Consider the following 55,837-nt stretch of genomic DNA (forward strand, 5'->3'; position numbering starts at 1 on the left):
GGACGACACGTGAGACGGCCCGGCATCGCCGGGCCGTTTCGCATGTCCGGGGCCGGTAGGGGGCCGGAATCGGCCGTCCGGCGGGTGGATTCGGCCGGACAATGGCCGGTACGGCGGCGTTCCAAGGGTTCTGGGCGGCCGCCGGACGACAGATGACCCGGTCAGCCCTGGGGTAGGTCGGCGGGGACGAGAATGCGGTCGAGATGGTCCGCGGTGACCAGCCGGCCGCCGTGGAAGGACAGCACCCACACGCTCCCCTTGCGGTTGCGGGCCGGTGGCAGGCTCACCCCGTCCTCGGCGGCCCACCACTCCAGCAGATCCGGAATCACCTTGCCCTGACTGGAGATCACCCGCACCGATTCGGTGGAGACCAGGTCGCGGGCGCGTTTGCGGGCGGCATCGGGTGCTGCCGCGTAACCGGATTCGGAGAACAACGGCTCCAGTTCGATATCGACGCCCAGTTTTTCGGCCAGCGGGGTCACGGTTTGGACACAGCGTGATGGTGGGGCCGAGATGATTTCGGCCGCGCCGAAGGCGAGCAGGTTGGGCACCAGGGCGCGAGCCTGTGCGCGACCGGCCTTTTCGAGCGGCCGCAGGTCGTCGTCCCCGGCGTAGCGGTCGTTGCGCCCGGCCTTGGCGTGCCGGACGATCAGCAGGGTGGCGGTGTCGGCGGGCTGGCGCAGGAAATTGCGGATGATGGTGCGATCCATGGGATAGGAGACGGCGTCCATCACCCGGTCGAGGCGGTACCAGTGCAGGACGTCGACTTCCGAGTTGGACTCGAAGGCCCCGTCGACGACCTCGGCGGCCCAGTAGTCCACCCGCTTCAGCTTCCGATGACCCGGGATCGGATACGTCACGTGGCCGAGATAGCGCCCCAGGCGCGAATTCAGCCCGGTCTCCTCGGTGACCTCGCGCACGGCCGTGATCACCGGCGTCTCACCGGGATCCAGCTTGCCCTTGGGCAGCGACCAGTCGTCGTACTTGGGGCGGTGCACGAGGGCGATCTCGACGGCGTCGGTGCCCGGGGCGTGCCGCCACAACACCGCCCCCGCCGCGAGGATATTGGCCTTGACCGGTGGATCGGTGAATTCGGCGGCGGGGTCCTTGGTGGTTCTGCTCACTGGCGGTCCGGACGACGCAGCCGCATGAGGTACTCCTGGTGGTCCCGAATCTGGTCGGAGGGCACGTCGGGGCCGGGCTGGGCCTGCCAGCTGCCGTCGGGGCGCAGCACCCAGCAGCGGGTGGCCGCATGGGTGGCGGAGTCGAACACCTGTCCGAGCTGGTCGGCCAGGCGCGGATCCTTCACCTGTGCCAGCACTTCCACGCGCCGGTCGAGGTTGCGGTGCATCATGTCGGCCGAGCCGATCCAGTATTCGTTCTGGGCCTGGAAGTGCAGCACCCGCGAATGTTCCAGGTACCGCCCGAGAATCGAGCGCACCTGGATGTTGTCGCTCATGCCGGGCACGCCCGGGCGCAGGCCGCAGATGCCGCGCACCACGATCTCGACCGGCACCCCGGCCTGGGAGGCCCGGTAGAGCGCGTCGATGACCTGTTCGTCGACGATGGCGTTGGCCTTCACGCGGATTCGCGCGTCGGCGCCCTCGCGCGCCAGTTCGATCTCGCGTTCGATCCGCTCGATGATCCCGGCGCGGACGCCGACCGGGGCCACCAGCAGGTTGCGGTAGTTGGCCTTTCGCGAGTAGCCGGTCAGCGAGTTGAACAGGTCGGTGAGGTCCGCGCCGATCTCCGGTGCGGCGGTGAGCAATCCGACGTCCTCGTACAGGCGCGCGGTCTTCGGGTTGTAATTCCCGGTGCCGATGTGACAGTAGCGACGGATGGTGGCTCCCTCGCGCCGCACCACCAGGCAGGTCTTGCAGTGGGTCTTGAGCCCGACCAGGCCGTAGACCACGTGCACGCCCGCCTGCTCCAGCGCCCGCGCCCATTTGATGTTGGCCTGCTCGTCGAAGCGGGCCTTGATCTCGACCAGCGCCACCACCTGCTTGCCGGCCTCGGCGGCGTCGATGAGGGCGTTGACGATGGGGGAGTCACCGGAGGTGCGGTACAGGGTCTGCTTGATGGCCAGCACCTGCGGGTCGGCGGCGGCCTGTTCGATGAACCGCTGCACGCTGGTGGAGAAGGAGTCGTAGGGGTGGTGCACCAGCACGTCGCCCTCGCGCAGGGCGGCGAAAACGTTTCGGGGCGTTTCGCGTTCGCCGAAGGCGGGCGGGGTGGCGGGGACGTAGGGGGCGTCCTTGAGGTTGGGCCGGTCCACGCCGTAGACCTGCCACAGGCAGGACAGGTCGAGCAGGCCGGGCACCTGGATGACGTCGGCGGGGTCGACGTCGAGTTCGCGCAGCAGTAGATCGAGCATGTGCTCGGTCATGTCGTCGGAGACTTCCAGGCGCACCGGGGAGCCGAAGCGGCGGCGGGCGAGTTCGCGTTCGAGGGCCTGCAGCAGGTCCTCGTCGCGGTCCTCCTCGACCTCCAGGTCGGCATTGCGGGTGATGCGGAACGAATGCTGTTCCACCACTTCCATTCCCGGGAACAGCTGATCCAGGTGCGCGGCGATCAGCTCCTCCATCGGGAGGAAGGCGGCCATGGACGGGCCCTGCGCGGCGCCGGACGGGCCTTGTGCCGCACCGGATTCACGGTTGCCGGCGCGGCGGACCCGCACGAAGCGGTCCACATTGTCGGGCACCTTGACGCGGGCGAAGTGCTCGCCGCCGGTCATCGAATCCTTAACCGTCACGGCGAGATTCAGACTCAGGCCGCTGATGTAGGGGAACGGGTGGGCCGGGTCGACCGCCAGCGGGGTCAGCACCGGGAACACCTGATCCTGGAAATATCCGGACAGGCGTTCCTTCTCGCTGTCCTCCAGGTCGGCCCAGCGGATGATGTCGATGCCCTCGGCGGTGAGCGCGGGCAGCACCTGGTCCAGGAAGACGCGGGCGTGCCGCGCGGCGATCTCCTGGGTGCGCACCGCGATCATCTCGAGCTGCTCGGTGGGGGACAGGCCGTCGGCGGACCGCACCGACAGCCCGGTCTCGGCGCGGCGCTTGAGGCCCGCGACGCGCACCATGTAGAACTCGTCCAGATTCGACGCGAAAATGGCGAGGAATTTGGCCCGTTCGAGCAGCGGCTGCGACCGGTCCTCGGCCAGCGCGAGCACGCGGGCGTTGAAGTCGAGCCAGCTGAGTTCCCGATTGACGTACCGGTCCGCGGGCAGCGGCGCTATCGCGGTGGGCGGTGGGGTTGCCGCGGGCGGCGCCGCCGGTAGTAGCGGCGATTGCTTGACGGTTTCCGTATCGCTCACTCTCACGATCATTCCCTATGTCGTGGGTGTGGTGCGGTTCTGACACCGTCCAGTGCAGCGCAGATCACGCCGCGTCAGGACAGTGATGATTCGGCCCGGCACCCGTTCCCGGTTTCGTGACACGCTTGCGACACGCTGATTTCTCGGAGTAGCGCGCTGGTCGCCCGCCCGACGCCGAGCGCGGCGGCGCGCTCGAGATCCGCGGCGGTATCGACGTCCTGACGTAATCCAGGCCAATCGCCCGGCAACTCCACCGCGCCCCCGGCGATATGGCGGCGGGCGGAGTCCGGACCGAAGAGCGGGTTCAACGCGGCGGTCAGCGGATCGTCCCCGCCGCCGCGCACCAGCAGGGCGACGGTGCCGCTGCCCTCGTGATCGGTGACCACCGACCGGCGATGCCCTGCGCTCGCGAGCAATTCGCCCAGTTCGTCGGGACGCAGCGCGGGCAGATCCGCTTGCAGGGCAAGCAGATCGACCGGACCGTGCGCCCGCCGCACCGCGTCCGCGCCCGCGGCCAGCGCCGCGTTCAGACCGGTGGTGTGCGCGGGGACGACCTCGGGTTCGGGATGCACGAGCGCGCCGAGTTCACGAACCAGATCCGACACGGCCGGGTCGGGCGTCACGACGGTCACCGAGGCGATGCCCGGCGTGGTCGCGGCGGCGGTCACGGTGTCGGCCAGCATCGCCAGCACCAGCCGCGGCCGATATTCCGGACCCAGCCCATCACCCAGCCGACTCTTGGCGAGTCCCAAGCTCTTGACCGCGATGACCGCGTGCACGGACGGGTGCATGCCCGAATCCTCCCACTCCAAGATGACGGGCGCATGAGCGACCACCCGAGAGCCGGAAAACCCTCAGGTTCGCGGCCGAGCGCGGGGAGGCGGAGCGCTCGATTCTGGACTGCGCTCCACCGCCCCGCGCTTGGAGCGGGGGAGGGAAGAATCGAGACTTCGGGGCCGCGAACCCAGCCCGGAGCGAAGCGGAGGGCAAATTACTATTGTCTGATGGCAAGGGCAGCGGTGTTGGGAGCGGGGTCATGGGGGACCGCGTTCGCGAAGGTGTTGGCGGAGGCGGGAACCGAGACCACCATGTGGGCTCGGCGGCCGGAGGTGGCCAAGGTGCTGGCCACCGAGCATCGAAATCCCTGGTATCTACCGGATGTGGTGTTGCCGCCGCTGGCCGCGTCCGATGATCCGGCCGTCGTGCTGGACGGGGCCGACATCGTGGTGCTGGCGGTGCCGTCGCAGTCGCTGCGCGCCAATCTCGCGGTCTGGAAGGACCTGATTCCGGCCGATGCCACGCTGCTGAGTCTGGCCAAGGGCATCGAGACCGGGACGCTGCTGCGGATGAGCGAGGTGATCGCGGAGGTCACCGGCGCGGATCCGAGCCGGATCGCGGTGCTGTCGGGCCCGAACCTCTCGCACGAGATCGCGGCCGGGCAGCCCGCCGCGACCGTGATCGCCTGCCCGGACGTGGCGCGCGCGGAGGCGGTGCAGCACGCCTGTGCCACCGGCTATTTCCGGCCGTACACCAATTCCGACGTGATCGGCTGCGAGATCGGCGGGGCGTGCAAGAACGTCATCGCGCTCGCCTGCGGGATCGCCTCGGGCATGGGGTTGGGCGACAACTCGATCGCCACGCTCATCACGCGCGGGCTGGCCGAGATCATCCGGCTGGGGGTGGCGGTCGGCGCGGAGCCGGTGACGTTCGCCGGACTGGCCGGTGTCGGTGATCTGGTGGCCACCTGCACCTCGCCGCTGTCGCGCAATCGGTCCTTCGGGCACGCGCTGGGCGCGGGCGGCACCATGGAGACCGCCCTGGAGGCGACTCATGGCCAGGTCGTGGAGGGTGTGAAGTCCTGCACATCGGTGCGGGCGCTGGCCGCCGCGCACGGGGTGGAGATGCCGCTGACCAACGCGGTGCATCAGGTGTGCCACGAGGGGCTCTCGGCGGCGGAGGCGGTCGGGCAATTGCAGGGCCGCCGTCTGAAGTCCGAGTGAACCACCCCCGGTTCGGGACGACCGCGTAACACTTCCGCCACAATCGACCGGGTACGGTTCGGGGCATGACCAACAGGACCAGGGTGGCGGTAGTGTTCGGCGGCCGCAGCAACGAGCACGGGGTGTCGTGTGTGTCCGCGCGCACCGTGTTGGCGAGCCTCGATCCCGAACGCTACGAGGCTGTTCCGATCGGCATCACCCGGGACGGCACCTGGGTGCTCGGCGACGCCGATCCGCGGACGCTGTCCGCGCAGGATCGCGCGCTTCCCATGGTCGACGACAAGGGCACCGCGCTGGCGCTGACCGCGGATCCCTCGCGGGCGGGCGCGCTGGTACCGCTGGACGGCGCGCAGACCGTGCTCGGCGCCGTCGACATCGTGTTCCCGGTGCTGCACGGCGCGTTCGGTGAGGACGGCACCCTGCAGGGTCTGCTGGAACTGGCCGAACTGCCCTACGTCGGTCCGGGCGTGCTGGCCAGCGCGGCCGGCATGGACAAGGAGTTCACCAAGAAACTGCTTGCGGCCGAGGGTCTTCCGATCGGCGTGCAGATCGTGCTGCGCCCCGGCGTCGCGACCGTCTCCGAGGCCGACCGCGATCGCCTGGGCCTGCCGGTGTTCGTGAAGCCCGCCCGCGGCGGCTCCTCCATCGGCATCACCAAGGTGGACAGCTGGGATCTGCTCGACGCCGCCATCGAGGAGGCGCGCCGCCACGACCCGAAGGTGATCGTGGAGGCCGGGATCGTCGGCCGTGAGGTCGAGTGCGGTGTGCTGGAGTTCCCGGATGGCCGGGTGGAAGCCAGTGTGGTGGCCGAGATCCGGATGCCGGAGGACGACGCGCAGGCCCCCGACTTCTACGACTTCGACACCAAGTACCTCGACGACGTCTGCGAGTTCGACGTCCCCGCCAAGCTGGACGACGCTGTGTCCCAGGAGATCCGGGAGCTCGCGGTGCGCGCCTTCCGCGCCCTGGACTGCCAGGGCCTGGCCCGCGTCGACTTCTTCGTGACCGCCGACGGGCCGGTCATCAACGAGATCAACACCATGCCCGGCTTCACCTCGATCTCGATGTACCCGCGCATGTGGGAGGCCGCGGGGATCGACAACCGGACCCTGGTGAGCACCCTCATCGAGACCGCCCGCGCCCGCGGCACCGGCCTGCGCTGACTTCCCCGTCGACGGCCCGGTTCATCATTTCGGATGATGGACCCGGCCGTTCGCGTGCGACCGCGGGGCGACGCCGCGAGCCGGGTCCGCGCGTAGCCTCGACGGTGTGCTCGTCGCCCTCACGATTCCCGGTCTGGCCCTGCTGATCATCGCGGTGGCCTTCGCCGATGTCGCGTATCGCAAGCTGACCGGGCGCACCGCGCTGCCGTGGATGCGGAACGAGGAGGGCCGGGGCGCGGCGGCCATCGGCCTGGAACAGTTCGACGCGGCCTTCAGCTCCGGCAAGCGGCTGGAGATGGAGCAGCGGCAGTCGGTGCTCATGCACCGGGAGAATCCGGGCGACGGCGACGAGGGACCCGAGATCGATCTCACCGCCGGGAAGGCCACGCTCCGCAAGCTCTGAGCCACCCGGCTTCTCCATATATATCTGTCAGTTGGGGATCGGGTTCGGATCCATCGGCTTCTCGGGCATGGCCTTCTTGATGGCCTCCGAAACCTCCTGCAGCGGAGTCGCTCCGGCATTGTCGGGCATGGTCAGCGCGACATAGGTGCCGCGGTCCACGGCCCACCAGGTGCCGGAGGTGACGCCGCTGGTCTGGTCGCGCAGCTCGAACCAGTTGACCCCGTTCACCACCTGCAACGGCGAGGACTTGGTGAATTCCAGCGGCCGGTCCAGGCCGCAGCGCACCACGATGGCGTCGCCGCCGTCGGGCAGCTGCCAGGCGTGGGTGGCGGGCGGCGCGGGCTGCACCAGTTCGGCGGTGGTGTAGTCGCCGATCGTGTCGGGCAGCGCGGGGAGCAGCGCGGTGCATTCGGGTCCGGCGGCCGCGGGCGCGGGCACCGAACCGAGGGCCAGCGGATCGCGGCTGTGGTGCCGGTTGGCCAGCACGCCCATCACGATCAGTCCGACGACCAGGGCGACCGGCAGCGCGACGGCGGTGGCGATGAGCGCGGGCGAACGACGCATCTCGTACTCGGCGTCGGAGTCCCCGGCGTTCGCGGACTCCGGCTTCGCGTCGGCGTCGGCCTCGGTGGCGGGCGTCTCGGCCGCCGTGTCCTCGAGGGCGTCGGGCGCCGCCGCGTCGCTGTTTTCCGGTTCGGTGCCGCGGGTGTCGTTGCTCATCCGGTCGTCGATCCCCGATCGTGCCGTGCCGGGTGTGCGCGTCCTCGCGGTGTGCTGCCCGGCTGCTGGTCGTCGATTGCGGGTTCGAGGGTACCGTCGAGCGGTCGGCCGCTCGCATCACACTCGCCCCGAAGGAGACCGCCATCACCACCGCCAGCGATCCGCAGTCCGTTCCGGCTGCCCGCACCGTGGGCGAGCTCGGCGAGTTCGGGCTCATCGCGCTGGTGAACGCGGGGCGCACGCAGACGCCGGGCGTGCTGCTGGGCCCGGGCGACGACGCCGCCGTGATCGCCGCGCCCGAGGGCCGCTTCGTGGTGACCACCGACATGCTGGTGCAGGACCGCCACTTCCGGACCGACTGGTCGAGCCCGCAGGAGATCGGCCGCAAGGCCATCGCCCAGAACGCCGCGGACGTGGTGGCCATGGGAGCGGTGCCGAGCGCGTTCGTGGTGGGGCTGGGCTGTCCGGCCGAGACGCCGGTCGAATTCGTGCGCGCCCTCGCCGACGGGATGTGGGCCGAGGCGGGGCGGGCGGGAGCGTCCATCGCCGGCGGCGACATGGTGCGCAGCCCGCTGATCATCATCAGCGTCACGGCCTTCGGGGATCCGCGCCGCGCGCCGATCAAACTGTCGGGTGCGCGGCCGGGTGATGTGGTGGCGGTGGCCGGGCCGCTGGGGCATTCGGGTGCGGGGTTCGCGGTGCTGTCCGCGGGCACGGCCGGGAAACCCGAGTTCGTGGCCGTGGAGACGGAGTTCGCGGACGTGGTTGCCGCGCACCGGGTTCCGCGGCCCCCGTACGAGGCGGTGCTGGAGCTGCCCGATACCGCGGAGATCACCGCGCTCACCGATGTGTCGGACGGCTTGCTGGCCGACCTGGGGCATATCGCCGAATCCTCGCGGGTGGCCATCGATCTGGCGTCCGAAGCCCTGGCCGATCCGGAGCTGGAGGCGGTCGGCAAGGCGCTGGGCGTCAGCCCCCTGGACTGGATTCTGGCGGGCGGCGAGGACCACGCCTTCGCCGCGACCTTCACTGATTCGAGCGAATTGCCGGAGGGCTGGCGGCGCGTCGGCCGGGTTGTCGCGGGCGAGGGCGTGACGGTGGACGGAACCTCGCGAACCGGACCTGCCGGTTGGGATTCCTTCGCATAGCAGGGTCCGGTACCGCGATGGAACTCGACACGATAAGTTTTCCCGACATGGGCGCGAAACCACTGTCGGAAGTCATCGATACGGGCTGGGCCGAGGCCCTCGAACCGGTGGCCGACCGTATTGCCGCGATGGGTGAATTCCTGCGAGTCGAAAACGCCGAGGGGCGTGGCTATCTCCCGAAGGGGGAGAACGTGCTGCGGGCCTTCCAGCGGCCGTTCGACAAGGTGCGGGTACTCATCGTGGGTCAGGATCCGTATCCGACGCCGGGACATCCGGTGGGCCTGAGTTTCTCGGTGGCCCCGGATGTTTCGCCGATTCCGCGCAGCCTGACCAATATCTACTCCGAGCTGACCAAGGACCTCGGCCTGCCGATGCCGTCCAACGGTGACCTGTCGCCGTGGTGCGATCAGGGCGTGCTCATGCTCAACCGTGTGCTGACCGTGCAGCCGGGCCAGCCGGCCTCGCATCGCGGCAAGGGCTGGGAAGCGGTGACCGAGCAGGCAATTCGCGCGCTGGTCGCCCGGGACCAGCCGCTGGTGGCGATCCTGTGGGGCCGCGACGCGTCCACGCTGAAGCCGCTGCTGGGCGATACGCCGTACATCGAATCCGCGCATCCGTCACCGCTGTCGGCTTCGCGAGGATTCTTCGGATCCCGGCCTTTCTCCCGAACCAACGAATTGCTGGGTACCCTAGGGGCCGCGCCGGTCGACTGGCGTCTGCCGTAGCGCTGATCCGTTACCTGATTCAGGAGCATGTGTATGCAGAAGAAGACTGCCCGTGGTGTTTTCGTCGCTCTGGCCGCCGGTGCCGCGCTGGCCTCGGCCCCGGCCATCGCCAATGCCGAGCCGTTGACCCTGGACCCCTACGTCCCCGAGTCCACCACCTCGGTCAAGCCCGTCGGCAGCCTGCTCGACACCAATAGCGTGAGCGGACTCTCGTCCAACGTCACCTCGCGGACGGCATGCCTGCTGCAGTCGATCAGCCAGCAGGTGGATTGCCTCAACGGCGCGGCGTGACCCGCGGCGCCGGGCCTCACCCCGTCAGGGCCCGGCGCACCATCCGCACTTGCAGTGCGGGAGAGAAGGCTTCGACTCGGCGTTCGCCGTCGGGTTCGAAGCCGTATTTCGTATAGAAGGCCCGCGCGCGGGGGTTCTCCTCGAACACCCACAGCGCGATATCGCCGGTCTCCGGCAGCACTTCGTCCATCAGCGCCTGGGCCACGCCCGTGCCGTGGTAGGTCGCGCGGACGTAGAGGGCGCTGAGCTCGTATTCGGCGGCGGGTGATTCCTCGCGGTTCTCACCGCTGCCCGCGAAGCCGATGACGGTGCCGTCGTCGAGCACGGCGACCCGGATCCGGCCCGGGTACTCGAACAGGATCCGGCTCCACGCCGCCGCCCGCCGCTCCACGTCGAAGGCGTCGAGCACGTGCTGGGGCACCAGCCCCTGATACGCCTCCCGCCAGCAGGCGATGTGGCATTCGGACATGCTGTGGACGTACTTCGGTTCGAGTGGAACGACCTGCCACTCACCCATGATTGCCACCTGTCTCGCCCTCTGAACGACAAAAGCCCCGGTTCACCCATTCTGGGTGCCGGGGCTTTCGACGAAAAGCGCTTTGTCAGCCGCGAACGACCTTGCCCGCCTTCAGGCAGGAGGTGCAGACGTTCATGCGGCGGGTGTTGCCGGGGGCAACCTGGGCGCGCACGGTCTGGATGTTCGGGTTCCAGCGACGGTTGGTGCGCCGGTGCGAGTGCGAAACCGACTTACCGAAGCCGGGGCCCTTGGCGCAGACGTCACAGACGGCAGCCATAGTCGCGAGCTCCTTCATGTCATAGAGGGACCCGCTGCACGACGTACAGCGTGTCCGAAAGCCTAATGTCTTGGACCGTACCTACCGGCTGAGAGCCGGTGAACGCATGCCGATGCCTGAGCGAGCAGGACCGTGCCTGCGTGAGGCAACCGCCCAAGAGTAGCCAACCCGTCCCAGGCGTGTCCAATCAGGCCCCCGGTACCGGTCCCGTATGCGGTGTACGAACGCCAGGTGGCGGCGCGGTGTCGGTTGCCCCGACTAGGCTGGCGAGGGGATTTCACGACGTGAGCGGAAGGACGGTGACGGTGCCCGGGGTAGCGGACGCGCTCGACGGTATGGCCCTGTTGAACTGGGGTCGCCACACCCTCACCGCCCTGGAACGCCACCGGGACGAGATCAACGCCCTCAATGTCTTCCCCGTCGCCGACTCAGACACCGGCACCAACCTGTTGAGCACCATGCGGGCGGCCGTCGGCGGGGGCGAAGCCGCGGTCCGGTCGGGCACCGCCGCCCCGACGGGCGACTCCGACCTATCGGCCCGGGACATCGCCGCCGCCATGGCGCGGGCGGCGACCGTCGGGGCCCGCGGAAACTCCGGGATCATCCTGTCGCAGGTATTGCGCGGCATCGCGGACGCGGTGGCCGAGGGGCCGCTGACCGAGCGGGCGTTGCGGGTCGCGCTGCGGCAGGCGGCGCGGCTGGTGCGGGAGGCGTTGAGCTCACCGGTCGAGGGGACCATGCTCACCGTGCTGGACCGGGCCGCCGAACGCGCCGCCGATGCCACCGAGCGGGATCTGCTGGGTGTGGCGCTGGCGGCGGCGGACGGGGCGGTCAAGGCGCTGGGGGAGACGCCGACCCAATTGGGTGTGCTGGGCGAGGCCGGGGTGGTCGACGCGGGGGCGCGCGGACTGCTCGTGCTGTTGGACGAATTGGTGGTGGCGGCTGGGGGCAGCGCGCCCGCGCGCCCGGTGTACCGGCGGGGCGCGCCCGAAGGGCGGCCGTCCCGGATCCCGAACCGCGAGGCGCGGAGTCCGGAACCCGCGTCCGGGACGGGCGCGAAGAGTTCCGGCTCCTCGGCTTCACCGAGCCGTTCCGGATTCTCGGCGGTAGAGGACGAGTACGGCCTTGGTGCGGCCGATCCGGACGGCGATCACGTCGATCATCCGGCGGCCGCGCACGCCTCCGGTGCATCATCCGCATCGAATTCCGTTGCGGCGGTATCGAATTCGGGTGCGCATGCGCTGTGCTCCGCGATCGGCGGTGGTGTCCCGCACTACGAGGTGATGTTCCTGGTGCGCGGGACCGAGGAGCAGCGCATCGGCGAGCTGCGGGATCGGCTGGGGGCGCTGGGGGATTCGGTCGTGGTCGTGGGTGACGGCGCGGAAACCTGGTCCGCGCACGTGCATTGCGGGGACGCGGGCGCGGCGGTCGAGGCCGGGCTGGCGGCGGGCGCGTTGAGCGGGATCCGGATCGAGGTGCTCGACGATTCCGGGCACAGGCCGGCGGGGCGGGTCGATCGCGCGATCCTGGCGGTGGCGTCGGGGGTCGGGGCGGTGCGGTTGTTCGAGGACGCGGGGGCGGTCGTGATCGAGGGGGCCGTCACCTCGGAGGTCCTGCTCGAGGCGATCCGGCGCATTCCGCATCGGGAGGTGCTGGTGTTGCCGAACGGGGCCCTGCCCGCGCACGAGCTGGTCGCGGTGAGTGTGGCGGCGCGCGACGGGCAGCGCGAGGTGCTGATGCTGCCGTGCGGGTCCATGGTGCAGGGCCTGGCGGCGCTGTCGATGCACGATGCCGGACGGGCCGCGGCCGATGACGCGTTCGCCATGTCGGAGGCGGCGGCCGGAACCCGGTGGGGTGCGCTGCGGGTCGCGCCGGAACGCGCGCTGACCATGGTGGGGATGTGCGCGGCGGGCGACGGGCTCGGATTGGTCGGCCACGATGTGGTGGTCATCGATTCCGATGTGCCGGCCGCCGGTCGCACGCTGCTGGACCGAATGCTGGGCCTGGGTGGGGAATTGGTGACCATGCTCCTGGGCGATGATGCGCCCGAAGGACTTTCCGACGACTTGACCGCGCATGTGGCGGCCGGCTTCCCGGGTGTGGAAGTGGTGGTGTACCCGGGCGGTCAGGCCGGTGACCTGGTGCAGATCGGGGTGGAATAGATGGCGACGCTGGCTGATCGGCTCGATCACGTGCTCGGGGTGAAGGCGGCGGAATCGCTGCAGGAGCACTTCGACATGCAGACCGTCGAGGATCTGTTGCGGCACTATCCGCTGCGCTACGCCACCCAGGGGCAGCCGCTCACCGAGGAGCAGCCGGAGGAGGGCCAGCACATCACGGTGATGGGCCGGGTCACCAAGACCGATCTGCGCCCGATGAAGAATCGCCGCGGCAGCCTGCTCAAGGTGAACCTGGACACCGGCGGCCCGCGCCCGGTGGAGATCACCTTCTTCAATGGCGACAAGGTCCGCTATCTGGTGAAAGACGGTGTGCGGGCGATGATGTCGGGCACCGTGCACTGGTGGCGGCCGGACCGCTGGAACCTCTCGCACCCCGACTATCTGATCCTGCCCGAACAGGGCGAGTCGATCGAGAACCTCACCTCGGTGCGCGGCGGCGGCGCGCTGCGCGGCCTGGCGCAGACCGCGAAAGGCGCCGGGGGAGTGGATGTCTCGTTCTTCGAGCGCGAGTTCATCCCGGTCTATCCGTCGACGGCGAAGGTGCAGAGCTGGGATCTGCTGCGCTGCATCCGGCAGGTGCTCGATCAGCTGGACCCGATCGACGACCCGCTCCCGGAATCGCTGCGCACCGAGCATTCGCTGCTGCCGGTGTCGGACGCGCTGCGCCTGATCCACCTACCCGAGCACAAGGCCGATATCGAGGCCGCCCGCGGCCGGCTGCGGTTCGACGAGGCGATGGCCCTGCAATTGGTGCTGGCCGAGCGCCGTCATCAGACCGAGGGCCGCACCGCCAAGCCGTGCCCGGCGCGCACCGACGGCATCGCCGCCGCCTTCGACAAGCGGCTGCCGTTCGAGCTGACCGAGGGGCAGCGCGCGGTCATCGACGAGATCTCCGCGGACCTGTCGCGTCCGCACCCCATGCACCGGCTGTTGCAGGGTGAGGTGGGTTCGGGCAAGACCATCGTCGCCCTGCACGCCATGCTGCAGGTGGTGGACAACGGTCAGCAGTGCGCGCTGCTCGCCCCCACGGAAGTCCTTGCCGCCCAGCATTATCGGTCGCTGTCGAAGATGCTCGGCGATCTGGGCACGGCGGGGGAGCTGGGCGCGGACGAGAACGCCACCAAGATCGTGCTGGTGACCGGTTCCATGTCGGCGGGCCAGAAGAAGGCCGCCCTGCTGGACGCGGTGACCGGTGACGCCGGTCTGGTGATCGGCACCCACGCCCTGATCCAGGACAATGTGGAGTTCTTCGACCTGGGCATGGTGGTGGTCGACGAACAGCACCGGTTCGGCGTGGAGCAGCGGGATGCCCTGCGCGCCAAGGCGAAAGGTGCGGCGAGCCCGCACCTGCTGGTGATGACCGCGACCCCGATTCCGCGCACCATCGCCATGACCACCCTCGGCGATCTGGAGACCTCGGTGCTGACCCAGCTGCCGCGCGGCCGGTCGCCGATCACCTCGAAAGTCGTTCCCGCCAAGGTGAAACCGGCGTGGGTGGATCGCGCGTGGGAGCGCATCCACGAAGAGGTGTCGCAGGGGCGGCAGGCGTACGTGGTGTGCTCGCGCATCGGCGACGAGGAGGAGAACGGGAAGGGCAAGGGCCGCAAGGCGAAAGCCGAGGAGGAGAAGGAAGGCCCCACCACCCATTCGGCCGTCGACATGTACGAGATGCTGGCGGCGGGCCCGTTCAAGGACCTCCGCGTGGGCCTGTTGCACGGCCGGCTGCCCGCGGACGAGAAGGACCGCGTCATGCGGGATTTCAACGACGCCGAGATCGATGTGCTGGTCTGCACCACGGTGGTCGAGGTCGGTGTCGACGTCCCGAACGCCACCGTCATGGTGATCGTGGACGCGGACCGCTTCGGCGTCAGCCAGTTGCATCAGCTGCGCGGCCGGGTCGGTCGTGGCAAGCACGCGGGCCTGTGCCTGCTGATCACCGAGACCAATCCGATGGGGACGGCCATGGCCCGGCTGGAGGCGGTCGCGGGCACCACCGACGGTTTCGAACTCGCGGTCCTGGATCTCAAACAGCGTCGCGAGGGTGATGTGCTGGGGTCGGCCCAGTCCGGAACCGCCCGCAGCCTGCGCCTGCTGTCGCTGCTGGACGACCTCGAAGTCATCACCGCCGCACAGGAAGTGGCGCGCGAGATCGTGTCCTCGGATCCGGGTCTGAAGAACCATCCGGGTCTGGCGGGCATGATGCGCGCGGCGGTGGACGGCGAACGTCTGGAGTATCTGGCCAAGTCCTGACGGACTATTCGGCGGTGGCGTCGTCGGGAGTCAGCCCGGCGAATTCGCGCCACCGCGCCATTTCCTCCTCGTGCGAGCCGGACAGCGTGGCCTCGGTGACGTCCACCGCGGCGGCGTCGTCACTGTCGCCGTCGCGGGTGAGCAGCATCAGCGGCCAGCTCGGTTCGTCGGTGGCGGCGGGGCCGAACGGCTGCCAGTCCCAGGGTCCGCCGAAGCGCCAGGCGCGGCCGGCGGAGTCGGCGACCTCGTCGCCCGGTTCGAGGAAAGCGTAGGGGCGGAACCGCAATTCGACGGTCCGGGGGATGCCGTCGTCGGGATCGAACACCGGTTCCTGATCGGTTGCTCCGGGCTCGTCGGCGAGACCGGCACGCAGGTAGGCGATCTCCCGGCGCGGCCGGGGCAACCGGCCGGTCACGCGCGGCGGTTCGTGCTCGCGCAGCCCGGTCACGCGCACCAGGGTCGGCGGAATCCCGACCCGGCACGGCGCGTCGGCGGCGAGTTCGCCGTCGGCGGGCCGGATTCGGAACAGTTCGTGTTCCCAGCCGGGTGCGCCGGGTCCGGCCGGCACCGTGACGACGCCGTTCCAGCCGTCGCCGTCGGGATCGTCGGCCCACCAGGGCCATTCGACGCGGACCTGGTCCGCCGTCAGCTCGGTGACCCGTGCCGCGGTGAACGGACAGGACAGCTCGAGGATGTCACCGACCCGGTATTCGAACGCCACAGCCACCGAACCTAGCCCGTCCGTGGCGTGGACGTCCCATTCGCCGGGCTAAACGGCGGCGGGGAATTCGTCGGCCTTGACGCCCTCGATGAAGGATTCCCACTCGCGCACGGTGAAGAGCAGCACCGCGCCGTTGCTACCCTCCTTGCTGTGGGCGACCACGATGCCGCGGCCGGGCCAGTAGCCGACCTGCACGCAGCTGCCGTTGGCGCCGCCGACGGTGCTGGTCCGCATCTGCAGTCCGTCCGGCAGATCTGCCTTGGTAGTCATGAGCGGGTTCCCTTCGTCCTTTCACAGTCGGGTTCGGACGCGAGGCGAAGAAGAGCAGCCGGGGTCCTCGATGCGGGACAACGCCGTCTGGCATCGGCTGACGCGGTTCAGACTACCGGCTCGGTGCTGGAAGTGTGCCCGGTATCGGCTGTCAAAATGGTGATCCGTCATGGGGATTCACAATGGTGTTCGCCCGTACGGGGATCCGGCGAATTCGCCCGTACGGGCACCCGGGTTCGGCGCGGAACAGGTCACACCTCGAGGTCTTCCTCGATGCCCTTGAGGCGGTGGCGGGCCATGGCCAGGTTGGCCCGGGCGCGGTCGAGCGCCAGATACAGGAACAGGCCCTTGGATTTCCGTCCTGTCATCGGCCTGATGATGTGATACTGGCTGCTCAGGGTGATGAGGACGTCCTCGATCTCCTCCTTGAGGGCGAGCTGGTCGATGGTGCGCATCTTGGCCCGCACCACCTCGGTGTTGCCCGCGGCGGCGACCTGGAGATCCAGCGCCTTGGAGCTGCCGAGCATGCCGAGCGCCATGCCGCTGTTGTAGTCGACCACGGCCGCGCCGATCGCGCCGTCGATCACCATCATGTCCTTCAGTGCGATATCCATGTTGGACATGGGGTTTCCTTTCAATCGGTGTTTCACTTGGGGTTCGAAGTCTGTGTTCCGGGCGGCAGCGCGGCGGCGGGATCGGCGTCGCCGGTGACGGCCGCGAGATGGTCGGCGATGGCCCGGGCGGTGGGCCGTGATTCCAGGTGCACGCGGCCGATATTCGTGCCGGGCCCGGCGAGGACGGTGAGCGAGGCGGTCCAGCCGACCGCGTAGATGACGACGTCGCCGCTCTCGCCGTGCACCACCACCTCGTGGAAGCCGCCGCCGTGCGCGGTCGCGGCGAGCCGGTGTGAGAGCGAGAGCTGTGCGGCGGTGAGCGCCGCCATGCCCGCCGGCTCGATGTGCGCGGGCAGATCATGTGCGATGAGCAGCCCGTCGGTGGACGCCACCAGCGTGCCGGTCAACTGCGGCACCCGGTCCCGCAGCGCCTTCAGCTCCCTGTGTACCTGCGTGTTCGGTTCTGGGCCGGACATCGCCACTTTGGTCAACCTTCCTATCAATTCGCCGAGCCGCCTTCGCCGCGCGGTCACGCGAGCTCCTCCAAGGCCGCCTCCCTATCCGTTCGCGGTCATGCCAGTTCCTCCAGTGCCGCCCGTAGCCGGATGAGGACGTCCCGGTCGGGCGGTTCCCAGCGGTCGGGGACGGCGACCGCCGCGGCCTGCCGCACCCGGCGGCGCAGCGGCGGGGCGGAATTCGTTGCCGCCGCGGAGTTCTCGTCCGGGGCGGCGGATCGTTCGGCCGGTGGCCGGTCCGGCTCGGTGACGGCGCCGATGTGGTCGGCCAGGGCCACCGTGACCGGCGCCTCGATCAGCCCCGCCGCGGTGAGTTCGCGCACCGCGAGCAGGCAGCCGTAGGTGGTGCGGCCCAGGTCCTCGGCGAGCGCGGTGATGCTGCGGCGGGCGTCGACCGCGGCGAGCACCTCGGCCTGGCCGCCGGTGAGCACCACCCGCCGTCGCTGCACCCGTCGCACCGGGACCACGGCGACGCGATCCACCAGCTCCACCGGCCACACGCCCGCGGTCGGGTCGCCGCGGCGGGCGCATTCGTGGATCAGCGCGCCCGGGGTGATCCGGCAGGCGTGGGCCAGCCAGTGCCCCGGCCCTTCCCGGAACTCCACCCGGGCGGGTGCGGCCAGCAGTAGGTAGGCGGCGTCGAAGACCGACAGCAGCGCAAGGGTTTCCAGCCGCGGGCCGGTCGGTAGCTGGTCGGGGGTTCCGGACCGGGCGCGGCGCCAGCCCTCGGCGTCGGTGAGCCCGGCGGTTATCGCCAGGCGATCGAGTCCGGTGGTGCGCCGGCAATCGGCGGCCACGATCGCGCCCTCGGCGAGATGAAATGCGCCATCGCCCACGGTGAGCACGCCGGTGCCGCGTTGCTGTTCCAGCCGCCGCAGTTCGATGACGAGTTCACTGTCCATGATCATCCTCGGAGAATTCGGCGAGAATAATCCGCAGCTGGTATCGGGCCATGGCGAGATTGCCGGTGTCGCCGTCGAAGAGAACGTGCACGAAAAGCCGTCCGTCGAAATCGCCGTCGATCAAATTCAGCAGGTGATATCCGCCGGTTCCGCACACGATGATCTCGGTGATGTCGTCGCCGGGGCGGCCGGTGGCCATGGCCGGCGAGGTGAGCACCGAGCGCACGACATCGGTTGCGGCAGCTGCGTCTTCGTGTTGATCGACGACGTCGTGGCGACCGGCGGCGGCGATGGCCAGCCCGCTCGCGCCGTCCACGAGGGTGACGCTGCACGCACCGGGAATGTCCATGATGCGTTTGAGGCATCCGTCGATACCGATCACTGCCGCCCACCGCTTGTTCCGAGAAATCTTCGAGCGAATCCAGACGCTACACAGGATGCGCGGGAGATGGGGAGCAAACGCCGGATTAATCCGGGTAACTCATGATTTTCCAGGTGTGCGATCAAGAATACTAGACAGTATTAATACCTTTCGGTATTTGATGCAATCGGGCGAAATGGATATCCAAATTGGATGAGGGCAAGCATGATGCAAGCCCCGCTTCCGGCTCACCGGCCTCAGCGGGGCATACGGGGGTACGGCAGATCCGAACTGGTGTGCTCGTCGATCGCCAGTGGCCGCCCGATCTGCGGGAAGGCGCGCTGGGCGCAGGACGGGCGCTCGCACACCTTGCAGCCCGCTCCGATGGGTATCGCCGCGGCGGGATCCTCGATCTCCAGGCCGCGTGAATAGACCAGACGGTCCGCGTATTCGATATCGCAGCCCAGTCCGATGGCGAATTCGCCTCCCGCGCCGCCGAACCCGCTCGGCGTGGGTGCGGTGGTGCGGGTCACCCAGAGGTAGCGCCGCCCGTCGGGCATGGACGCCACTTGTGACAGCATCCGGCCGGGCTGGTCGAACGCCTCGTGCACCACCCACAGCGGGCAGCTGCCGCCTACCCGGGAGAAGTGGAAGGCGGTGGCGGACTGGCGTTTCGAGATATTGCCCGCCCGGTCGCTGCGGATCAGGAAGAACGGCACCCCGCGCTGCCCCTGGCGTTGCAGCGTGGCCAGGCGGTGGCAGACGGTCTCGAAGCCCACCTCGAAGCGCAGGCCCAGCAGGTCGATGTCGTAGTGCAGTTCCTCGGCCGAGCGCAGGAACTTGCCGTAGGGCAGGATCAGCGCGCCCGCGAAGTAGTTGGCCAGCCCGATCCGGGCCAGCGTGCGGGATTCGCCGCTGAGGGCGGGGTTTTCGTCGAGCACCTCGTCGAGCAGGGCGCCGTGCAGCAGGAAGGCCAGGGTGGCGGCGATCTGGAAGGCGCGCTGGCCGGGCCGCAGCCGGCGGGCCAGGGTGAGGGTGCGGGTCTCGGGTTCGTAGTGGCGCTTGGGGATGTTCGGGTCGGCCCCGTCGCCGCGCACCAGGACGGTGACGCCCGCGCGTTCCTCGGCCACCCGCGCCAGCTGGCGGTCGAGCGAGCCGATGTTCAGCCCGCTCTCCTCGAACAGCCGCTCGGCGGCCAGATCCAGCTGGGCGATGTGATTGTGGTGGTCGTAGAAGAAGTCGCGCACGTCCTCGTAGGGCATCGCGACGCCGGGCGTGCCGGTGGGGGTGGCCACCTTGGAGGACAACAGATCCAACTGGTCGGTCGCTGCCCGTAGTCGGCGATGCATGGCCACAACGATTTTCGCGACCTCGGGCATGCGGGTGGCCAGATCCTCGACCTCGGCCACCGGCGCGGCATTGCCGCCCGCGGCCTCCACCAGGATCTCGTGCAGGTCCGAGACCAGCCGCGCGTCGGAGTCCGCGGCGAAGAACTGCACGTCCAGGTCGAAGGTGGAATTCAGTTTGAGCAGCACCGGAATCGTGAGCGGTCGCTGATCACGCTCGAGCTGGTTGAGGTAGCTGGGCGACAGGTCCAGGGATTTGGCCAAGGCCGCCTGGGTCATCCGCCGTTCCTCGCGCAACCGCCGTAGTCGGGCCCCCGCATACATCTTGCGCACGTGGGGGATGGTACCGATTCGGCTTCGCAAACATCGCAATTTGAGGAGACTCACGGTGATTTCGCCGATGCTGCGTGGTACTTCACCGTGCCGTCCAGCATGCGTAGCATGCGAATTCGAGACTACCGGCGGTTTTGCGGGCGAGTGCCCATCGTACGACCAACGCCACGCCGACGGGCTGGAACGGTGGTCGGAATGTGCCCCGAAATCGGCGGGCTCACCCCAGAATCAGGTGAACCTGGAGTTCGCCGACCAGGAATCCGAGCACCGCGCCGATCGCGACCAGCTTCCATTCGTCCTGTTTGAAGGCGGGTCGCAGCAGGCCCTCGTACTCGTCGTCGGACAACTGCTTGGTCTTCTCGATGACCAGACTGCGGACATCGAGGGCCTCGATGGCGTGCTGGTCGAACCCGGAGTGGGCGGCGGCCTTGATGTGGTCGAGGACGAAGGTGACCGCGTCGCGTTCGATGGCGGTGTAGCTGTCGCCGGCGACCATCATGACCAGCGGGCGGGCCGGGCCGGTCTGCAGTTCCAGGAACTCGCTGACGTGGCGGCTCAGCAGGGATGCCAACCGGTCGGCTCGTTCGCCATTGAGAACGGCCTCGAGAATGCGTGCGGGGGTGAGGATCTCGGTGGCGATGAGATCGCCGTAGTCGGTGCAGACCTGCTCGCGGCGCTTGTGGAACAGGCCCTGCCACTTGAACGGGCCAATACCGACCGGACGGATCGGGCGGAAGATCATCTGCAGCGCCAGCCAGTCGGTGAGCAGGCCGGTGAAACCGCCGAACGCGGGCATGAGCAACGGATTGTGCGTCAGCGACCAGGTGAACATCTGCACGAAACCCAGCACGGTGCCGAAGATCAGCCCGGAGCGCACGATGAAGCGCAGCTCGTTGTTGCCGACCCGGCGCACCATCTCCACCAGCAGCGACTTGTCGTCGACCAGGGCGTTGATGGCCATGCCGCGCAGGTCCATCACCTGGTCGATATTGGTGCGCAGGTCGAAGACGATGTCCTCGATCAATTGCGGCAGATCCCGTTGCGCGCGTTCGATGATGGCGCGTTGCGCGGCCTCGGGCATGTTCACCCACAGCCGCGGCTGATGCTTCATCATCATGGCGCGCACCATGTAGTCGACGCCCGCGTCGAGGGGTTCGCGCAGGCGCGTGGTGAGTTCGCCGATGTCGATGCGGGCGATGATGTCCTGCGGATCGATCAGCTTGCCGAACATGAGGTCCACGGCGATGGTGGCCATGCGCGGCGCGGAACGGGGGATGACGCCCTGCCAGCCCAGCCACGGCGGGATGCCCTTGAACTCGAGCGGTTTCATGAGCATCTGCACGGCGACGATCTTGGTCACCCAGCCGATGAGCGCCGCGACGAGCGGGATGGAACAGTACAGCAGCCAGTGGTCGGCGAAATCCGCGATCACGACCCGCTCGGCCCCTGTGCCCTGGTTGCCATGCCCTGCTCCTCGATGCGACTATTCGTACCCAGCCGTACGGCTATTTGTGCCGCGGCTCAGGCTAGGAGACCGTGGTGCCCACAGGCAAGACCGAGAGTTCGCCCCCCACCCAGCGTGTGGTGGCCATCGTGGAACTGCTCGCCGCCCAACGCGACTCGCTCACCGCCGCCGAGATCGCCGACACCCTCGGCCTGAACCGCTCCACCGCGGGCTCCATCCTGGCCGCCCTGGCCGACCGCGGCTGGGTCCGCCGCCTCCCCGATCTCAGCTACGAACTGGGCGGCCGCCTCGCCGCCATCGGCGCCCGCGCCGCCGCGGGCCGTCATGATCGTGCCTGGTTGGAGCGCGAATTGGAGGAATTGGCCGACCGCGTCAATTGCGGCGCGGCCCTCACCGCGCTCAGCGGCGGCCACCTCAAATTCGTCGCCGTCACCCGCGACCGCCTCACCATCGGCATGGAATCCGGTGTCCGCATCCCCCTCCTGGCTCCCGCCGGCGCCGCGATCATCGCCCACACCGGCAAGGCCCGCCAACGCGACTGGCTCGACACCCGCGGCACCGAGCGACGTGACGAATATCGCGCCGTCCTCGACACCCTCCGCGCCGCGGGCTACTGCGCCTGGCGCCTCGAACCCGACAGCCTCCCCGGCCTCCGAGTCCTCTCCGACGTGGCCACCCACCTGGCCGAACACCCCGGCGACAAGGACCTCCGCGGCCGAGTCCTGGCCCAGCTGGCCACTTTCGGCGGCAGCGCCTACGACCAGCCCACCTTCGACTCCGACGCCACCCTCCCGCTCAGCTATATGAGCGCCCCGGTCTTCGACGACAGCGGCCACGCCGTCATGGAACTCCAGATCGGCCCCCTCCGCCCCGACGTAACCCGCCCCGAACGCCGCCACTACCTGGCCGAACTCTCCGCCGCCGCCCGCCGCATCGGCGACGGCCTCGAATCCGTCCCTTCCCGCACGCCCCGCCGCCAAGCCTGAGCTAACGGCTTGGTCGAGCGGTCTCGGGCGGCTCATGTGACCAGCTGACACCGACGTATCCACGCGCGGCGGGGCGGGTTGGCGCAACCCATCCGAGGGCCGTACGGCGTCGAATCAGATAATATGATTTGCATGAAGGTGATGACGGCGACCGAAGTCGCCCGGAACCTATCCGCTGTTCTGGACCAGGCTGAACACGGAGAGACCATCACGATCACCCGGGGCGGGCGGCGAATCGCCACAATCGTGCCGGCCTCTCGCGAGAACGGTGCCGAAGTGATCGCATTCTTCGCTGAACACAACCCACTCGCTGGGTTTGGTGAAGATATCGAAGCCACCCGCGAGCTGCTGATCGGCGGAGTGGGGGCCGAATGGGACGACGATTGATCCTCGACACCGGCGTAGTCATTGCTGCCGAACGGGGAAAGACCGACCTGGCACGGGTATTGCGACCGGACGACGATGTCGCCCTTGCCATGATCACCGTGTCCGAGCTGTATCTGGGTGTGGAACTCGCTGATTCGACCCGTCGGGGTGCGCGAAAGGCATTCGTCGACGCACTCATCGCGGCAACGCCGATCGAGGATCACACACTCGACGTCGCTCGCGCCCACGCCCATCTGATGGCCCACGTACGGCGGACAGGTCGGCCCCGCGGGGCGCATGATCTCATTATCGCGGCAACCGCCGCGGCCACCGGCCGCGCTGTGCTGACCACCGACGCCAAGGCCGATCTGGGTGCGTTACCCGATGTAACGTGCATGCTGTGCTGACACGCAATCGCCTCCGCCGTTCAACCTGGCCAGCCTGATTGAAAGGTCTCGAGCCGCCCCCGGGCCGGTTGATGCTAGCTGCTGCTGACGACACCACCCGCGTTCCCGTTGGTGTCCACGAGCCCTGTAGACCATCGGGCGTAGGTGGCTTCCGGGTGCACGGTGATCACGTCGACTTGCCGCACAAGGTCGCGGGGGACGCCGTTGTCGAAGTGGTCCGCGCCGGGGGTAATGACGGCCTCAACCTGTAGCCGCGTCGCCTGAGCTTTCACTCGGGCCAGCGGGGGCCGTTTGGTCTTGGGGTCGTAGACGATGATCCCGCAGAAGTCGTAGCCGAGTTTTGTTGCGAGAGACCTTATTTGGTGTTCGTCCCACAGTTGGCTCACCGCGGACACATCGGTTCGCAGATATCCGAGGGCCGCCGGTCGATGCCGCATTGTCCGCCCCTGTCGGTTCATGGTGATTCGGTCGGTTGACGCACCCGGCGGCGGGGCCGACCGAAGTCCTCCTGCCGCTGGGGTGCTGCACACCAGGGTCTCGTTGATCATCGGGACGGCGGAACCTCGTACGTTTCCCACTTCGGGACGTCCCGACAGGTGTACAACGTCCCTATGCCGAATGCGCGGCTACGGGCCGCCATGGCAGCTGGAGGATGGACCCACGCGAGCCTGGCCGAAGCGACCGGCGTAGACCCGAAATCGGTTGAGCGGTGGGTAAATCTGGGCCGCGTCCCCCGACGTGATCGCCAAGAACGGCATCATCGAGGTCGGCGACCTCTACGGGCCACAGTTCAGTCAGGTCGCCCCCAACGGCCCGGAGGGCCTGTTCAGCGACGCCGACGTGGACACCATGGCCGCGGTCATCAAGCACATCCGCGCCACCGCCGATCCTGAAACGGCACCCGTAGCGCGTAAGGGGGATGAATTGCTGGGGTATCCAGTCGGTTTCGTCTACGTGCTGAGCAATCCGGCCATGCCCGGACTGGTGAAGATCGGGAGGGCGGATCGTCTGATCACAACCCGCGCCGGCGAGTTACAGTCGACGGGTGTGCCATTGCCCTTCGAGGTCGAACACGGTTTGATGACCTCGCATCCTGGCGATGTCGAGAAGAAGGCCCAAGATTCGCTGGCTCCGTTCAGAGTGGCACCGAACCGGGAGTTCTTCCGGGTTCCCGTACCGCAGGCGATCCTCGCAGTGCAGGAAGCAGCCGAAGACGCCGCCGGTATCGGGCGATGGGCTGGATCGTGCCACCGGATTTCGTGCGGAGAGCGGTTGGCGCTCTCAATGCGGGAGGGTCAGTTGCTGATCGTCATGCACTATCCGGACCATCCGTTTCGGCCGTCGATGACCACCATCTCGCCTCGATCGATCGCGTTCTCGATTTTGATCCTCAGCTCCCCGGGTGACGCGTCCATATTGGCCAGGCCAATCTCCCGGCCCATCTTGTTGTTGTAGATGTCCATGGCCTCTCGGTGGACCGGATTTCCTCCCGAGCGTGCTGGAATCGGCGCTGTCGGTCCGTTTCCTTATTGGAGTTCGCGGGTGGTGGCGATGAGGAAGGTGATGGTGTCGCGGACCTTGGCGTCGGTCATCTTCAGGGGGATCGAGCTGGTGGCGGCGATCTTGTCGTCGATGGCGATCATGCCTTCCCAGGTGCCGATGCGGGTGAGGAAGGAGTCGTCGGCGGAGCGCCAGACTTCTTCGTCGAAGCCGTCGAGGCGGTGGTAGCGGCCGCCTTCGGGGTCGGTGTGGTCTGGTTTGCGCATGTTGCGGAGGGTCATCCAGGCGACGTAGGGGGCCCGGGGTCTCAGGTTGAGGTAGCAGGAGCCGGTCATGCCGATGGTGGCGTTGATGGTGCCCTGGCTGAGTTCGGCTACCTGGGCTTCGGGGACGCCCAAGGTGGTGTGGAAGAAGTCCAGCATGCGGGTGCACACGTCTTTGTTGGTGTGCGCGGAAGGGGTTGAGCCGGGGTCGGATTGGGAGGGGGCGGGCGAACCGCAGGCGGTGAGTAGGAATGCGGCTGCGAGCAGGAGACATCGGAGGATCCCCCACCGTCTTCCGAACACCACGACCTCCTTTTCGGGGCGGAGCGTAACAAGACCGTGGTGGCGCGCCAACCGTGGTGGCGCACTTACGCCACCCCGCCCATGGCTGCTCGAGACGTGGATCACGCTGGCGCGCACAGAATTCCGGAGATCGACGAGGGCTCGCTTACAGCACCTTCGCGATCGCGGGGACGATCTTCTGAATCGCGACATCCGCGGAGAGGGGCGTCCAGGTTTGGAAAGCCTGCGCGGTCGCGGGGTCGTCGACGATGACCAGGCGGGCGTGGGTGAGGCTGGAGGACAGGAAGGAACTCGGCAGGCCGCGCAGGCCGCCATTGCCCGCCTGCTTGTCGGTGCGCACGATGATGACCAGGTCGACGTCGGGGACCGTCTCGCCGGATGCGGACAACGGGCGCGGGGACGTCTCGTCGGGCTTGGCGCGGAAGTCGGTGGCGTAGCGGAAGCCGATGTCCTGCAGGAACTTCGCCTGCTCGCTCGAATCCAGGTCGACGGACAGCGAACTGTCGCCGAGGTTGTAGGCGGCCACCGTCTTGTTGAGGAACGACGGATGCGTGGCCCGGACCTGGGCCGGGGAATCGCTGGGGGTGGAGGTGGTCTGGGTGACGGTGTCGCCGCCGGAGTCCTGGTGTGTGGCCAGGTAGACCGCGGTGCCGGAAACACCCGGCAGCGCAACGGCCGCCGCCACCGCGAGGGCGCGCCAGCGGGCGGTGCGGGAGCCACGGGTCCCCGAGTGGATCGGCTGCGGCCGGGTGATCCGCTCGGTCGGCCGCTCGGACTCGACGATCGGCGGCGCGGAGGGCATCCGGCCCTGCAAGGCCAGCGCGGCGTCCTCGGTGAAGTCCCGGCAGGTGGCGTAGCGGTCGTCGGGATCCTTGGCCAGCACCTTCGCGATCACCGCGTCCAGCGCGGGCGGCAGATCGGCGCGTAGCGTGCCCAGCGCGGGCGGCGGATCCTGGAGGTGCCCCAGCGTCGCCTGGGCGATGGAATTCACCGGGAACGGCGTGCGCCCGGTGAGCAGCTTCACGAAAGCGCAGCCGAGACTGTAGATGTCGCCCCGATGATCCAGCGGCCCGGCGACCAGCCGTTCGGGGGCCGCGTAGGCGAGGGTCGCCATCATGGCGTCGGTGGCGGTGAGTTCGCGGCCGTCGGTCACCGACTTGGCGACGCCGAAATCGGTGAGCAGCACCCGTTCCTCGCCCGGATGCGCGTCCTCGTCGCGGGAGAGCAGGAAGTTGGCGGGCTTCACATCCCGGTGCAGCAGCCCGCGCCGATGCGCGTAATCCAGGGCTTTGCCCACCTCGGTGACGATGCGCAACGCCCGCTGCGGCGTCATTCCCTCGGGATGCTGCTTCAACTCCACGGACGCATCGGTGCCGGGAACGTACTGCATGGCGATCCACAGCTTCCCGTCCTCCTCGCCGCGCGCGTAGACCGTCACGATGTTCGGATGATCCATCTCCGCAGCGAGATTCGCCTCACGCGCGAACCGCGCCCGATACACCTCGTCGTGCGACAGGTCGTTGCTGAGCACCTTCAAGGCGTCGAGTCGCCCGGGAAACATCGGATCCTGCACCAGATAGACGGTCCCCATCCCGCCACTGCCCAGCACCCGGATGATCCGGTGGCCGCCCACAACAGTGCCGGGCCGCAACGGCATGCTTGTCCGCCTCTCCGGGCCTTCAGCGGCCCGCCAATAGCCGTCGCCGGTTTCGTATCCGTGCCGGCGGTGGGTGCCGAACCAAGGTCGGGAGTACCCGGCGAGTTACCCCGAACTCGCGAGATCAGTCGTCGCCCTGGTTCGGGCCCTTGGAATGTAGCAACGATCGCCGAACCCGGCCGAGTGTCAGATGTGGCCATAGGCGAGCAGCTTGTACTGGGCCGAAAGCCGTTGGCGCAGATCCTGGGACTGGTCGGCGGACACCTCGGCCACGTAGCGCTGGTAGGGCAGGTAGCACATGAACTTCGCGCCGATGGCGTACTTCACGTCCTTCAACTGCAGGCAGCGGGCGGTGGCCAGGCCGGGTGGCGGGTCGACGGGCTTGTACCGGTCGAGCAGTTCGTCGACGAAGGCGGCGATGAAGCGCTGGGCGGCCGCCTCGTCCTTCGTTCGGTAGATATTGCTGAGCGAACTGGCCATCACGTCGAGTCCCGCGTCGGCGTACGCGCGGCGGGAGGCGGCCGGTCGATCGTCGTGGGTGAGGGCGGCGTGCGGGCCGTACAGTCCTTCGCTCGCCCGGACCTGTCCCTTGCCCGCGGGCAGCACGCGGCTGAGCAGATCGTCGGGATCGCTGAGCAGGCCCGCCAGCTGGTCGGGCGGGGTGGGGTGATAGTCCCGCATCGATTCGATCGCCTTGTCCAGCATCCGCTTCGCCACGTCTATCAGGAATGCGGGACCGTCGGGCACGGTCAGGTCGTCCTCGACGTGCAGCCAGTACAGGTATTCGCCCTGCGGGTACAGCGCCCGCACCCATTCAAGGGAGGTGAGCGCGGCCCGCGCGGCCGGGTAGCCGGGGATCTGTACCGGCCCCCTGTCCGGGTACTCCGGACTCGCCTGCGACGCAAGGAAATCCGCGGCCGTCGCGGCCTGCGCGGGTTTGCCGAAGCGCAGCACCGTGAGATGCACGTTCAGCCCGAGCGTGGTGTCGTACCGATGCCGCCCACCGGTCTGCCAGCCGGCGACCAGGCCCGGCGCGCGATCGTTGAACCCGTCGATCCCCATCGGCGGATAGTCCGCGGTGATCGCCGGCCCGGCGGACCCGTACCCCAGCCGCTCGTCGATCTCCAGGGGCAGCGGGACGTGCTCGCCCAGCCGGATCGCCTCCTGCACCACGTCCCCGACGCTGATGTCGGGCTTCATGGAGGTGATCTGCCGCGGGACCACCGGATAGTTCCCCGGGTCCAATTGCGACACATCGACGGTCGCGGCGGGTGACGCGGGCGCGGCGGGGTCGGTCGGGCCCGACCCGCAGCCGCCGGCCAGGACGGCCGCTACCATGAGCGCCGGCAGCCGGGTGCTCGATCGTGCGATCCTCATGGCGCTATCCGCTCCTGGCCAGCATCGAATACTGCGCCGACACCCGCTGCTCGAACGAGGCGGGCGCGCCGCCGCTGAACCGGGCCTGCGCCCCGATCACGGCCACGTACCGGCCGTAGACCACCGCGCACAGATAGGTGGCGTCGCGGATCGGCTCGGGTTCGTCGAGCCGTACGCAGTGCGCGTCGGTGATGCCCCCGGGGTTCGGGACCTCGTCGTCGTCGCGGCCCAGCCGGGTCAGCGCGGTCTGTAGACCGAAGGCCGCCTTCAGATCCCGGGTGCGGTACACGGTCGCCCCGTTGCGGGCGACCAGATCCACCCCGGCCGCCTCGAACGCGGGCCGCGCCACCGCGGTGTCGCGCTCGAAATGCAGTGCGGCCGCGGGCGTGTAGACCCCGCCCTGGCCGCGGCCGCCCCACCGATCGGAGTCGGTGCTGTCGTACTGGTTGGGCAGCGTGAGATCCAGGATCTTGTCGGGATTGCCGGGCAGGTCCGGAAGATCCTCGAGCGGAGTGGGTTTCAGCTCGGCCATCGCGGTGAGCTGGGCGCGCAGCATGTCTCGCAGGCGGGTGCCGAGCGCCGCCGGATCGTGCTGCGGGATCACGGCGTGGCCGATGATCGCGTACACGCCGCGCACCGCGACCAGCTCGCCCCTGTCATCGGTGCGGGAGGAGGCCCGCGCGCTGTCGTGGGTGTCGGCGGGCAGGTCGGCGGTGTCGATCGGAATCGGGTGCCGCTCGGGGGTGTTCAAGGTTTCCCAGTACCCGTCGACGGCCGCGCGGGCGGCCTGCTCGGACGGGAAGCGCTGGATCGCCAGGATGATGTGCTTGCGGGCCCGCACGCTGTCGTTGTTGCGGGCGATGTAGGCCCCCGCGATGAGCCGATTGCGTTCCGCGACCGGCTGCCAGTTCTTCGGGAACGGCCCGTTGTCGTCGTCGTAGTCGGCGCCGGAGCTGCTCAGCAGCCGGGCCCCGCCCAGATACCGGACGTCGGGATCGATGCGGTCGGGTCCGGCCAGATACGACATCATGCGCCGCGATTCGATGGCGTACGCGTCGGCGACCGTGCCGTAGAACGGCACGAATTCCGCCGGGGCCGACGGATAGGGCCCGACCTTCAGCTTCGGCAGATCGGCCGCGGTCATGCCGGGCACCGCGTGTCCGGACACCGGCCACGATCCGACCGCGTACCCCGCGCCGAGGACCGCCACGGCGGCCGCCGCCAACGCCACTGCCCGCAGTCGTCTCATCCGGTCACCCGCTCGTCAACAGCACGTACTGCGCGGCCGTCTTCTGATACAGCTCGGCCAGGTTGGACGCGCCGACCTGCACGGTGTACTTGTCCACGTGGAAGGTGCACTGGTGGAACATGACCCGCCCGTTCTCCAGATCGGCGAAGCAGCCGATGTCGCCCGGGAAACGCGGCGGCGGGTCGACGGCCCGATGCTTGTCGGAGGGTTCGTTGGCCGGATTCCACTTGTCCCACAGGGCGCGTGCCGCCGCGCCGGTACGACTGTGGAACACCAGCGCGTCGCCGTAGCCGACCAGATCGACATCGCCGATGGTGAGGAACTCCAGGTCCGTGCCGTCGAGACTCTGCAACGAGCCGCGGCCGGTGTACACCCCGTCCGGGTCCGGGCGCAGCGGCAGTTCCGGATTCGTCGGCAGGGTGCGGCCGAGAATGCCGTCCGGGTCGAGCGGAATGTGCTCGAACTGCTCGGTCGGCGTGGGCTGGAACTTGTCGAGCAGCGGCAGCGCCACGTCGAGCATGCGTTCGGTGCGCGCGCTCAGATCCGCCAGATCCGGCGCGGCGGCCAGCTCGTCCACCAGCTTGATGTACACGACGTAGCGGTCGCGCACCGTCCACGAGCCCAGCGACGCCACGTTCGGCCGCCAATGCGCGGTGCTCGCAGGGTATTTGGCCAGCGTCACCGGCTGATTGCCATTGTTGTAGGTGAAATCGTCATGTTCGAGCACCGGGCCCACCGCCGCGGCGCGCCCGGCGTCGGGCAGTTCCAGCACCGCGATGCTGAGCCTGCGGTGCTTCTCGTCCCTGCCCTCGCCGGTGCACCAGGTGGTGACCCAGCCGCCGCGCAGATCGTGGGCGACCTCGTCGAAGGTGTCGTTGATGACGATATTGCCCAGGCCCTTGTGGTTGGTGACGACGTGCGGGCGGACATTGTTGGAGCACTCGTAGGTGTAGTCGTGGTCGGCCTCGAACGGCAGCGCCACGTAGTCCGACAGCCGCTGCGACTCCCGGATCCGGGATTGCTTGCCGGTCTTGGCATTTCCCACCGTGCGCGGCGTGGTCTGGTAGTTGCCGACCTCCAGGCTCGCGGGGTCGGTCGGCTGCCGCACCGGGTGGCCGGGAACGCTGCTCGCGCAGCCGGTTCCGGCCGCGAGCGCCATCGCGAGGCCCATCAACGCCGCGAACAGTCTCACCGTCCCCTCCTCCCAGGGCGGATTTTACCGTCGCTCAAGACTTCTCGCGCGCCTTCGGCCGCGCCGGGTGTGGTCTCGGACACGATCGCGCGGCAATCCGGGCACCGTGACGTCTCGGTCCGCGCGCCCCGCCCGGCCGCTTCCGGACCGGTCTCCGTTAGCACGGCGGCGAATTCCGTGGTCGGAGGCGCGTAACCCTCACCGGCAGGCATGTATCGCGGTGATTAACACAAATTCGCAAGCGGGGAGTCCGGCCTGTGAAGATTGCACCGAACGGGACTTCGATGCCCGATCCGTATCCCCGGGCAGGTACCTTCTACGCATGTTCTCCAAAGTCCTGGTCGCCAACCGCGGCGAGATCGCCATTCGCGCCTTCCGCGCGGCCTACGAACTCGGCATCGGTACGGTCGCGGTTTTTCCGTACGAGGACCGCAAATCCGTGCACCGGCTCAAGGCCGACGAGGCGTACCAGATCGGTGAGCCCGGCCACCCCGTCCGCGCGTACCTGTCGGTCGAGGGCATCATCGAGGCCGCCAAGAGCGCGGGCGCGGACGCCATCTACCCCGGCTACGGCTTCCTGTCGGAGAACCCGGACCTGGCCGCCGCCTGCGCCCGTGAGGGCATCACCTTCATCGGCCCGGCCGCCTCGGTCCTCGAACTGACCGGCAACAAGGCCCGCGCCATCGCCGCGGCCAAGGCCGCCGGACTGCCGGTGCTGCGGTCCAGCGAACCGTCCGCCGACGTGGACGCGCTGATGACGGCCGCGGAGTCGATGGAGTTCCCGCTGTTCGTGAAGGCCGTCGCCGGTGGCGGCGGTCGCGGTATGCGCCGCGTGGCGGACCCGGCCCAGCTGCGCGAGTCCATCGAGGCCGCCGCGCGCGAGGCCGAATCCGCGTTCGGCGACGCGACCGTGTTCCTCGAGCAGGCGGTGGTCAACCCCCGCCACATCGAGGTGCAGATCCTCGCCGACCAGCAGGGCAATGTCATCCACCTCTACGAGCGCGACTGCTCGCTGCAGCGCCGCCACCAGAAGGTGATCGAGCTCGCGCCCGCCCCGAACCTGGATCCCGCACTGCGCGACCGCATTTGCGCCGACGCCGTGGCCTTCGCCAAGCAGATCGGCTACTCCTGCGCGGGCACCGTGGAATTCCTGCTCGACGAGCGCGGCAACCACGTGTTCATCGAGATGAACCCGCGCATCCAGGTCGAGCACACGGTGACCGAGGAGATCACCGACGTCGACCTGGTGCAGTCGCAGCTGCGCATCGCCGCGGGGGAGAGCCTCGCGGATCTCGGCCTGAGCCAGGACGCCATCCACATTCGCGGCGCCGCCCTGCAGTGCCGCATCACCACCGAGGACCCGGCCAACGGCTTCCGCCCCGACACCGGCCGCATCACCGGCTACCGCTCCCCGGGCGGCGCGGGCGTGCGCCTCGACGGTGGCGCGAACGTCGGCGCGGAGGTCGGCGCCTACTTCGACTCCATGCTGGTCAAGCTGACCTGCCGCGGCCGCGACTTCAGCGCCGCGGTGGCGCGGGCCCGGCGCGCGGTCGCCGAATTCCGCATCCGCGGCGTGACGACCAACATCCCGTTCCTGATGGCGGTGCTCGACGACCCGGACTTCCGGGCGGGCCGGGTCACCACCTCGTTCATCGACGAGCGGCCGCAGCTGCTCACGCTGAAGAGCTCCGCCGACCGCGGCACCAAGATCCTCAACTACCTGGCCGACATCACCGTGAACAAGCCGCACGGCTCACGGCCGACCAAGGTGTACCCGCACGACAAGCTGCCCGCCCTCGACCTGACCGTGCCGCCGCCGGCCGGCTCGCGGCAGCGGCTGCTCGAGCTCGGTCCCGAAGGCTTCTCGCAGTGGCTGCGCAACCGGGAGGGCGTGGCCGTCACCGACACCACCTTCCGTGACGCGCACCAGTCGCTGCTCGCCACCCGCGTCCGCACCAACGGCCTGCTCGACGTGGCCGGGCACGTGGCGCGCATGACGCCCGAACTGCTGTCCATCGAATGCTGGGGCGGTGCGACCTACGACGTGGCGCTGCGCTTCCTCTACGAGGACCCGTGGGAGCGGCTCGCCGCGCTGCGCGAGGCCGTGCCGAACATCAATCTGCAGATGCTGCTGCGCGGCCGCAACACCGTCGGCTACACGCCGTACCCCGAAAAGGTCACGCGCGCTTTCGTTTCCGAGGCCACGGCCACCGGTATCGACGTCTTCCGCATCTTCGACGCGCTCAACAATGTCGACCAGATGCGCCCGGCCATCGACGCCGTCCGCGAAACCGGCACGGCCCTGGCCGAAGTCGCGCTGTCCTACACCGGTGACCTGTCCAACCCGAACGAGGACCTCTACACCCTCGACTACTACCTCAAGCTCGCCGAGCAGATCGTCGAGGCCGGGGCGCACGTCATCGGCATCAAGGACATGGCCGGCCTGCTGCGCGCGCCCGCCGCGTCCACCCTGGTCACGGCGCTGCGGCGGGAGTTCGACCTGCCGGTGCACGTGCACACCCACGACACCCCGGGCGGCCAGCTGGCCACCTACCTCGCCGCCTGGCAGGCCGGGGCCGACGCCGTGGACGGCGCGTCCGCGCCGATGGCGGGCACCACCTCGCAGCCCGCGCTCTCGGCCATCGTCGCCGCGGCCGCGAACTCGCCCTACGACACCGGGCTGAACCTGCAGAACGTGTGCGACCTCGAGCCGTACTGGGAAGCGTTGCGAAAGGTGTACGCGCCCTTCGAGTCCGGGCTGCCGGGCCCGACGGGCCGCGTCTACCACCACGAGATCCCCGGCGGCCAGCTGTCGAACCTGCGCCAGCAGGCCATCGCGCTGGGCCTGGGCGACCAGTTCGAGGAGGTCGAGGCGAAATACGCCGCGGCGGACCGGATGCTGGGCCGCCTGGTCAAGGTCACCCCGTCCTCCAAGGTGGTCGGCGACCTGGCGCTGGCGCTGGTCGGCAGCGGCGTCGACGTCGACGACTTCGCCGCCGACCCGGCCCGCTACGACATCCCGGACTCGGTGATCGGTTTCCTGCGTGGCGAACTCGGCACCCCGGCCGGTGGCTGGCCCGAGCCGTTCCGCAGCCGCGCCCTCGAGGGCCGCGGTCCCGCCAAGCCGGAAACCCAGCTCACCGTCGCCGACGAGGCCGGACTCAACGGCACCTCCGCCGAACGCCGCGCCACCCTCAACCGGCTGCTGTTCCCCGGACCCACCGCCGAATTCATCGCCCACCGCGAGAAGTACGGCGACACCACCGGGCTCTCGGCCAACCAGTTCTTCTACGGCCTGCGCCACGACGAGGAACACCACGTCCAGCTCGACAAGGGCGTCACCCTGCTCATCGGCCTGGAGGCCATCTCCGAGCCCGACGAGCGTGGCATGCGCTCGGTCATGTGCATCCTGAACGGGCAGCTGCGCCCCATCCAGGTGCGCGACCGCTCCATCGCCAGCGAGATCCCGGCGGCGGAGAAGGCCGACCGGAATAACGCCGGCCACATCGCGGCCCCCTTCGCCGGTGTGGTGACCCTGGCCGTCTCCGAAGGCGATTCGGTGTCCGCGGGTGACACCATCGGCACCATCGAGGCCATGAAGATGGAGGCCGCCATCACCGCCCCGCGCGGCGGCGTGGTGCGCCGCGTCGCCATCGCCAAGGTCCAGCAGGTGGAGGGCGGCGACCTGCTCGTCGACGTGAACCTGAACGAGACCGCCGCCGAATGACCCGCATCGTGGCAGGTACCGCCGGGGGCCGACGCCTACGCGTCCCCCCGGCGGGCACCCGCCCCACCTCCGACCGCGTGCGCGAGGCACTGTTCAGCTTCCTGCACGCCCGCATGGATTTCGACGGCCTGCACGTCCTCGACCTCTACGCGGGCTCGGGGGCCCTGGCCCTGGAAGCCCTGTCCCGCGGCGCTTCGCACGCCCTCCTGATCGAAGCGGACCGCAAGGCCGCCGCCATCATCCGCGGCAATATCGGCGATCTGGGGCTGCCGGGCGCCGAACTGCGCCAGAACAGCGTCGGCTCGGTGCTCTCGGGCGCCGCCCCTGAACGCTACGATCTGGTCTTCTCGGACCCGCCGTACGACCTCGACGTCGCCGACGTGCAATCCGACCTCCGCTCGCTTGCCGAGAACGGGTGGCTGCACGACGAGGCGCTCATCGTCGTGGAACGCTCCACCCGCTCACCCGAAGTGGTCTGGCCCGACGGGTTCGAACCCCTGAAGTCGCGCACCTACGGCGAGACGCGCCTCGACTTCGCCGAGTTCGCCGGAGCCAACTGACACACGGGCTTTCGCTGTTTCGGCGGGTGCGCTCCGGTCGCGGTCGATAGAATCACTTCGGGGTGAGCGATCGCGGTGAGGGGGTTCGAGCGGTGCACACAGGACGCGTCGCCGTCATCGGCCTGGGGGCCGCGGGCCTGTCCGCATGCGTGGCGGCCGCGGAAACCGGGTGGTCGGTCATCGGATTCGATCGGAGCACCATCGGCGCGGACGCCGCGGCCTCCGCGGGACGGTCGAAGATCATCAGGTTCGGATATTCGGACCCGTTCTATGCCGAGCTGATGCGCGACACCCGGCCACGCTGGGAGCGGCTCGAACACGACACCGGAATGTCGTTGATCGATCCGTGCGGGATGCTGCACTTCGGGATCGGCGGGGAATCGGGGACCGACGCGGTCATCGAATCGCTCGAACGGTCGGGTCAGGACTGCGAAATCCTCACCGGCGGTGAGCCGGCCGCCCGGACCGGATTGCACCTGCGGGCCGGGGAAATCGGCGTCTACGAACGCAATGCCGGGATGATGACCCCGGCATCGGTGCTGCACGCGCTCGCGGTACGGGCGAATGCGCTCGGCGTGACCCTGCGCGAGAAGGCCGCCGTGTCGGCGATCGACGAGGCGGGCGGCTCCGTCACTGTGGTGACATCGGACGGGCCGGTACCCGTGGATCGCGTAATCATCGCCGCCGGTGGACAATTCGGGCGATTCGCGCCTGCTGCCGCCGCTCGAATCACTGTTACCCGCCAATATCAGATCGTCTGCGAATCGACCGAGCCCATCGCGGGCGGTCACGGGTGCAGCTGGATGGACGTCACGGCCGACGAGTGGTACGGGATGGTCAACGTGGGCAACGGTTTACAGATCATGGGAGTCCACGAGCCCGCGACCATCGTGGACACCGACCAGCCGATCGAGGACGCGGAACTGAAGGCATCGGTCGACCTGCAACTCGAGTATCTGAGGGAACGGCTGGCGCTGAACTCCCGGCAACTCACCCTCCGCGAAGTCCGAACCTGCCACTACACCAATACGGCGGCCAAGGATTTCGTGATCGACCGCCTGCCGGGCCGCTCGGCGGTGCTGCTCAGCGCCTGCTCCGGGCACGGCTTCAAATTCACCATCACCAGCGGCTACCTGGCCGCGCAGCTCGCCTGCACCGACGCGGCGCCGGTACCCCGCTTCCAGCTGTCCGCCCTCTCCACCGAGGCGCAGCCATGACCACCCCGACTCCGCAGCCTCCACCGGAACTGCCGGTGAGCAGCAATACCGCCGCCAAAGTCACGCTGATCATCGGAATCCTCGTCACCGTCCTGGGCTCGATGTGGGGCATCATCTCGAGTTCCGGCGGCAAGGTCGTCGCTCCGATCGACACCATCATCGCCGGGGCGTTGACCGCGGTGGGCGGCGGTATCGTCGGCGCGTCGATGCAGGATCTGTTCTCCCGCACCAACGTCGAACGCGGCCTCAGCGCGGTCTCGCGCATGATGTCCGATGTCGTCACCGAGAACTCACGGGTTCTGACGGCCATCACCGAGCGGATGACCGATGTCGCCGACGGGATCGGCGGCTCCGCCCGGGCATCCCATGACAGCATCCGCACTACCTTGGCCGGTTCCCTGTCCGCGCGGTTCGTGTCCGACGAACAACAGCTCGCCCCGCTGCGAAAAACGTGGCATCACTATCATGTCACCCAAGCCGGACGTGAATTGCGCTGGCTGTATTCGATATTCCCCTTGGACACGGGCACCAGCCCCTCGACGATCACCACGCCCATCGTCCTGGTCGATCTCGCGCGCGTCGCGCATGTCTACAACGCCGAGGTCGGCATGCGAACGAATCGACTGTTCGTCAACTTCACCCGCGCCGACGGCACCGAGCCGAGCTGCTCGGAGATCTTCCCGCACATGCAGACCTTCCGCGACATCCACGCCGGCTTCGGCATCCGCCAGACCTGGGACGGCTCCCACCTGCTCGGCCGCGCCATCATGAGCGAACGCCCCGTCATCCCCGACGCCGAACCCGGCATGATCCCCGCCGAACACAACACCACCCTCGACGACGTCTGGCTCACCGGCTTCATCCAGAACCGCATCCATCTCGACGACCTCCCGGCCCGCAGCTCCTGAACCTGACTGAACTCGCTGCTGGTGGCTGGTGAGCGAGCACGCTGTAGTGGTCCACCACCTCGGGCGACGACTTGTGGGGGCCGCCCTTCGAGTTGATACAGCTTGACCATCGTGCCGTTGACATCGCCGGGCGCGAACTCGTCCTGGAAGCCCGCCGACGGCATGCCACCCATGTAGGCCTTCCAGGACACCGTGCTGTCCTCGAGCTGGCCAGGCATGTCCGTTTTGTGGAGTTTGGGGCGGACGCGGATGCTACCCCGGAATGCGGTAGCGTGCGGCCATGGCTGGAGCACTGTGCCCCGGGTCCTTCGACCCGGTGACCAACGGACATCTCGACGTGATAGCCCGCGCCGCCGAGCAATTCGACGAGGTGGTCGTGACCGTGGTGGTGAACCCCAACAAGCAGGGGATGTTCACCGTCGAGGAACGCATGGAGCTGATCCGCGAGGTGACCGCCCACCTGCCCAACGTGCGGGTGGAATCCTGGCGCGGACTGCTGGTGGACTTCGCCAAGCGGGAGGGCATCACCGCGATCGTCAAGGGCCTGCGCGACGCCACCGACTACGGCTACGAAGTCCAGATGGCGCAGATGAACCGCAAGCTCACCGGCGTCGACACCTACTTCATCGCCACCAACCCCGCCTACAGCTTCGTCTCCAGCTCCCTGGTCAAGGAAGTGGCGACGCTCGGCGGCGACATCGCCGACCTGCTGCCCCCGGCCGTCCACAAGCGCCTCATGGACCGCATCGCCGAACGCAAAGCCACCGACTGAGAACCCCGCATCCCGCTGGGCCACAACCCCATACGGCCCAGCGGGTGCGCGGATTCGAGCCTCCAGCCACCCCGTCGCGACTTTGTGGTGGCGCCATGTCGTGCGCGGCTGCCCCGAGGTCCCGGCGCTGTGCATCTCGGCCGCCACGTGTGTCACAACGTGCGGATCGAGGCCGGGCGGCCAGGCAATGTGGGGGCGGGCTCGATTCGGCCGTCGGGTCGGGGTCGGGAGCGGGACAGGGCGGCGCGCAGGCGGCGGGCCGCGCGGTCACGGATGAGGTCGTCCCAGGTCCAGCGGACCACCTCGAAACCCAGGGCGCGCAGGTGGGTTTCGCGGATTCGCTCGCGGTGGATGGTGGCGGCGAAGTCCTGGCCCGGGCGGAGTAGGCGGCCGTACTCGGTGGGGCCGTCGAACTCACACAGCACGCCCGCGGACTCGTAATAGAAGTCGACGCGCGCCACGAAACGGCCGTCCGGGGTCAGCACATTGCCCTGAGAACTCGGCAGCGGCAGCGCGTGCTGCTCGATCATGGTGCGGCTGAGCGATTCCCCGATGCTCTGGCTGCGACCGTCGAGCAGGGCGATCACCGCTTTGGCCTGGCCGATGCCATAGCGGCCCTTGGCCTTCGCGATCTCCTCGCCGAGTTCGGCCGTGGTCAGTCCGAACCGGCCGGCCAGCGCGTCACCGGCGACGACCGCCGCCTCGAACGGCAGCGTCAGCGCCAGATCCACCACGGTCCGCGCCGGGGTGGTGACCGGCAGTCCGTCGACCTCGACCGCGCGATCCACCGGCGAGCCATGGACTTTCGCGAACGGCCGGGTCCGCCCGCCGCCCTTGCGATTGCGGGTCACGCACACCCGATCCAGCGGCGTCCGCCACAGGGTGGTCCCGTACAGCACGGCCGCCGACTGATGGCTCACCACGCTGCCCGCGGCCATCTCCGGCAACAGGGCCCCGATCAATTGCCGATGCTGTTCCCGCCGGTCGAGCGCGGTCGGCATCGGTTCGTGCACCCGCTGCTCGGACCTGCCCCGCGGTCCGGCACCCGATTGCCGTCCCGGGCCCCGCTGCGCGCCACACCCCGCGAGCAGCGCCTTCCGGGATTCCCGTGCCCCGCAATGTCGTCCACCGTCGACCCTCGCCTGTGCCCGGCTGGTGGTCTTGGTCGATCCGGTCACCGGGAATGCGGCCGAGCCGGTCGCCCCGGCGGCGCCGACGGTCGGATCGGTGGCGGTGGTCGTCGCGATGGTGGTCATCAGCCCTCCTGCCGGGGCGGGCGCGGACGCCGGTGCCGCACGCACGATCCGCACCCCCGCCCCGGGGGACGCTGGGGCCGTGGTCCGCTCGTATCCCGCCGTCCCCCAAGGCATCCGCGCCCACGGTCCATGTCGGAACCCCTTTCGTCGTCGATACTGGCTTGGACGCCGACGCGGCGAAAGAGGTTCCCGCGTTCGCGGAGAACATGTGGGGGAGTGGGGCTCAGAACACCCAGAGCCGCAGGGTGAGGAAGCGCATGGTGCCGACCACGGCCGTAATGCCCAGGACGGCAACGGCTTCGGCGATATCGCCCATGCCGGGCGCGGTGACCTCGAGAATCGCCAGACCCGCCGAGGTGATGGCGAGCCCGGCCAGCGCCAGCGCCCCGCCCTCGATCTGCGCGGTGTACCAGCGCACCCGGTCCGCGGCCTGAAAGGTGAGCCGCCGATGCATCTCGTTGGCCAGCGCGGTGCTCACGATGGATCCGGCCAGATTGGCCACCTGCGCGCCGCCGCCGTAGAGGGCGAGGAACAGCAGGATGTATCCGACATTGCTGAGGCCGCCGACGAGTGCGAAGCGAATCAATTGTGCGAAGGCGGCGTCGCCGCGCAGCCAGGCCCCGATCCGGGCCGACCAGCGGACGCCGGTCGCGCGCAGGGCGCCGGTGCTCTGGGCGAGCGCCTCGGAGCCGTAGGCGAAGGCTTCGGAACCGAGGGTATAGGTGTGCACCAGCCCGGGCACGGGCATCGTCGCCCGCTCCGGAATCTCGTGGACAGCCATCGTCTACCCCATCCGAACACGCCATTACTTGTCTTGCTCCTCAACGGTAAACCAAGTGGAGCTATTTCCTCCACTTGTTTTTCCTGCCGGATCTGTGAAACAGGCCATGTTGCGGAAAACCCGCGACACGCCGTGTCGGACCTTGTTGACAGCGCGGAGATTGGCAGACTGGCGGAAGCGGAGAGTCTCGCCGTGAGTCCTGGCAGGAGAGTGGGGTAGCACATGTACCGGGTATTCGAAGCGCTCGACGAACTGGTGGCCATCATCGAAGAGGCCCGCGGCATCCCGCCGACCCGAAACTGCATCGTGCCGCGCGGCGAGGTGCTGGAGCTACTCGATGACGTTCGCGAGGCGCTGCCCGGCGAGCTCGACGACGCCCAGGACGTGCTCGATCACCGCGACAAGATCGTCACCGACGCCCGCACCGGCGCCGAGACCACGGTCAAGACCGCCAACGACCAGGCCCACCACACCGTGTCCTCCGCCCGCGAGGAGGCCGACCGCATCCTGGCCGACGCCAAGGCGCACGCCGACCGCATGGTCGCCGAGGCCCGCGCCCACGCCGACCACCTGGTCGCCTCGGCCGAGGAGGAGGCCGAGCGCACGGTGTCCGACGGTCAGAAGGAGTACGACTCCCTCACCGGTCGCGCCCGCGCCGAGGCCGACCGGCTCGCGGCCGCCGGTCAGGCCTCCTACGACCGCTCGGTCGCCGAGGGCAAGGCCGAGCAGGATCGCCTGGTCTCCCAGACCGAGGTGGTCCGCGCCGCCCACACCGAATCGGCCCGGCTCATCGACACCGCCCAGGCCGACTCCGACCGCCTGCGCTCCGAATGCGACGACTACGTCGACGGCAAGCTCGCCGACTTCGAGGAGACCCTGCACAACACCCTGCGCATCATCGGCCGCGGCCGCCACCAGGTGCGTTCGGACTCGTCCGTGCCGGACTACGCCTCCGAGTTCCGCACCGAGTCGCCCGGCTTCCGTCGCTGATAGACGGCCCGATCGCCCCGCTTCGGCCCATTTGGGCCGCGAGCGGGGCTTTCGGTATTGTGGGGTGGTTGCCCATTCCCAGCCAGTGCGAAGGTGAGTTCAGAAGATGTCGGCCGATTCCGGTAATGGTTCGCGTCATCGTCACAAGTTGACGGACGCGGGCTTCGTGCTGGACGTACGCAGTCTCGGACGCGCCCCCGGATCCATGCGCGAGCTGCGCCGCACCGTGACGATCGCGGAGAAGATCGGCCTCGATCTCGTCGCGATCCCGGCCGGCGCCGACGTCGAGCTGGATCTCACGCTGCAGTCGGTGTCCGAGGGCGTCCTCGTCACCGGCACGGTCACCGCTCCCGTCGAGGGCGAATGCTCGCGGTGCCTCGACTCGTTCACCGACGAGCTCGAACTGCACCTCACCGAGTTGTTCGCCTACCCGGACAGCGCGACCGAGCAGACCACCGAGGAAGACGAGATCCCGCGTCTGGTGGACGATTTCATCGACCTCGAGCCGGTGATCGTCGACGGTGCCGGCATGGAGCTGCCGCTGCAGCCGCTGTGCGAGCCGGACTGTGCGGGTTTGTGCCCGGAATGCGGCGTCAAGATGGCGATTGCGGGTTCCGGCCACGGTCATGAGATACTTGACCCTCGCTGGGCCGGGCTCGCGAATTTCACCGCTGAGTCCACCGATGCAGACACTGCGTCGGACCCATCAACCGATTCCACCCTTGCGGGACACAACGGTGCCGCAAGTAAGACAGAGGAGAGCTAGTCGTGGCCGTTCCGAAGCGCCGGATGTCCCGTGCCAACACCCACGCGCGTCGCAGCCAGTGGAAGGCCACCGCGCCGACCCTGATCACCTGCCCGAACCGCGCCTGCGGTCAGCAGACCCTGCCGCACATCGCGTGCCCGAGCTGCGGCACCTACAAGGGCCGTCAGGTCACCTCCGCGATCTGATTCGCGTATAGCCCACTGTGACCGCCAGCAAGGACGCGGCGGATATTCCCGCCGTAGGTGATGCCGCCGACCATGCCAGCCTGCTCGAGGCGCTCGGCGTAGACGTACAGCCGGAGCTGTTGCGCCTCGCGCTCACGCACCGGTCGTACGCCTACGAGAACGGTGGCCTGCCGACCAACGAGCGCCTGGAATTCCTGGGCGATTCGGTGCTCGGCCTGAGCATTACCGAGCGCCTGTATCTGGAGCACCCGGACAAGTCCGAGGGCGAACTGGCGAAGCTGCGTGCGAGCGTTGTCAACATGCACGCGCTCGCCGAGGTCGCTCGCGGGCTGGGCGCCGGCGGTCTCGGCCGCCACCTGCTGCTCGGTAAGGGCGAGGAGCTCACCGGCGGCCGGGACAAGCCCAGCATTCTCGCCGATGGCATGGAGTCGTTGCTGGGTGCGGTGCACCTGCAGTACGGCATCGATGTCGCGCGGGAAGTGGTGCTGCGCCTGTTCGCCGCTCTGCTCGAGCGCGGTCCCCGCATGGGGGCCGGGCTCGACTGGAAGACGAGCCTGCAGGAGCTGACCGCCGAGCGCGGCATCGGCGTGCCCAGTTACGAGATCACCTCCACCGGACCCGACCACGACAAGGAGTTCACCGCCACCGCGGTGATCGGCGGGAAGGGTTACGGCCAGGGGGTGGGCCGCTCCAAGAAGGAAGCGGAACAGAAGGCCGCGGGCGCGGCCTACCGGTCGTTGAATGCCGATAACGCGCCCGAGGGTTCGGCCGACGGCTCGCAGAGCTAGATGCCCGAACTTCCCGAGGTCGAAGTCGTCCGGCGCGGACTCACCGAGCATGTGGTGGGCCGCGTCCTGGACAGCGTCACCGTCAAGCACCCGCGTTCGGTGCGGCGGCACGCGTTCGGTGGGGACGACCTCGCCGCCCGGTTGACCGGTCTGCGTGTGGAAGCCGCGCACCGGCGGGGCAAATTCCTGTGGCTCACCTTCGACGAGCCCGACACCTCCCTGGTCGTGCACCTCGGCATGTCCGGGCAGATGCTGGTCCAGCCCGCGTCCGCGCCGCTCGAGAAGCACGCGCACATCATCGCCACCCTCGACGACGGCCATGAACTCCGTTTCGTCGACCAGCGCACCTTCGGCGGCTGGCAGCTCTCCGACCTGGTCGAGGTGGACGGCACCCGGGTTCCGGAATCCGCGGCCCACATCGCCCGCGACCCCCTGGACGAGCGTTTCGACGCCGATGCCGTGGTGAAGACCTTGCGCGGCAAGCAATCCGAGATCAAGCGCCTGCTGCTGGACCAGACCGTGGTCTCCGGCGTCGGCAACATCTACGCCGATGAGGCGTTGTGGCGAGCCGAGATCCACGGCGAGCGTCCCGCCGCCAAGCTGACCCGCCCCGCCCTGCACACTCTGCTCGCCGAGACCCGCACGGTCATGGACGAGGCCCTCCGCGCGGGCGGCACCTCCTTCGACGCCCTCTACGTCAACGTGAACGGCCAGTCCGGCTACTTCGAGCGCTCCCTCAACGCCTACGGCCGTGAGGACGAGCCCTGCCGCCGCTGTGGCGCCCTCATGCGCCGCGAGAAGTTCATGAACCGCTCCTCGTTCTCCTGCCCCCGCTGCCAGCCCCGCCCCCGCGGCTGAGGATCGTCGAGCGGACGAAGGGGAAAGTTCACGCAGCGTTCGATTAGCGTGAGAGGCCGCCGTCAAGGGCGCTGCCGCGCCTGAGACCAGCAGGTTTTCTTCCGAGCCGGGCAATCCGACTATCTCAGACCCGGCCTATCGCTCAGGTTCAGGCGCTACCTTTTCAGTAGCGGCACGCGTGGTGCCGGCTGGAGGAAACACATGCGCAAACTGACTTACTACGTCGCGGCCACCATCGACGGATTCATCGCCACCGATGACGGCTCGGTCGACTTCTTCCCGGTCGGGGGTGATCACGGGCCCGCGATCATGGCGCAGTATCCCGAGACGCTGCCGACCAAGGTTCGTCAGGTGCTCGGCGTCGACAAACCGTGCCAGAACTTCGACACCGTGATCATGGGCCGCAAGACCCACGACTTCGGCGTGCGGACCGGCACGTCCAGCCCGTACTCGCATCTGCGGCAGTTCGTGGTGTCCACGACGCTGCCGGAGAGCCCCGCGGCCGGGGTGGAGCTGATCTCGGAGGATCCGCTCACCCGGGTGCGGGAGCTCAAGCGGGAGAAGGGGCTCGGCATCTGGCTGTGCGGCGGCGGCGAGCTCGCCCAGACCCTGCTGCCGGAGATCGATCAGGTGTTCCTGAAGCTGTACCCGATCGTGCTGGGGCACGGGCGGCCGCTGTTCGGAACCGCCGGACGGCTGCCCGAACCGGCCAGGTTCCGGGTGCTCACCAGCCGGATCTTCGAGGACGGCGTGGCCTTCATCAAGTACAGCCGGGTCCGCTGACCGCCAGGCGATCCGCTGACCGGTCAGAGGATCGCGAACGCGACCACCAAGCCGATCGCGAACTGAGCGGCCGCCACCATCAGCGACTCGGTGCTGAATTCCGGCTTCTTCAGCAGCTCGCCGATATCGATGCCGATCACGAATTCGAGCACGCGCACCGAGATCACCTGGGCCACAATGCCGACCAGGCCGTAGACGGTGGCGGCCAGCAGCCCCTCGGACAGCTTGCCCGCCTGCGCGTAGATGGCCAGCACCACGATCAGCGCCATGCTGATCATGGCCGACGCGCTGATCACGACGGCGTTGGGCAGACCACGCGCCACCATGGCGCGCAGCGGGCCGGGGGTGGTCACGTCCACGGCCTGGAAGCCGATCAGCATGAGCGCCAGGCCGAGCAGGGCGTAGGCCAGGATGGCGCCTACGCCGCGGCCGAGTGAATGCCAATACCCGGCTTCGAGGGCGAGAGCGGTGGTCATCGGTGGTCCTCCGAGGTGTGGTTACTGCGGGATGCGGTGCGGGACGAAGGTGGAGCTGTCATCGGTGATGAGGCCGACGGTCTCCCGGATGCCCAGCCCCGCGGACGTGTCGCCCACGATCCAAGCACCGAGTACCGGTCGCATACCGTCGAATTCGGGCAGCGGGTCCAGCAACTGGTAGACGTAGCCCTCGTCGCCGTAGACCCCGCCGGTGGCGGTTTCCAGGCCCGCGCCGACGATGGTCATGTTCGCGCCCTCGCGGCCCAGTTTGGGCTTGCGAATGTACTCGGTGAGCTCGTGCGGATCGTCGAGGTAGGTGGGCAGCAGATTGGGGTGGCCCGGGTACATCTCCCACAGCACCGCCAGGATCGCCTTGTTCGACAGCAGCGTCTTCCACAGCGGTTCGATCCACATGGTTTCCGGCAGCGACTCCACCACGCGGCGGCCGAAGTCGTCGTCCAGGGCCCATTCCCACGGGTACAGCTTGAAGATGGCCTCGATCGGGGCCTCGGCCAGATCCACGAAACGGTCCAGCTCCGTGTCGAATCCGACCTCCTCGATGGGCAGGGCGATGGTGTCGAACCCGGCTTCGGCGGCGGTCTCCTGCATGTACGCGGTGGTGACGTTGTCCTCGCCGGAACCGTCCGAACCCGACCAGGTGAAGTGCAGCTGACTGCCCGGCAGGTTCTCGCGCAGCTCACCCCAGCGCTCGGCCAGCTTCTCGTGCAGGGAATTCCACTGATCGTCGTCGGGGTGGGTGTCGGTCAGCCAGTGCCACTGTACGATCGCCGCCTCCAGCAGGGAGGTGGGCGTATCGGCGTTGTACTCCAGCAGTTTCGCCGGGCCGCGGCCGTCGTAGCGCAGATCGAAGCGCCCGTAGACGTGCGGGTCGGAGCGGTGCCAGGACTTGGTGATGTGCTCCCAGCTCCATTGCGGCAGACCGAAATCGGCGAAACGCTCCATCAGGACGACCTGTTCGACCGCGTGCAGGCACATCGAGTGCAGCACCTCGACCTGCGCCTCCATGGCGAGGATCTCCTCCATGTCGAACTCGTAGTGCACCGATTCGTCCCAGTAGGGCCGCGGCTGACCGTCGGCGTACTGCCCGGGAGAGCCGTAGACCAGACCCTGACCCTCGATGATCCGCTGCCAGCCCGGCCGCGGAGTGCTGCGAACCCGCCGCACTAGGAACCTCCACCGATCTTCGCTCCGAGGCCGCCGCGCTGAATCGTGCTGCCGCTCTTGGTCTTCACTGTCGCGCCCTTGGGGGCCACCGTGGTGCCACCGGTGGGTGGGCGCCCGATGGTGGTGTTGCCGCCGTAGTAGTAGCGGTAGGAATGGCCCAGGTAGATGAAAGTGCTCGTGTGCGTTCCGGGGTGCCCGTCGGACGTGGCGCTCGAGCAGTAGTTGTCCGGGACCACGATCTCCTGGTTGTCGCGGTCGGCGGTCACGGTCTGCCCGTTGCCGATCGGCACGATCTCGCCCTTGTCGGCGACCACCGTGCAGGACGCGGTCACATCGGGTCCGCTCCACGCCGAGGCCACCAGGTAGCCGCCGCCGACCAGCGCCGCGATGCCCGCCACGGCGGCGCCGCCGATCAGAACCCGCTTCTTCTTGCGCTGCTTGGCTTCCGCGGCCTCCGCCTCGGCCTGCTGCTGCTCCTCGGCCCGTTTGCGCGCCTTCTCCCGGGCCCGCACCTCGGCCACCGTCGGCGGTCGTGGCTGTGTGATCCCCGCTTGCTGCGAGATGATGCTGCCGCGCCGGGGCGGTTCCGGAACCGCGGGCACCGGCGGGGCGTCGGGTTCCGGCGACGGCATCGGCAGGGTGAACGGCGGCTCGACGCCAGGCGGCGGGGTGACCGCGCCGAGCGGTGCGGCGCCGGGGCTGTCGAAAGCTCCCGCGCCGCCGTGGGATTCACCGGCGAGCGGATGCGGCGGGTGATGTTCGCCCGCATCGGGCGGGGTCGCGGATGCGCCGGAGAGTGGCAGCGTCGGCTGGCTCCCGCCGGGCTCCGGAGCGGGGAATCGGAGCGTCGGGGTGGGACCCGAAGGCTCGGAACCGGCCTCACCGGGCGAATCCGGCCTGGCTGCGGGCTCGTCGGTCGCAGCGTCCTGGTCGTCGTGGGGTCCGCTCGGCATGGGAACGGTCGGGTCGGAGGCCCGGCGTGCGCGAATGGTCGGCGCGTTGCGGTCGCTGCGCGGCGGGGTGGGAGCGTCCGGCGTCGGCTCGGCCGGATTGCCGGATTTGCCGGAATCGGCGGATTCGTTTGGCGGACTGGGGCGTTCGGACGGGTGTGCGGGGTCGGGGGTGGGACGGTCCGGGTTGTCCGGATCGCCGGGACGATCAGTGGCCATTCGTCGACTCCGTGGGCTCGCCGCGCGTTAGCGTTCTTCGAATCCTGTCATTCCGCCCACGGCGGGACCCCAGTCTTCCACCACCAGATTCACCCGACCCGGTGTTGTACCGGAACGTAACAGGTCGAGCAGCGATTCGCACTGATAGCGGGGTCCTTCGGCGATGACGTGCACGCGACCGTCGCGATGATTGCGGGCGTAACCGGTCAGACCCAGCTCCAGGGCGCGTGACCGGGTCCACCAGCGGAAGCCGACACCCTGGACCTGGCCGTGCACCCAGGCGCTGAGCCGGACCGGGGCATCGCTCATGCGTCGACGCGGAAGGTCAGGTTGACCGTGGTGCCCGCCTTCAGGGTGCGGCCGACCGTGCACACCTTGTCGATGGCGCGCTGCGCGGCGACCAGCAGCCGCTGCCGCGACTCCTCGTCGAGTTCGCTGAGGTCGAGCTCGACATCCTCGTTCAGCTCGGGGTAGAGCTCGTTCTCGCGGTCGGCGTCGCCGGAGACGTGGACGGTGGCGTCGAAGGTGTCGCCCAGGCGGCGCGCGAGGGTGAAGTCGGCGCTCAGGCCGGTGCAGCCGGCGAGCGCGATCTTCAGCAGCTCACCCGGGGTGAACGCGCCGGGGACACCCGCGGACGCGATCAATACCTCGCCGCCGCGGTTGTTGCGGCCGGTGTAGGCGCGGGTGCCGGTGCGTTCGGCCCACAGCTTGACCGGCTCGGCCGCCGGGTCGGTGGCGGGGGTTTGCGCTGCGGCGGTCTGTTCGGACATAGGTCAAATCCTCCCATTGGGTCACCCGGGGCGGCCATGTGGTCGCCGATCGTTCGGAACACCGAGGTGGTCAGCGGAATTCCGACACCAGTTCGGATGTGACCCGGGTCAGGTCGTCGGCGACGTAGGCGGCCGCGGCGAGGGCGTCGGCGGCGGGCGGATATTTGGGGTGCGGGACGGCGATCACCGTCATCCCGGCGGCGTGCGCGGCGCGCAGGCCGTTGCTGGAATCCTCGATCGCCACGCAGAAGCCAGGGGCCAGGCCGAGGCGGGCGGCGGCCTCGAGGTAGCCGTCGGGGGCGGGCTTGCCGCGCTCGACCTCCTCGGTGGACACCGTGGCCGCGAACAGGTCGGTGACGCCCATGTGGTCGAGCACCACGTCGATGAGCCGGCGCGGGGAGGAGCTGGCCAGGCCGAGGGTGTAGCTCGCGGCCAGGCGGCGCACGGTGGCGACGGCGTCGGGCATGAGCGGGAGGTGGTCGGCGTAGCGGGCGGCCATGCGGGAGATGACGTCCTCGGCGACCTCGTCGGGGGTGCGGCGGCCGTCGAGCAGGTCCTCGCTCAGGTACCGCGACCATTCCGCGGTGCTCATTCCCATGAACCGGTCCTGGGTGTCGGGCAGCCAGCGCCCGCGCAGCTCGTCGATATACTCGCGCCGCACCTCCTCCCAGATGGGTTCGGTGTCGATGAGCACACCGTCCATGTCGAACACGATCGCGGCAACAGACATGGCGTCCATGGTGGTTCATGGCCGTCCACTGACTGGGACCGCCCTCCGGAACCGCGCCGCCGGGTCGCGTCCGGGATTAGCGTCCGAAGCGAAACAGGCATACCCGCAAGTGAATACCGAGGTGGACCGTGGGCACGGTCAGCGACATCTATGACCCCGAGCTGTATGTGGCGGGACCGATTCACGAGATCTTCGCCGAGCTGCGGCGCACCGATCCCGTGCACTGGCAGGAGATGCCGGGCGAGCCCGGGTACTGGGCGATCCTCAAGCACGCGGACGTGGCGCACGTGGCCCGCAATCCGGAGTTGTTCTCCGCCGAGGTCGAGGGCGTGATCCTGGAGAACCAGCCGCCCGAACGGCTCGAGCAGACCCGCAACATGCTGCTCATGATGGATCCGCCGCGGCATACCGAATACCGCAAGCCGCTGGCCGAGCATTTCAAGGCGCGGGTGGTCGGCGATATGGAGGACCGGGTCCGCGAGCTCACCGCCGCCCTGCTCGACAGTGTCGACGGCGATGTGGAATTCGTGCACGACGTGGCGGGCGTGCTGCCCAGCCAGGTGGTCGGCGGGCTGTTCGGGATTCCGGCGGAGGACTGGCCGAGCTTGCGCCGCTGGGCCGAACAGTCGGTCAGCCAACAGGATCCGGATCTGGTCGGCGATTTCGACGTCACCGCCGAGCTCACCAATATGGCCATCTACGCCATCCAGTTCTCCATGGCGCGGCGCACCGAGCCGCCGAAGGAGGACCTGACCTCGCTCATCCTGGCCGGTACCTTCGGCGGGAACGCCATGTCGGACCTGGAGTTCGGCAGCTTCTTCACCCAGCTGGTGACCGCGGGCAACGACACCACCAAGACCATGCTGTCGTCGGGACTGCAACTGCTGATGCAGCACCCCGAGCAGCTGGCCGCGATGCGCGAGGACCCGTCGCTGATTCCCGGTGCGGTGGAGGAGATCCTGCGTTTCGCCAACCCGCTGCACTACTTCCGCCGCACCGCCACCGCCGACACCGAGATCCGCGGCGTCCCGATCAAGGCGGGCGAGAAGGTGGCCATGTGGTACACCTCGGCCAATCGCGACGAGGACGTGTTCGCCGATTCCGGCCGCTTCGACATCCGCCGCAACCCCAACCCGCACTTGTCCTTCGGTCTGGCCCAGCACTTCTGCCTGGGCGTGCACCTGGCGCGGCTGGAGGGCCGGGTGTTCTTCGAGGAGCTGCTGGCGCGCTTCCCGAAGCTGGAGCAGACCGGCGACGCCCGCCGCATCCGCTCGAACCTCAATAACGGCCTCAAGTCGTTGCCGGTGCGCATGACCCGGTGAGCGCCACGCCGCCGACGCGCTGAACACGTGGCATTCATCGCGAATGCCCGGCCACTGTTCGTGCGCCCATCACCGCGCGGACGCCGCCGTCACCCGCTCCGGCAAATCTGGCCGCACCCCGGGGAATTCGCCGCCGTGACCCGAACCCACGCCGGCCCTGCCGATCCCCGGGGCTGCGAACAGGATCAGGGAGCTCCCGGGGAGCTCCCTGATCTTCTAAGGCTGGAAGCGGTAGCCCATGCCCGCCTCGGTGAGCAGGTGCTTGGGCTGCGAGGGGTCGTCCTCGAGTTTGCGCCGGAGCTGGGCGAGATAGACACGCAGATAATGGGTTTCGGTGGCGTAGGACGGACCCCAGACCTCGCGCAGCAGTTCCCGGCGGCCGACCAGTTTGCCCTGGTGGCGGACCAGCATTTCCAGGACGCCCCATTCGGTGGGGGTCAGGTGGACGTCGCGGCCGTGGCGGGTGACCTTCTTGGCCGCCAGGTCGACGGTGAAGGAGGCGGTTTCGATGACCGGCTCCGGGGTGTCGGCGGTGACGGCCGAGCGGCGCACGGCCGCCCGTAGGCGGGCCAGCAGTTCGTCCATGCCGAACGGCTTGGTGACGTAGTCGTCGGCGCCCGCGTCGAGGGCCTCCACCTTGTCGGAGGAATCGGTGCGGGCCGACAGCACGATGACCGGGGTGGTGGTCCAGCCGCGCAGGCCGCCCAGCACGTCGATGCCGTCCATATCGGGCAGGCCGAGGTCGAGGATGATGACCTCGGGGTGCTTCTCGGCGGCGGCGCGCAGGGCGGCGGCGCCGGTGGAGGCGGTGGTCACCTCGTAGCCGCGGACCGACAGATTGATGCGCAGGGCGCGCAGGATCTGTGGTTCGTCGTCGACCACCAGCACTTTGATCGGCGCTGCCGCCGCGTCGGTCACCTGTTCTCCTCGGTCGTGTCCGTGGGTTCGTCGCCCCCGGGTAGATCTATCACCATGGTCAGGCCGCCACCCGGGGTGGGCTCGGCGTGCACCGTGCCGCCCATGGCGTCGACGAATCCGCGCACCACCGACAGGCCGAGGCCGACGCCGGTGGAGGTGTCGCGATCGCCGAGCCGCTGGAAGGGCTCGAAGAGCTGATCCTCCAGGCCGGTCGGTACGCCCGGACCGGTGTCCACCACCGTGATCGCCACCCGCGCGCCGACCTGCTCGGCCGCCACCCGCACCATCGAATCCCTGGGGGAGTACCGGGCGGCATTGTCGATCAGGTTGGCCAGGACCCGTTCCAGCAGACCGGAATCCGCGTACACCGCGATGGTGCCCACATCCACCTTGACCCGGTCCATCGTGGTGCGGCGCATGCCGCGGGTGCCCATCCCCATGAGCGCGTGATGCACCACCTCGTCGAGGTAGACCTTGCGCATCTGCGGCTTGATCACCCCGACCGCCAGGCGTGAGGAGTCCAGCAGATTGCCGACCAGGGCGGTCAGCTGATCCACCGATTCCTCGATGGTCTCCAGCAATTCGGCGGTGTCCTCGGGGGAGAACTCCACATCGTCGCTGCGCAGGCTCGACACCGCCGCCTTGGCCGCGGCCAGCGGGGTGCGCAGGTCGTGGCTGACCGCCGACAGCAGTGCGCGGCGCAGCTTGTCGGCCTCCATGACCGCCTGGGCGGCGCTGGCCTCGGCGCGCAGCTGTTTCTGCTGCACCAGTCCCGCCGCCTGATTCGCGACCGCGCCCAGCACCAGGCGGTCCCCGGAGGTCACGGCTCGTCCTCGCAAGAGCAGCCAATGCATGTCATCGCCCGCCTCCACAGCGGTCTCGGCGTCGCCGACCTTGGTCGGCGGCTGATCTCCCACCGACGCGATCACCTCGTCGTCGGTGACGAGGCTGACCGCGTCCTGGCCGTAAGTCTCCCGTGCGCGTTCCAGCAGCGCCTGCAGATCCGCGCCGTGCAGCACCGAGCCCGCGAACAGGGTCAGCAGCTCGGCCTGACGAGAAGCCTTGCGCGCCTCGAAGGTTCGCTTGGCCGCCACATCCACCAGCGCCGCCACCGCGACCGCCACCAGCAGCAACACCACGATGGTGAGGAAGTTGTCGAGCTGGTCGATGGTGAGGCTGTAGCGGGGCTGGGTGAAGAACCAGTTCAGCAGCACGCCGGAGAGCAAGGCGGACAACGCCGCCGGAGCGACGCCGCCCAGCAGCGCCACCGCGATGACGCCGATGAAGAACAGCGCGCTCTCGCCGCTGAGATCCAGCAGTTGGTCGAACCAGAAGTAGATGACCGCGCAGATCAGCGACGGCACGAGGACCGCCGCCGACCAGGAGCCCAGTTTGCGTTCGCCCCGGGTCAGCGCGGACCAGCGGAAGCCGCCCTTGTTGGATTCCTCATGAGTCACCATGTGGACGTCGATCTTGCCGGACTCCTGCACCACGGTGGCGCCGATGCCCTCGTCGATCATGCGCGCCCAGCGCGACCGCCTGGAGGTGCCCAGCACCAGCTGGGTGGCATTGACCTGCCGGGCGAAATCCAGCAGCGCGGTGGGGACGTCGTCGCCGGTGACGGTGTGCAATTCGGCGTCGAGTCCGGTGGCCAGGTCGCGCAGACGGTGGAGGCGTTGCGTCGATACTCCGGCCAGGCCGTCGCCGCGCACGATGTGCAGCACGATCAGCTCGGCGCTGGATTTGGCGGCGATGCGGCTGGCGCGCCGCACGATGGTCTCCGACTCCGGGCCGCCGGTCACCGCCACCACGACGCGTTCGCGCGCCTCCCAGGTGGTGGTGATCTGGTGGTCGGCACGGTATTTGGCGAGCGCGGCGTCGACCTGATCGGCGAGCCACAGCAGCGCGAGTTCGCGCAGCGCGGTCAGATTGCCGGGCCGGAAGTAGTTGCGCAGCGCGGCGTCCACCTTCTCGGCGGCGTACACGTTGCCGTGGGACATTCTGCGCCGCAGCGCTTCCGGGGTGATGTCGACCAACTCGACCTGGTCGGCGGCGCGAACCACCCAGTCCGGCACGGTTTCTCGCTGCACCACGCCGGTGATCTGCTCGACCACGTCGTTGAGGCTTTCGAGGTGCTGCACATTGACCGTGGACACCACATCGATGCCGGCGTCCAGTAGGTCCTGCACGTCCTGCCAGCGCTTCTCGTGCTTGCCGCCGGGAATGTTGGTGTGCGCCAGCTCGTCCACCAGCACCACCGCCGGCCGGCGGCGCAGGACGGCTTCCACGTCGAGCTCGGGCAGGATCGCGCCGCGGTACTCGACCAGCTTGGGTGGGATGCGCTCGATTCCGGCGAGCAGGTCGGCGGTCTTGCTGCGGCCGTGGGTCTCCACGACGGCGGCCACGACGTCGCGACCGCGCTCGAGCCGCCGATGGGCTTCGGCGAGCATCGAGTAGGTCTTGCCTACGCCGGGGGCGGCCCCGAGATAGATCCGTAGTTGACCGCGCTTCACTCGTCCATCATCGCGCGAGGTGCGCGGATGCCCTGCTGTGCCATGCGGACGGGTTCGCGGCGGGCTTCGGCGTTGGCCATCACGCGCAGTATGAGCGCGCAGCCGATGAACCCGAAGATCACCATCAGGGTGACGGCGACGTGCGGCACGGTGTCTCCTTGTATCTGTGCGGACGCGCCCGGGGCCGCGCGGGCGTGCGGGCGGGCTTCTCACTTCATACCTCCCGCGCTGGTCAAGTCACCGTTCCTGACGGTTTCTTTACGGCCGTGTCCCGTGTTGTTGACAGGATCCGCGCGGGGGACTTCGAGACAGGCCATGGCGTTCATCCGAAAGCAGCTACTGATCAGCTATCGTTCGTGACGCACGTGTCCATCACCGGTAGTCAGGGGAGCGTTTCCAAGTCGAATCCAGTGAGAGGGTGGTCGAATGGCTCGTCGGTATGGAGGATCCCGGACCCGCGCGTCGCGACGCGCCCTGGTGCCGATCGTCGGCGCGATACCACTGGCCGTCGCCGTGACCTGCTCCACCGCCACCGCCACCGCCGAGGCCGCGGCGCAACCCGCTGACCCGGCTCCCGCGCTCATCGAACAGCTTCAGCTCGTCCCGGCGCTGCCCGGCGTGCCGACGATTCCCGCCGCCATCCTCGACCCGGCGAAGACCGCCGCGGCCCCCATCGGCTACTCGGACAACGCGACCCAGCTCATCGTGAACAGTGGCGCCGCCGGTCTCATCATCGGCGCGGTCGCCGGGACGGTATCGGGCGCGGTGGTTGGGGCGGTACCGGGAGCGCTCATCGGGGCCGCGGTCGGTGCGGCCGTCGGCGGGGTCGCGGGTGGTCTCGCCATGGGTGTTCCGACCCTGGGAGTGGGTGCGCCCATCGGGATCGGGGGTGGCGCTCTCGCGGGGGCCGGCGTCGGCGCCGTGATCGGCGCCGTGCTCAGCGCGATCGTGGCCGGTGTCACCATCGGCGCCATCGGCGCGGCTGTCGGTTACGAGCTCGGCGCCGGCACCGGGATCGGCAACGCTCAGCAGGGCGGCTAGCGAGCGACCGGCCGCGTGGCCGGGGATCCGTGCGGCCGGAAAAGGCCAACCGGTACCAGATCTCGCGTAGGCAGTGTGGGAACCCTAAGCTGACGTCCGTGAATTCCGGGCGGTCAATGGTCGACGGGCGTTTCGAGTTGATCGAACCACTCGGCAGCGGTGGTATGGGCACGGTGTGGCGCGCGTACGACGTGGCCCTGCACCGCGAGGTGGCGCTGAAGGAAGTGAAGGCCGAGGGCGAGGCCACCGCAGCCGAGGTCCAGCGCGAACGTGTGCTGCGCGAAGCCCGCGCCCTGGCCCGCATCACCCACCCCAACGTGGTTGCCATCCACCACATCGTGGACACGCCCGCCGAGCAGCATCCGTGGATCGTCATGGAGCTCGTCGCGGGCGGCTCGCTCGCCGACCGGCTCGGCGACGGGCCCATGACGCCCGCGCACGCCGCCCTGGTCGGGCGCGGCATCCTCGCGGGTCTGCGCGCCGCCCACGCGGTGGGCGTCCTGCACCGCGATGTGAAACCGCCGAACGTGCTGCTGCGTACCGACGGTTCGCCCGTTCTCACCGATTTCGGCATCGCCGCCGTCAATGACCTGACGGGGCTCACCTCCACCGGCAGCGTCGTCGGGTCGCTGCCGTACGTCGCCCCCGAACGCCTCCAGGGCCACGAGGGCAACCCCGCCTCCGACCTCTGGTCCCTGGGTCTGGTGCTGTTCGCGGCCGTCGAGGGCTACCAGCCCATGCGCCGCGACACCGACGTCGCGACTCTCGCCGCCGTTCTCATGGGCTCGGTCCCGGCCCCGCGACAGGCCGGACCGCTCACCCCGGTCCTGCAAGCCCTCCTGGTCCCCAATCCGGGCCACCGCCCGCCCGCCGACCAGATCGACCGCATGCTCTCCCAGGTGATCGCCACCGGTGACACCGCCCCGGAACAGCTCGCGCACCACCAGTTCTCGGGCTCGCACGGCATGGTCACCTCCCCCCGGGACCTGACCCCGCCACCCCCGGCGTTCCAAACATTTCCGGCGACCCCGCAGCCCCAGGCCTACGCGACGGTGGCTCAGCCCCAGCCGTTCGCGACGGCGGCCCAGCCACAGCCGTTCCCGACGCCGCCGCCGGGGTTCGCGACGACCATCCCGCACCCGGGCGGCTACACCGCTCCGCAGGCGTTCGTTCCGATGCCGCCGAATCCCACACCCGTTGCGCCGCAACGCAATGCGCGCCCGTGGATCTTCGCCGGTGTCGCGGTCGGCCTGGCGGTCGCCGTGGCCGCCGCCATCGCCCTGTGGCCCTCGTCCGACAGCCAGG

Annotated in this window: 57 protein-coding genes (1 of these 57 cut by a window edge); 26 read left to right on the forward strand and 31 right to left on the reverse strand. The window is 68.9% G+C overall.

The genetic code is table 11. The features are described from left to right. Positions 1-161 precede the first annotated feature (161 nt). From ACFV4K_RS02815 to cofC, 3 genes are all read right to left on the reverse strand, one after another. The gene (locus tag ACFV4K_RS02815) at positions 162-1,124 is read right to left on the reverse strand and encodes an NUDIX domain-containing protein (protein WP_379271566.1); all 963 of its coding nucleotides are present in this window, start codon (positions 1,122-1,124) and stop codon (positions 162-164) included. Then, a complete protein-coding gene (locus ACFV4K_RS02820) occupies positions 1,121-3,328 on the reverse strand; it encodes an RNA degradosome polyphosphate kinase (RefSeq protein WP_379271567.1) in 2,208 nt (735 codons plus the stop codon). Before ACFV4K_RS02820 ends, ACFV4K_RS02815 begins: the two co-directional genes overlap by 4 nt. A 62-nt stretch (positions 3,329-3,390) precedes the next feature. Continuing rightward, positions 3,391-4,107 carry a 2-phospho-L-lactate guanylyltransferase gene (gene cofC / locus ACFV4K_RS02825; protein ID WP_379271569.1) on the reverse strand — a complete coding sequence of 239 codons (717 nt, stop codon included), beginning with the start codon at positions 4,105-4,107 and terminating at the stop codon, positions 3,391-3,393. Positions 4,108-4,320: 213 nt separating this feature from the next. Between cofC and ACFV4K_RS02830 the strand changes: the two genes are divergently transcribed. The 3 genes from ACFV4K_RS02830 to ACFV4K_RS02840 all read left to right on the forward strand — a co-directional run bounded on the left by ACFV4K_RS02830 (position 4,321) and on the right by ACFV4K_RS02840 (position 6,882). After that, a complete protein-coding gene (locus ACFV4K_RS02830) occupies positions 4,321-5,316 on the forward strand; it encodes an NAD(P)H-dependent glycerol-3-phosphate dehydrogenase (protein WP_379271571.1) in 996 nt (331 codons plus the stop codon). A 65-nt stretch (positions 5,317-5,381) separates the two neighbouring features. Next, on the forward strand, positions 5,382-6,479 hold the full coding sequence (locus ACFV4K_RS02835) for a D-alanine--D-alanine ligase family protein (RefSeq protein ID WP_379271573.1): 1,098 nt from the start codon (positions 5,382-5,384) through the stop codon (positions 6,477-6,479). Between the two features lie 106 nt (positions 6,480-6,585). Further along, the gene (locus ACFV4K_RS02840; protein ID WP_379271575.1) at positions 6,586-6,882 is read left to right on the forward strand and encodes a DUF6191 domain-containing protein; all 297 of its coding nucleotides are present in this window, start codon (positions 6,586-6,588) and stop codon (positions 6,880-6,882) included. 27 nt (positions 6,883-6,909) lie between these two features. On the opposite strand, the gene ACFV4K_RS02845 is transcribed toward ACFV4K_RS02840, so the two are convergent. After that, positions 6,910-7,602 carry a DUF3515 domain-containing protein gene (locus tag ACFV4K_RS02845; protein ID WP_379271577.1) on the reverse strand — a complete coding sequence of 231 codons (693 nt, stop codon included), beginning with the start codon at positions 7,600-7,602 and terminating at the stop codon, positions 6,910-6,912. A 188-nt stretch (positions 7,603-7,790) separates the two neighbouring features. Between ACFV4K_RS02845 and ACFV4K_RS02850 the strand changes: the two genes are divergently transcribed. The 3 genes from ACFV4K_RS02850 to ACFV4K_RS02860 are packed head-to-tail and all read left to right on the forward strand — an operon-like array spanning position 7,791 to position 9,766. Then, positions 7,791-8,750, forward strand: a complete 960-nt coding sequence (locus ACFV4K_RS02850) for a thiamine-phosphate kinase (RefSeq protein WP_379271681.1) — start codon at positions 7,791-7,793, stop codon at positions 8,748-8,750. Between the two features lie 47 nt (positions 8,751-8,797). Next, positions 8,798-9,475 (forward strand): uracil-DNA glycosylase, encoded by a 678-nt coding sequence (locus ACFV4K_RS02855; RefSeq protein ID WP_379271683.1) that lies wholly within the window; start codon positions 8,798-8,800, stop codon positions 9,473-9,475. A 33-nt stretch (positions 9,476-9,508) separates the two neighbouring features. Further along, entirely contained in the window at positions 9,509-9,766 is a 258-nt protein-coding gene (locus ACFV4K_RS02860; protein ID WP_379271579.1) for a hypothetical protein, read from the forward strand. Positions 9,767-9,782: 16 nt separating this feature from the next. On the opposite strand, the gene ACFV4K_RS02865 is transcribed toward ACFV4K_RS02860, so the two are convergent. Beyond that, the gene (locus tag ACFV4K_RS02865; RefSeq protein ID WP_379271580.1) at positions 9,783-10,283 is read right to left on the reverse strand and encodes a GNAT family N-acetyltransferase; all 501 of its coding nucleotides are present in this window, start codon (positions 10,281-10,283) and stop codon (positions 9,783-9,785) included. An 85-nt stretch (positions 10,284-10,368) separates the two neighbouring features. Next, complete coding sequence (rpmB, locus tag ACFV4K_RS02870) at positions 10,369-10,560, reverse strand: 50S ribosomal protein L28 (protein WP_011210730.1); 192 nt, start codon at positions 10,558-10,560, stop codon at positions 10,369-10,371. Between the two features lie 284 nt (positions 10,561-10,844). Here rpmB and ACFV4K_RS02875 point away from each other — a divergent pair, with 284 nt between their 5' ends. Both ACFV4K_RS02875 and recG read left to right on the forward strand, forming a co-directional pair. Further along, positions 10,845-12,722 carry a DAK2 domain-containing protein gene (locus ACFV4K_RS02875; RefSeq protein ID WP_379271582.1) on the forward strand — a complete coding sequence of 626 codons (1,878 nt, stop codon included), beginning with the start codon at positions 10,845-10,847 and terminating at the stop codon, positions 12,720-12,722. Beyond that, positions 12,723-14,990 carry an ATP-dependent DNA helicase RecG gene (gene recG, locus ACFV4K_RS02880; RefSeq protein WP_379271584.1) on the forward strand — a complete coding sequence of 756 codons (2,268 nt, stop codon included), beginning with the start codon at positions 12,723-12,725 and terminating at the stop codon, positions 14,988-14,990. 4 nt (positions 14,991-14,994) lie between these two features. Here recG and ACFV4K_RS02885 read toward each other — a convergent pair whose 3' ends face one another. The 8 genes from ACFV4K_RS02885 to ACFV4K_RS02920 all read right to left on the reverse strand — a co-directional run bounded on the left by ACFV4K_RS02885 (position 14,995) and on the right by ACFV4K_RS02920 (position 21,484). Next, on the reverse strand, positions 14,995-15,711 hold the full coding sequence (locus ACFV4K_RS02885) for a hypothetical protein (RefSeq protein WP_379271585.1): 717 nt from the start codon (positions 15,709-15,711) through the stop codon (positions 14,995-14,997). Between the two features lie 48 nt (positions 15,712-15,759). After that, positions 15,760-15,981 carry a DUF397 domain-containing protein gene (locus ACFV4K_RS02890; protein ID WP_357097547.1) on the reverse strand — a complete coding sequence of 74 codons (222 nt, stop codon included), beginning with the start codon at positions 15,979-15,981 and terminating at the stop codon, positions 15,760-15,762. Positions 15,982-16,232: 251 nt separating this feature from the next. After that, the gene (locus ACFV4K_RS02895) at positions 16,233-16,604 is read right to left on the reverse strand and encodes a hypothetical protein (RefSeq protein WP_379271587.1); all 372 of its coding nucleotides are present in this window, start codon (positions 16,602-16,604) and stop codon (positions 16,233-16,235) included. A 23-nt stretch (positions 16,605-16,627) separates the two neighbouring features. Further along, positions 16,628-17,071, reverse strand: coding sequence for a roadblock/LC7 domain-containing protein (locus tag ACFV4K_RS02900; protein ID WP_357097543.1), 444 nt, complete (start codon positions 17,069-17,071; stop codon positions 16,628-16,630). A 95-nt stretch (positions 17,072-17,166) separates the two neighbouring features. Then, positions 17,167-18,012 carry a hypothetical protein gene (locus tag ACFV4K_RS02905; protein WP_379271589.1) on the reverse strand — a complete coding sequence of 282 codons (846 nt, stop codon included), beginning with the start codon at positions 18,010-18,012 and terminating at the stop codon, positions 17,167-17,169. Beyond that, positions 18,002-18,394 carry a hypothetical protein gene (locus tag ACFV4K_RS02910; protein WP_357097539.1) on the reverse strand — a complete coding sequence of 131 codons (393 nt, stop codon included), beginning with the start codon at positions 18,392-18,394 and terminating at the stop codon, positions 18,002-18,004. Before ACFV4K_RS02910 ends, ACFV4K_RS02905 begins: the two co-directional genes overlap by 11 nt. A gap of 236 nt (positions 18,395-18,630) precedes the next feature. Continuing rightward, positions 18,631-20,052, reverse strand: a complete 1,422-nt coding sequence (locus ACFV4K_RS02915) for a short-chain fatty acyl-CoA regulator family protein (protein WP_379271591.1) — start codon at positions 20,050-20,052, stop codon at positions 18,631-18,633. A gap of 217 nt (positions 20,053-20,269) precedes the next feature. Next, on the reverse strand, positions 20,270-21,484 hold the full coding sequence (locus ACFV4K_RS02920) for a DUF445 domain-containing protein (RefSeq protein ID WP_379271593.1): 1,215 nt from the start codon (positions 21,482-21,484) through the stop codon (positions 20,270-20,272). 107 nt (positions 21,485-21,591) lie between these two features. Between ACFV4K_RS02920 and ACFV4K_RS02925 the strand changes: the two genes are divergently transcribed. The 3 genes from ACFV4K_RS02925 to ACFV4K_RS02935 all read left to right on the forward strand — a co-directional run bounded on the left by ACFV4K_RS02925 (position 21,592) and on the right by ACFV4K_RS02935 (position 23,276). Beyond that, positions 21,592-22,503 (forward strand): helix-turn-helix domain-containing protein, encoded by a 912-nt coding sequence (locus tag ACFV4K_RS02925; RefSeq protein WP_379271594.1) that lies wholly within the window; start codon positions 21,592-21,594, stop codon positions 22,501-22,503. Between the two features lie 132 nt (positions 22,504-22,635). Then, positions 22,636-22,890, forward strand: a complete 255-nt coding sequence (locus tag ACFV4K_RS02930) for a type II toxin-antitoxin system Phd/YefM family antitoxin (RefSeq protein WP_379271595.1) — start codon at positions 22,636-22,638, stop codon at positions 22,888-22,890. Next, on the forward strand, positions 22,887-23,276 hold the full coding sequence (locus ACFV4K_RS02935) for a PIN domain-containing protein (RefSeq protein ID WP_379271597.1): 390 nt from the start codon (positions 22,887-22,889) through the stop codon (positions 23,274-23,276). Before ACFV4K_RS02930 ends, ACFV4K_RS02935 begins: the two co-directional genes overlap by 4 nt. Before the next feature lie 74 nt (positions 23,277-23,350). On the opposite strand, the gene ACFV4K_RS02940 is transcribed toward ACFV4K_RS02935, so the two are convergent. Beyond that, entirely contained in the window at positions 23,351-23,713 is a 363-nt protein-coding gene (locus ACFV4K_RS02940) for a hypothetical protein (protein ID WP_379271599.1), read from the reverse strand. Positions 23,714-24,014: 301 nt separating this feature from the next. Between ACFV4K_RS02940 and ACFV4K_RS02945 the strand changes: the two genes are divergently transcribed. Further along, the gene (locus ACFV4K_RS02945; RefSeq protein WP_379271600.1) at positions 24,015-24,731 is read left to right on the forward strand and encodes a GIY-YIG nuclease family protein; all 717 of its coding nucleotides are present in this window, start codon (positions 24,015-24,017) and stop codon (positions 24,729-24,731) included. Positions 24,732-24,802: 71 nt separating this feature from the next. Here ACFV4K_RS02945 and ACFV4K_RS02950 read toward each other — a convergent pair whose 3' ends face one another. The 5 genes from ACFV4K_RS02950 to ACFV4K_RS02970 all read right to left on the reverse strand — a co-directional run bounded on the left by ACFV4K_RS02950 (position 24,803) and on the right by ACFV4K_RS02970 (position 30,817). Continuing rightward, positions 24,803-25,210 carry a hypothetical protein gene (locus ACFV4K_RS02950; RefSeq protein ID WP_379271602.1) on the reverse strand — a complete coding sequence of 136 codons (408 nt, stop codon included), beginning with the start codon at positions 25,208-25,210 and terminating at the stop codon, positions 24,803-24,805. A gap of 277 nt (positions 25,211-25,487) precedes the next feature. Next, positions 25,488-26,999, reverse strand: coding sequence for a serine/threonine-protein kinase (locus ACFV4K_RS02955; protein WP_379271604.1), 1,512 nt, complete (start codon positions 26,997-26,999; stop codon positions 25,488-25,490). A gap of 186 nt (positions 27,000-27,185) precedes the next feature. Then, positions 27,186-28,376, reverse strand: a complete 1,191-nt coding sequence (locus tag ACFV4K_RS02960; RefSeq protein WP_379271606.1) for a hypothetical protein — start codon at positions 28,374-28,376, stop codon at positions 27,186-27,188. A gap of 4 nt (positions 28,377-28,380) precedes the next feature. Next, positions 28,381-29,625 (reverse strand): hypothetical protein, encoded by a 1,245-nt coding sequence (locus ACFV4K_RS02965; protein ID WP_379271608.1) that lies wholly within the window; start codon positions 29,623-29,625, stop codon positions 28,381-28,383. Between the two features lie 4 nt (positions 29,626-29,629). Then, positions 29,630-30,817 (reverse strand): hypothetical protein, encoded by a 1,188-nt coding sequence (locus tag ACFV4K_RS02970; RefSeq protein WP_379271609.1) that lies wholly within the window; start codon positions 30,815-30,817, stop codon positions 29,630-29,632. A 322-nt stretch (positions 30,818-31,139) separates the two neighbouring features. Between ACFV4K_RS02970 and ACFV4K_RS02975 the strand changes: the two genes are divergently transcribed. The 5 genes from ACFV4K_RS02975 (at position 31,140) to coaD (ending at position 38,001) form a co-directional block, all read left to right on the forward strand. Further along, entirely contained in the window at positions 31,140-34,544 is a 3,405-nt protein-coding gene (locus ACFV4K_RS02975) for a pyruvate carboxylase (protein ID WP_379271611.1), read from the forward strand. Next, positions 34,541-35,104, forward strand: coding sequence for a 16S rRNA (guanine(966)-N(2))-methyltransferase RsmD (rsmD, locus tag ACFV4K_RS02980; protein ID WP_379271612.1), 564 nt, complete (start codon positions 34,541-34,543; stop codon positions 35,102-35,104). Before ACFV4K_RS02975 ends, rsmD begins: the two co-directional genes overlap by 4 nt. Before the next feature lie 92 nt (positions 35,105-35,196). Then, positions 35,197-36,321 carry an FAD-dependent oxidoreductase gene (locus ACFV4K_RS02985; RefSeq protein WP_379271613.1) on the forward strand — a complete coding sequence of 375 codons (1,125 nt, stop codon included), beginning with the start codon at positions 35,197-35,199 and terminating at the stop codon, positions 36,319-36,321. Further along, positions 36,318-37,229 carry a hypothetical protein gene (locus ACFV4K_RS02990; protein WP_379271615.1) on the forward strand — a complete coding sequence of 304 codons (912 nt, stop codon included), beginning with the start codon at positions 36,318-36,320 and terminating at the stop codon, positions 37,227-37,229. Before ACFV4K_RS02985 ends, ACFV4K_RS02990 begins: the two co-directional genes overlap by 4 nt. Positions 37,230-37,509: 280 nt before the next feature. Beyond that, entirely contained in the window at positions 37,510-38,001 is a 492-nt protein-coding gene (gene coaD / locus ACFV4K_RS02995; protein WP_379271617.1) for a pantetheine-phosphate adenylyltransferase, read from the forward strand. A 152-nt stretch (positions 38,002-38,153) separates the two neighbouring features. Here the strand turns inward: coaD and ACFV4K_RS03000 are convergent, their stop codons facing one another. Both ACFV4K_RS03000 and ACFV4K_RS03005 read right to left on the reverse strand, forming a co-directional pair. After that, positions 38,154-39,257: a hypothetical protein gene (locus ACFV4K_RS03000; protein WP_379271618.1), complete on the reverse strand. Its 1,104-nt coding sequence runs from the start codon at positions 39,255-39,257 to the stop codon at positions 38,154-38,156. Between the two features lie 223 nt (positions 39,258-39,480). Further along, positions 39,481-40,038: a GtrA family protein gene (locus ACFV4K_RS03005; protein WP_379271620.1), complete on the reverse strand. Its 558-nt coding sequence runs from the start codon at positions 40,036-40,038 to the stop codon at positions 39,481-39,483. Between the two features lie 222 nt (positions 40,039-40,260). Here ACFV4K_RS03005 and ACFV4K_RS03010 point away from each other — a divergent pair, with 222 nt between their 5' ends. From ACFV4K_RS03010 to ACFV4K_RS03035, 6 genes are all read left to right on the forward strand, one after another. Beyond that, a complete protein-coding gene (locus ACFV4K_RS03010) occupies positions 40,261-41,028 on the forward strand; it encodes a DivIVA domain-containing protein (RefSeq protein WP_379271622.1) in 768 nt (255 codons plus the stop codon). 106 nt (positions 41,029-41,134) lie between these two features. Then, positions 41,135-41,794, forward strand: coding sequence for a YceD family protein (locus ACFV4K_RS03015; RefSeq protein WP_379271623.1), 660 nt, complete (start codon positions 41,135-41,137; stop codon positions 41,792-41,794). A 2-nt stretch (positions 41,795-41,796) separates the two neighbouring features. Next, on the forward strand, positions 41,797-41,979 hold the full coding sequence (gene rpmF / locus ACFV4K_RS03020) for a 50S ribosomal protein L32 (protein ID WP_033088742.1): 183 nt from the start codon (positions 41,797-41,799) through the stop codon (positions 41,977-41,979). A 17-nt stretch (positions 41,980-41,996) separates the two neighbouring features. Continuing rightward, entirely contained in the window at positions 41,997-42,767 is a 771-nt protein-coding gene (gene rnc / locus ACFV4K_RS03025) for a ribonuclease III (RefSeq protein WP_379271625.1), read from the forward strand. Beyond that, positions 42,768-43,625 carry a bifunctional DNA-formamidopyrimidine glycosylase/DNA-(apurinic or apyrimidinic site) lyase gene (gene mutM, locus ACFV4K_RS03030; RefSeq protein ID WP_379271627.1) on the forward strand — a complete coding sequence of 286 codons (858 nt, stop codon included), beginning with the start codon at positions 42,768-42,770 and terminating at the stop codon, positions 43,623-43,625. It begins immediately after the preceding gene. A gap of 201 nt (positions 43,626-43,826) precedes the next feature. Continuing rightward, positions 43,827-44,408: a dihydrofolate reductase family protein gene (locus ACFV4K_RS03035; RefSeq protein ID WP_379271629.1), complete on the forward strand. Its 582-nt coding sequence runs from the start codon at positions 43,827-43,829 to the stop codon at positions 44,406-44,408. 23 nt (positions 44,409-44,431) lie between these two features. Here the strand turns inward: ACFV4K_RS03035 and ACFV4K_RS03040 are convergent, their stop codons facing one another. The 6 genes from ACFV4K_RS03040 to ACFV4K_RS03065 all read right to left on the reverse strand — a co-directional run bounded on the left by ACFV4K_RS03040 (position 44,432) and on the right by ACFV4K_RS03065 (position 48,738). Then, a complete protein-coding gene (locus tag ACFV4K_RS03040) occupies positions 44,432-44,884 on the reverse strand; it encodes a DUF350 domain-containing protein (RefSeq protein ID WP_379271631.1) in 453 nt (150 codons plus the stop codon). A gap of 21 nt (positions 44,885-44,905) precedes the next feature. Further along, positions 44,906-46,069, reverse strand: coding sequence for a glutathionylspermidine synthase family protein (locus tag ACFV4K_RS03045; RefSeq protein WP_379271633.1), 1,164 nt, complete (start codon positions 46,067-46,069; stop codon positions 44,906-44,908). Further along, positions 46,069-47,238 (reverse strand): hypothetical protein, encoded by a 1,170-nt coding sequence (locus ACFV4K_RS03050; protein ID WP_379271635.1) that lies wholly within the window; start codon positions 47,236-47,238, stop codon positions 46,069-46,071. Before ACFV4K_RS03050 ends, ACFV4K_RS03045 begins: the two co-directional genes overlap by 1 nt. Positions 47,239-47,265: 27 nt before the next feature. Beyond that, positions 47,266-47,547: an acylphosphatase gene (locus tag ACFV4K_RS03055; RefSeq protein ID WP_379271637.1), complete on the reverse strand. Its 282-nt coding sequence runs from the start codon at positions 47,545-47,547 to the stop codon at positions 47,266-47,268. Beyond that, a complete protein-coding gene (locus tag ACFV4K_RS03060; RefSeq protein WP_379271639.1) occupies positions 47,544-48,008 on the reverse strand; it encodes an OsmC family protein in 465 nt (154 codons plus the stop codon). Before ACFV4K_RS03060 ends, ACFV4K_RS03055 begins: the two co-directional genes overlap by 4 nt. 70 nt (positions 48,009-48,078) lie before the next feature. Further along, positions 48,079-48,738 carry an HAD family hydrolase gene (locus ACFV4K_RS03065; RefSeq protein ID WP_379271640.1) on the reverse strand — a complete coding sequence of 220 codons (660 nt, stop codon included), beginning with the start codon at positions 48,736-48,738 and terminating at the stop codon, positions 48,079-48,081. A gap of 128 nt (positions 48,739-48,866) precedes the next feature. Here ACFV4K_RS03065 and ACFV4K_RS03070 point away from each other — a divergent pair, with 128 nt between their 5' ends. Beyond that, entirely contained in the window at positions 48,867-50,060 is a 1,194-nt protein-coding gene (locus ACFV4K_RS03070; RefSeq protein ID WP_379271642.1) for a cytochrome P450, read from the forward strand. Between the two features lie 216 nt (positions 50,061-50,276). Here the strand turns inward: ACFV4K_RS03070 and ACFV4K_RS03075 are convergent, their stop codons facing one another. Genes ACFV4K_RS03075 through ACFV4K_RS03085 form a run of 3 tightly spaced genes read right to left on the reverse strand, consistent with a single transcriptional unit; the run spans position 50,277 to position 53,640 of the window. After that, entirely contained in the window at positions 50,277-50,978 is a 702-nt protein-coding gene (locus ACFV4K_RS03075; protein ID WP_379271644.1) for a response regulator, read from the reverse strand. After that, positions 50,975-53,491, reverse strand: coding sequence for an ATP-binding protein (locus ACFV4K_RS03080; RefSeq protein WP_379271646.1), 2,517 nt, complete (start codon positions 53,489-53,491; stop codon positions 50,975-50,977). The genes ACFV4K_RS03075 and ACFV4K_RS03080 overlap by 4 nt, the downstream gene beginning before the upstream one ends. After that, complete coding sequence (locus tag ACFV4K_RS03085; protein ID WP_379271648.1) at positions 53,488-53,640, reverse strand: hypothetical protein; 153 nt, start codon at positions 53,638-53,640, stop codon at positions 53,488-53,490. Before ACFV4K_RS03085 ends, ACFV4K_RS03080 begins: the two co-directional genes overlap by 4 nt. Positions 53,641-53,917: 277 nt before the next feature. Here ACFV4K_RS03085 and ACFV4K_RS03090 point away from each other — a divergent pair, with 277 nt between their 5' ends. Together ACFV4K_RS03090 and ACFV4K_RS03095 are read left to right on the forward strand one after the other, a co-directional pair. Next, entirely contained in the window at positions 53,918-54,532 is a 615-nt protein-coding gene (locus ACFV4K_RS03090) for a hypothetical protein (RefSeq protein WP_379271650.1), read from the forward strand. Positions 54,533-54,630: 98 nt separating this feature from the next. Then, on the forward strand, positions 54,631-55,837 hold the 5' portion of the coding sequence (locus tag ACFV4K_RS03095; protein WP_379271652.1) for a protein kinase. 554 nt of this gene lie beyond the right edge of the window; only the first 1,207 of its 1,761 coding nucleotides appear in the window; it begins with the start codon at positions 54,631-54,633; the stop codon falls past the right edge of the window.

This window comes from Nocardia sp. NPDC059764 (assembly GCF_042732555.1).
Lineage (GTDB): Bacteria > Actinomycetota > Actinomycetes > Mycobacteriales > Mycobacteriaceae > Nocardia.

What these genes read in the sequence shown, in the direction of transcription:
- ACFV4K_RS02960 (WP_379271606.1), bottom strand. Translation starts at nt 28,376, where the DNA reads ATGAGGATCGCACGATCGAGCACCCGGCTGCCGGCGCTCATGGTAGCG.
- ACFV4K_RS02890 (WP_357097547.1), bottom strand. Translation starts at nt 15,981, where the DNA reads ATGACTACCAAGGCAGATCTGCCGGACGGACTGCAGATGCGGACCAGC.
- ACFV4K_RS02895 (WP_379271587.1), bottom strand. Translation starts at nt 16,604, where the DNA reads ATGTCCAACATGGATATCGCACTGAAGGACATGATGGTGATCGACGGC.
- ACFV4K_RS03015 (WP_379271623.1), top strand. Translation starts at nt 41,135, where the DNA reads ATGTCGGCCGATTCCGGTAATGGTTCGCGTCATCGTCACAAGTTGACG.
- rsmD (WP_379271612.1), top strand. Translation starts at nt 34,541, where the DNA reads ATGACCCGCATCGTGGCAGGTACCGCCGGGGGCCGACGCCTACGCGTC.
- ACFV4K_RS02990 (WP_379271615.1), top strand. Translation starts at nt 36,318, where the DNA reads ATGACCACCCCGACTCCGCAGCCTCCACCGGAACTGCCGGTGAGCAGC.
- ACFV4K_RS03010 (WP_379271622.1), top strand. Translation starts at nt 40,261, where the DNA reads ATGTACCGGGTATTCGAAGCGCTCGACGAACTGGTGGCCATCATCGAA.
- ACFV4K_RS02975 (WP_379271611.1), top strand. Translation starts at nt 31,140, where the DNA reads ATGTTCTCCAAAGTCCTGGTCGCCAACCGCGGCGAGATCGCCATTCGC.
- recG (WP_379271584.1), top strand. Translation starts at nt 12,723, where the DNA reads ATGGCGACGCTGGCTGATCGGCTCGATCACGTGCTCGGGGTGAAGGCG.
- ACFV4K_RS02905 (WP_379271589.1), bottom strand. Translation starts at nt 18,012, where the DNA reads ATGGACAGTGAACTCGTCATCGAACTGCGGCGGCTGGAACAGCAACGC.
- ACFV4K_RS02865 (WP_379271580.1), bottom strand. Translation starts at nt 10,283, where the DNA reads ATGGGTGAGTGGCAGGTCGTTCCACTCGAACCGAAGTACGTCCACAGC.
- ACFV4K_RS02855 (WP_379271683.1), top strand. Translation starts at nt 8,798, where the DNA reads ATGGGCGCGAAACCACTGTCGGAAGTCATCGATACGGGCTGGGCCGAG.
- ACFV4K_RS03005 (WP_379271620.1), bottom strand. Translation starts at nt 40,038, where the DNA reads ATGGCTGTCCACGAGATTCCGGAGCGGGCGACGATGCCCGTGCCCGGG.
- rpmB (WP_011210730.1), bottom strand. Translation starts at nt 10,560, where the DNA reads ATGGCTGCCGTCTGTGACGTCTGCGCCAAGGGCCCCGGCTTCGGTAAG.
- ACFV4K_RS03065 (WP_379271640.1), bottom strand. Translation starts at nt 48,738, where the DNA reads ATGTCTGTTGCCGCGATCGTGTTCGACATGGACGGTGTGCTCATCGAC.
- ACFV4K_RS02845 (WP_379271577.1), bottom strand. Translation starts at nt 7,602, where the DNA reads ATGAGCAACGACACCCGCGGCACCGAACCGGAAAACAGCGACGCGGCG.
- ACFV4K_RS02965 (WP_379271608.1), bottom strand. Translation starts at nt 29,625, where the DNA reads ATGAGACGACTGCGGGCAGTGGCGTTGGCGGCGGCCGCCGTGGCGGTC.
- ACFV4K_RS03090 (WP_379271650.1), top strand. Translation starts at nt 53,918, where the DNA reads ATGGCTCGTCGGTATGGAGGATCCCGGACCCGCGCGTCGCGACGCGCC.
- ACFV4K_RS03000 (WP_379271618.1), bottom strand. Translation starts at nt 39,257, where the DNA reads ATGACCACCATCGCGACGACCACCGCCACCGATCCGACCGTCGGCGCC.
- coaD (WP_379271617.1), top strand. Translation starts at nt 37,510, where the DNA reads ATGGCTGGAGCACTGTGCCCCGGGTCCTTCGACCCGGTGACCAACGGA.
- ACFV4K_RS02930 (WP_379271595.1), top strand. Translation starts at nt 22,636, where the DNA reads ATGAAGGTGATGACGGCGACCGAAGTCGCCCGGAACCTATCCGCTGTT.
- mutM (WP_379271627.1), top strand. Translation starts at nt 42,768, where the DNA reads ATGCCCGAACTTCCCGAGGTCGAAGTCGTCCGGCGCGGACTCACCGAG.
- ACFV4K_RS03055 (WP_379271637.1), bottom strand. Translation starts at nt 47,547, where the DNA reads ATGAGCGATGCCCCGGTCCGGCTCAGCGCCTGGGTGCACGGCCAGGTC.
- ACFV4K_RS03040 (WP_379271631.1), bottom strand. Translation starts at nt 44,884, where the DNA reads ATGACCACCGCTCTCGCCCTCGAAGCCGGGTATTGGCATTCACTCGGC.
- cofC (WP_379271569.1), bottom strand. Translation starts at nt 4,107, where the DNA reads ATGCACCCGTCCGTGCACGCGGTCATCGCGGTCAAGAGCTTGGGACTC.
- ACFV4K_RS02860 (WP_379271579.1), top strand. Translation starts at nt 9,509, where the DNA reads ATGCAGAAGAAGACTGCCCGTGGTGTTTTCGTCGCTCTGGCCGCCGGT.
- ACFV4K_RS02940 (WP_379271599.1), bottom strand. Translation starts at nt 23,713, where the DNA reads ATGCGGCATCGACCGGCGGCCCTCGGATATCTGCGAACCGATGTGTCC.
- ACFV4K_RS03050 (WP_379271635.1), bottom strand. Translation starts at nt 47,238, where the DNA reads ATGGCCACTGATCGTCCCGGCGATCCGGACAACCCGGACCGTCCCACC.
- ACFV4K_RS02955 (WP_379271604.1), bottom strand. Translation starts at nt 26,999, where the DNA reads ATGCCGTTGCGGCCCGGCACTGTTGTGGGCGGCCACCGGATCATCCGG.
- ACFV4K_RS02820 (WP_379271567.1), bottom strand. Translation starts at nt 3,328, where the DNA reads ATGATCGTGAGAGTGAGCGATACGGAAACCGTCAAGCAATCGCCGCTA.
- ACFV4K_RS03035 (WP_379271629.1), top strand. Translation starts at nt 43,827, where the DNA reads ATGCGCAAACTGACTTACTACGTCGCGGCCACCATCGACGGATTCATC.
- ACFV4K_RS02830 (WP_379271571.1), top strand. Translation starts at nt 4,321, where the DNA reads ATGGCAAGGGCAGCGGTGTTGGGAGCGGGGTCATGGGGGACCGCGTTC.
- ACFV4K_RS03060 (WP_379271639.1), bottom strand. Translation starts at nt 48,008, where the DNA reads ATGTCCGAACAGACCGCCGCAGCGCAAACCCCCGCCACCGACCCGGCG.
- ACFV4K_RS02900 (WP_357097543.1), bottom strand. Translation starts at nt 17,071, where the DNA reads ATGTCCGGCCCAGAACCGAACACGCAGGTACACAGGGAGCTGAAGGCG.
- ACFV4K_RS02835 (WP_379271573.1), top strand. Translation starts at nt 5,382, where the DNA reads ATGACCAACAGGACCAGGGTGGCGGTAGTGTTCGGCGGCCGCAGCAAC.